Source organism: Chryseobacterium sp. MIQD13, from assembly GCF_050496705.1.
Lineage (GTDB): Bacteria > Bacteroidota > Bacteroidia > Flavobacteriales > Weeksellaceae > Chryseobacterium.
This window is the reverse complement of the sequence record NZ_JBNWAF010000002.1, coordinates 1,036,382-1,094,052: the sequence shown is the minus strand read 5'-3', so window position 1 is coordinate 1,094,052 and position 57,671 is coordinate 1,036,382. Positions and strand designations below refer to the sequence as shown.

The window sequence follows — 57,671 nt, the reverse complement described above, 5'->3', positions numbered from 1 at the left end:
TGATGGGTATCTTCATCACTAATCTTGAACTGAGCCATCGGTCCAAAACCGGTATTGACCCCGTATATTACTTTATTTTTCGAAAATTCCTTTAAAAACTGAAAACTTGCCTCTACTCTATCCAAAAGTGATTCGTTCAGTTCAATTTTCCCGTTCTCAATGATAATTTTTTGAAAATCCTTCAGTTCTAAAAAGTTGTTTATTTTCATCAATTAAAAGTAATAGTTGCTAATTTTGTAAAATATTAATTATTTGTCACTAATTTAGCGGCAAAGATAGAAGTTATTATTAAAATAAAAAATCAAGATGAGCAAAGAATTTGTTGATGTTCTTGTAATCGGCGCCGGGCCTTCCGGCTGCGTATCTTCTTCATACTTAAAGAAGAACAATGTCAACGTAAAGGTAGTCGAAAAAACAAAGTTCCCAAGACTGGTAGTTGGTGAAAGCTTAATCCCCAGAGTAATGGATCATTTTGATGAAGCCGGACTTTTTCCAGCTTTGGATAAAATGGGCTTTGAAAAAAAACTGGGGGCACGTTTTTTAAGAGGCGACGAGGTCTGCATTTTTGATTTCAGTGATAAATTCGGAGAGGGCTGGAACTGGACCTGGCAGGTTCCGAGGGCTGATTTTGATAATACGCTGGCTCAGGAAGTGATCAACAAAGGTATTGACCTTGAATTTGAAACAGAAGTTATTGATATTCAATTTAACGGTACAGATTCTATAACTACTGTAAAAAACAAGGATGGTGAAACAAAGGAGATCCATTCTAAATTTGTGATTGATTCCAGCGGCTACGGAAGAGTACTTCCAAGATTGCTTGATCTTGAAAAACCGTCAAAACTTTCTCCGCATTCTGCTATTTTCTCTCATGTAGAGGATATTAACAGAGAGGAGGGAGAAGAAGGCACTTTAATTTCTTTTGACATTATTGAAACTGAAGTATGGCTGTGGGTAATTCCTTTTTCCAACGGAAATACGAGTGTAGGAATTGTAGGCCCTACGGAATATATAGAAAAACTGTCTGAGAACGGTAATCCGACAGAGGCATTAAGGAAAGCTATTTCTCTCTCTGATTATTATGTACAACGTTTTGGTAATGTAGATTTTATTTTTGAACCAAGACATCTGAAAGATTATTCATGCTCGGTAAAGCAATTATTCGGGGATGGATATGCACTGACAGGAAATGCATCTGAGTTCCTTGATCCTGTTTTCTCTTCGGGAATGGCATTTGCTACAGAATCGGGAATGCTTGCTGCTAAACTGGCCTTAAGACAACTTAACGGTGAGAAAATTGACTGGCAGAAAGAATATACGGATTATATTCTTTACGGCGTAGATGTTTTCACGACTTATGTAAAGGAATGGTATACGGGAAATCTTCAGGAATTATTTTTCCACCAGCCTGAAAATCCTGACGTAAAGAAAAAGATCTGTGCGGTTTTAGCAGGATATGTCTGGAACAAGGAAAATCCTTTTGTGAAAAAACATGATACGGTTATTAAAAATCTTGCAAACCTCATCAAAATGGAAAAGCAGGAACAGCAAAAAGAATCATAAAAAAACGGTCTGAATATTTTTCAGACCGTTTTTGTTTTTATTTAGTTGCTTTTTTAATTTCTGCTCCGAGTTTTTTACCTGTAACTTCATAAGCTCCTGCAATCCTGCCATATTCCCACGCAAAATCCTTGTTCATCTTTTTCCCTTGAATTTTATCAGCCTGTAATCTCATGACCACATTGGAAGGGTTATCGGTTTCCACGAAGGTAAGGTCTGCAGTCAGTTTTGCCTCCTGTGAACCGATCATTCCACCATACCAGCCTGCATAGATCCATTTTGCGTCGATGATCAGTGTGTACTTGGCCTTAATATCATTTTTAAAGGTAATTTTTTTTGATTTGCTGTTTACTCCTTCAAAGAAATAATTCAGATATTCTGAATCTTTAAATTTTCCCCATTGATATTCCCAGTTCTGCCAAACCTTTTCATTTTTTTTAGCTGTAATATCTGCTTTTCTGTTTTCAATATACTGCGCTTCTGTAAAGTTTTTCTCCTGATAAACAGCTTTATCAAATTTTAACTGGACATTGACTTCTGTCTGGTCTTTTAAGAAATCAAAGTTTCCTGATTCAAAGTTGATTTGATTCTGAGCAAAAGCCACTGTTGTAATTGCCACAAACACTAGCAATAATAATTTTTTCATAGTTTATAATTTTTCTAAAAATTTGAAGTTTCAAATATATTATAAAAATAGTCCCAATAAATTATTATTTTTTTTCTTTATAATGATTTGCCTTTAAAGCTAACATTTTTGAAGTTTTTGCATAGCACTCAGCAATCCTGTCGTTATGGTTTGGAATTCCGATTACATTATCTCCGGTTGCCTCCACACCTTCTACAACCAGTAAAACATGATCCGGGTTATTGGTTTCTACAAAGGTCATTCTGGAATTCAATTTGGCAGGCTCATTAATAACCCCGCCAAACCAACCCTGGGAAATCCATGTAGGCTCTACAATAAGTGTATATTTTGTCTGTTCAATATTCGTGGCAGCTTTGATGTCAATATTTTTATTCCATGATGCTAAAAACTTATCCGGAAAACTTGTTTCTTTGGAGTACTCCCAATCTTTCCTCCATTTTTCAGCCTCTTCTTTACCGCCGGTTTGCTCAATATCGTCCATTCTGTCCTTCATATACTGTTCTTCACTGATTTTCTTTTTTGCAAAAGTGACTCCATCGAATTTAAAAACTACTTTAATAAATTTCTGGTCCTTCAGGAATCTGTAATCTCCGGAAACAACTCTTACTCTTTGCGCCATTAAGCCTGTGAAAAGAGTTATTAGAATGAGAAAAAATATTTTTTTCATAGTAATGCTGTGTCTTTATCTTAAATCTATAAATGTGATAGGTTTTCTGCTGTTCGGATTAAAAACCGTTTTGGAAAGGATATCAAAATCCACCACTTCAATCTTAGGACTTACCCTCAGTTTTGCACGGAAGTGATCACGTACTTCATTAACGAAGGTTTCATGCTCCTGTTCCGTACTCAGTTTGATGATAATTTCATCCAGGCCTATTTCATTGGACTGAATAACGATCTGATAGCATAAAATAGTATTGAAGTCATTTAAAATATCATTCATCGCAGGCGGATACAGCGTTGTTCCTTTATACTTGATCATCTGCTGTTTTCTCCCTACAACAGGCCCCAGTCTCATGGTATTCCTTCCGCAGCCGCATGATTCATAATGGGCTTTTACGATATCTCCTGTTTTAAAACGCAACAAAGGAATAGCCTCCACCCCTAAAGTAGTGATGGTTAATTCTCCGTTTTCCCCTTCTCCGACAGGACTTTCATCATCATCAAGAATTTCCGTGATAATAAGTTCCGGGTGATGATGACCACCGATCTGGAATTCACATTCCGTGAAGGCGGTACTCATTTCTGTAGAAGCGTAGGTTGAGAATAATTTAATATCCCATTTTTCCTTGATCTTCTGGGAAAGAATATTGTCTGTAAAATCCTGATTTTTGATACTTTCACCAATGCATACTGCTCCGTAAACACTGGATTTTTTATAATCTAATCCATGCTTTTCCGCATAATCTATCATTTTCAAAAGGAAAGACGGAACGGTAATTAAATATTTAGGCTTATATCTGAAAATAGAATCCCACTGCAGTTCGGGAATTCCGGGTCCCATTCTTACCACACTGGCTCCCATTTTCCTTAGTCCTAAAAAATAGGCAAGACCTGCCATAAATCTCTTATCAATTGTAGTAATCATCTGTACAACATCTCCTTTCTGAATACCTGCGCATGCAAAAGAAATGGCTTCGTTGTAAGCTAATCTTTCAAGGTCATTATCTGACAACCCGAAAGTTACCGGATCACCCAAAGTACCTGAAGTAGTACTGTAGTCTACAATTTTATCCTGCGGAATACAGAAAAAATCGTGATTGTATTGCTGAAGATCGTTCTTCGTTGTTGTCGGAATTTTTCGCAGATCTTCCAACGTACGGATATCTGCAGGATTGATATTGTTTTCTTTGAATAGCTTCTGATAAAAGGGCGAATAAGTTTCAAGATAAGCCAGCAGTTTCTGAAGTTTTTCCTCCTGAAACTTTTTTATTTCCTGAATATCTGATTTTTCGATGGCCGGATAGAATTCCAATGATTGTAATTTTTAAAAGACAAATGTATTAAATATTAAAATGTATTCTGTGTTTGTGCACTAATGTATTCACGTATTTATGATTCATATGCAAGCACATGATTTTATCTTTGAAAGGTGAAAGTTTGTGTGTTTATATTTCCCGCGGTATTGGCTGTGGTTACTTTTAAAGTATGCAAACCTGAGCCTTTGGGACATTTTTCATCAAAAGTATAGACAAAATCATCTTTTGTACGGGAAAAACGAAACCATTTTCCATCCAGCTCTGCACGGAATGAAACGATATCACCAATTTTGGTTGTTCCTTTCAGCCGTAAAGTACTGCTGTTTATAAGGGTTCCGTCTTTCCAGCCTGCAGAAACAGAAGGCAGATTTTGATCTATCAGCAGAACAGCTGTCCCGAGCCTGTTAAATTCCGTCTCTATCCAATCACCGCTCCACTTACCTTTGACAACGTCTTTATCACTTCCATAATCGAACAGGACAACTGCTTTTCCTTTTTCTTCATTGTTTAGCTTTCTGTTAGGCCTTATTTTTAAAGTGTAATTATCATGCACCGGGATATACGGATTTTGAAGAACAATGGTATTTGAGGCAGCATCTGCATTAGTACCTGATTTTTCAGTCATTTGAAAATTCGCAGCATCATACAGTGCATTTTTACTAAGATTAATTTCTGCATTTTCAGTAGTGATCGTTTTTCCTTCATTAGGCATGATTACTTTACCAGTAAATGGAACTTTATCTGAATTTTTATTTAAACGGACTTTTGTTGCCATCCGGCTTGTATTTCCGTTGACATCTTTTAAAACAATTTCAATATTGTGAGTCTCTTCATCCTGAAGTTTAACAATTCCGCTTAAATCAGACACACTGTAGTTATTCAGCTTCATTCCCGGCAAAGAAGATAAATGCTGAATGCTCATTTTATCTTTTGTAAATTTGGTATAATCTATACAGCCATTAATATAGCGGGTATCATCATAGCCTACTTTATCAATGGAAAAACCGTAAATCTGCTTGTCATCCATCCATAATTCTGCATGATAAATTCCAAGATTAAACCCTTGATTGGCTTTATCCACAGCCTTAACAGCAAAGCTTATTTCCGGTGAATTTACCTGAATAACATCCGTTGTGTAGATATTTCCTGCTTTTTTAACAGCAATGGTGTTTGCTCCTGGTTCGTAAGTACTGAAACGTCTGTCATACCAATAAAGTCCACTAATAGTCGGAACAACCTGGTCAGGAATATTAAAACCAAAAAGCAAAGGGTTGATGCATTCTTCAGTTTTTGTATCCCTTATCTCAAAATGTAAGTGCGGGCCTGCTGAACCTCCGGTATTCCCGCTCAAAGCGATAAGCTGTCCTTTTGTTACAGGAAACTGTCCGGGAGAGAAACTGATATCCTGTTCCCATTTTTCGTCTTTGTACTGTTTTTCTTTTACATATTTATCCAGTCCGTCGAAGTATTTATTGAGATGGGCATATACTGTGGTATAGCCATTAGGATGAGTAATATAAACTGCGTTTCCAAAACCATAGCGTTCCACTTTTATCCTGCTTACATAACCGTCTGCTGCAGCAACAACCGTTAAATTTTCCTGACTGTTGGTCCGCAGATCTAATCCCATATGAAAATGATTGGAACGGACAGCTCCAAAGTTAGCCGCCAGCTGCATTGGGATATTCAACGGATTCCGGAAATAATTCTGTGGATAATTATTCTGAGCTGATACTATGATACCGTTAAGGAAATAAACAACGAGGATTAATTTGCAGAAAATCTTCATACAGCATTTGATTTTAGGGTCTATTTAAATTTATGAAATTTTATAATATAATGGAATGGAAATCTGAACAGTCTGGAGTTACCTGAGAGAAAAGAATTCTCAACCACGGAGTACACAGATTTACACAGATGATTATGTAAAAAATATGCCATTGTTAAATAAAGGCTTTTATTTTAGGTTTTGGCTAAAGCCTGATGAATGTAGTTTTATTTTTAATTTTTCAGGTTGGTTAAAACCTACTTCTATCGAATGAAATAGTTGTGAAATACAATGCAAACCGTAAGAAAAAATTGACCTGTTCACCATTGACCATTCATCTCCCAGCCACATTCCGCATTTATATTTCTGAAATTGAAGTTTTTAATAGATATAACCTAAATAAAACATATATTATAAACCGACAAAAATCACTAAATTTGCAGACTTAATTAATCAACGATATTGAGATATTTACAATGAGCCAATTTAAAGAATACAAAAACCTCAACCTTATTGACGTAGCCGAAAATGTAGCGGAATTTTGGAAACAGAATAAAACGTTCAGTAAAAGTGTTGAGATCCGTGAGGGTAATCCCGAGTTTGTTTTTTATGAAGGTCCGCCTTCAGCAAACGGTATGCCCGGAATTCACCACGTTATGGCCAGAGCATTAAAGGATATTTTCTGTCGTTATCAGACCCAAAACGGAAAACAGGTTTTCCGTAAAGCGGGTTGGGATACACACGGACTTCCTGTGGAACTGGGCGTAGAAAAAGAATTAGGAATTACTAAAGAAGATATTGGCAAAAAAATCTCTATTGAAGACTACAACAAAGCCTGCCGTGAAGCGGTAATGCGATATACAGACGTATGGAATAACCTTACGGAAAAGATCGGATACTGGGTAGACCTTGAAGATCCTTACATCACCTATAAGTCAAAATATATGGAGACGGTTTGGTGGTTGTTAAAACAATTGTACGATAAAGAATTGCTGTACAAAGGTTACACCATACAGCCTTATTCTCCAAAAGCAGGAACAGGACTTTCTTCCCATGAGCTGAACCAGCCGGGAACATATCGTGATGTTTCGGATACAACAGTTGTGGCACAGTTCAAGGCGAAAAAAGAAACTTCCGACCTGTTTAATGATGTGGATGGTGACGTACATGTTTTAGCATGGACTACCACTCCATGGACATTACCTTCCAATACAGCTCTTGCCGTAGGAAGAGATATTGAGTATGTTTTGGTTAAAACATTCAACCAATATACGTTTGAGCCGATAACAATTGTTTTATCCAGAGTTCTCGTACCGAAAGTATTCGGTAAGAAATATGCAGAAGGAACAGACGAAGATTTTGCAAATTACACTGCAGAAAGCAAGGTTATCCCGTTCAAAGTAATCAAAGAATTCACCGGAGAAAAATTAGCCGGAACTCAATATGAGCAGCTGATCCCATGGTTTACGCCTGCTGAATCCCCTGAAAAAGCATTCAGAGTGATTATCGGGGATTTTGTAACCACTGAGGACGGTACAGGTATCGTTCACATCGCGCCTACATTTGGTGCAGATGATGCCAGAGTTGGAAAGGAAAATGGAATTCCGCCAATGTTGGTAAAAGATGGGAATGACAACCTTGTTCCTCTTGTGGACTTACAGGGTAAATTCATCAAAGGAGAAAATGTGCCTGATGTATTTTCAGGAAAATATATCAAGAACGAATATTATGATGACGGAACCGCTCCTGAAAAATCCTGGGATGTAGAACTGGCTATCGTTCTGAAAACAGAAAACAAAGCTTTCAAAGTAGAAAAATATGTTCACAGTTATCCACACTGCTGGAGAACTGACAAACCAGTATTGTACTATCCGTTGGATTCATGGTTTGTGAAAATGACGGCTGTAAAAGACAGACTGGTTAATTTAAACAAAGAAATCAACTGGAAACCAAAAGCTACCGGAGAAGGACGTTTTGCCAACTGGCTTGAAAATGTAAACGACTGGAATTTATCCCGTTCAAGATACTGGGGTATTCCGTTGCCAATCTGGAGAACGGAAGATCTTAAAGAAGAAAAGATCATAGGGTCTGTAGAAGAACTTTACAATGAGATTGAAAAATCTGTTGCTACAGGATTGATGAAAGAAAATCCGTTCAAAGGTTTTATAATCGGAAATATGTCTGAACAAAACTATGAACTGGTAGATCTTCACAAAAATGTAGTGGATAAAGTGGTTCTGGTTTCAGATTCAGGAAAAGCAATGAAGCGTGAAAGCGACCTTATCGACGTTTGGTTCGATTCAGGGTCTATGCCTTATGCTCAGCTGCATTATCCGTTTGAGAACAAGGAAATGATCGATAACAATAAAGCTTTTCCTGCAGATTTCATTGCAGAAGGAGTTGATCAGACACGCGGATGGTTCTATACGCTTCACGCGATTGGCACGGCAGTTTTTGATTCTGTTGCTTACAAAAATGTTATGAGTAATGGGCTTGTTCTGGATAAGAACGGTCAGAAAATGTCAAAACGTTTAGGAAATGCTGTAGATCCATTTGAAACACTTTCCGTATACGGACCGGATGCTACCAGATGGTATATGATCTCAAATGCAAATCCTTGGGAGAACCTGAAATTTGATATCGAAGGAATTGATGAGGTAAGAAGGAAATTCTTCGGAACACTTTACAATACCTATTCATTCTTTGCATTATATGCGAATGTAGACGGATTCAATTATTCTGAAAAAGAAGTGGAAAACCGTCCGGAAATTGACAGGTGGATCCTTTCTGAACTGAATCTTTTAATTAAAGAAGTAAAAGCATTCTACGAAGATTACGAACCGACAAGAGTAGCCAGAGCCATCAGCACATTTGTGAATGACAATCTGAGCAACTGGTATGTAAGGTTATGCAGAAGACGTTTCTGGAAAGGAGATTATTCTGATGACAAGATTTCTGCTTACCAGACTTTATATACCTGTCTTGAAACTGTTGCTAAATTATCCGCACCTATTGCTCCGTTCTTTATGGATCAATTGTATCAGGATTTAAATAAAGTAACAGGTAAAGAAAACTGTGAATCTGTACACTTAACGGATTTCCCTGTTGCTGACGAAAATCTGATCGATCAGGATCTTGTAGAAAAAACACACCTGGCGCAGAATATTACCAGCATGGTTTTCTCCCTGAGAAAGAAAGAAAACGTAAAAGTTCGTCAGCCATTGCAGAAAGTATTGGTTCCGGTACTGGATTCCAAAACAGAAGAGCAGATTCTGGCGGTTGCAGAGCTGATCAAACAGGAAGTGAACGTTAAAGAATTACAGTTGATCAATGCAGAAGAAGCATCACATCTGATTGTAAAACAGATCAAACCGAACTTCAAAGCTTTGGGTCCTAAATTGGGAAAAGATATGAAAACGGTAGGCGGAGCAATTGCTGACTTCAATGCAGAACAGATTGCCAGTCTTGAAAAAGAAGGAAAAATAGACATTCAGGGCTATGAGATCACGCTTGATGACGTGGAAATCTCTACAAAAGACATCCCGGGATGGACGGTAACTTCCGATGGAAAAACAACTGTGGCATTAGATTTGACGTTAACAGACGAGTTAAAATCTGAAGGTATTGCAAGAGAGTTCATCAACAGAATTCAGAACCTGCGAAAAGAGAAGGACTTTGAACTTACAGACAGAATTAAAATCTCCATTGAAGAAAATTCTCCTTTCCTTGAAGATGTAAGGAAAAATGAAGAATATATTTCATCCGAGGTCTTGTCAAATAAAATAGAAATTGTATCTTCACTTTCAAATTTTAACGAAATCGAAATAGATGAGGTTAATTTTAAGGTAAATGTTGAAAAAAATTAACATATAGTTAATGTATTTCAAAATCCATTTCATAATTTTATTAAAAAAGAGAAAAGAATATGTCAGACGAAAGAGTAAGATACAGCGATGCTGATTTACAGGAATTTAAGGCAATTATAAAAGAAAAAATAGAAAAAGCAGAAAGGGATCTTCAACTGATCAGAGAAAGTTTCATCAATGACCAGAATAATGGTACAGATGATACCTCTCCTACATTCAAAGCTTTTGAAGAAGGAGCCGAGACGCTGAGCAAAGAACAGAACTCTATTTTAGCAGGACGCCAGGAAAAATTCGTGCGTGATCTTAAAAATGCTTTGATCCGAATCGAAAATAAGACCTATGGTGTATGCAGAGTAACCGGAAAGCTGATTCCTAAGGAAAGACTTTTAGCTGTTCCTCACGCTACGCTGAGCATTGAAGCGAAAAACATGCAGAAATAAGCCGCAAGGTTTGTAAAAATAATATTGGGTTTATATCGTATTCAAGGATACTTTATAAACCTAATTTTTAATGTATACCCATGAGCGAAATATTAATTTTAACAATTATTGTGGCCGCAGTTTTATTGTTTTTCAACAGGGAGTGGATCAAAAACAGATTCTTTCCTGATCAGCATAAAAATTACACCATCGATGATCAGTTTAATTCCGATAAACGCGACAGGGAAAAAGAAATTGACAGACTTTTGAGTAAGATGGGCAAAAACGGCATCAGTGACCTGTCCGCAAAAGACAGAAAAAGACTTGATGAGCTGTCCAAAATGTAACAATATAAAACAGAAAAGAAAATGGAATCTATCATAGTACATCCTAAAAATCCTATGGAACTGAGTGCACTGAAAAGTGTGTTAAAGGAAATGAACATTAAATTTGAAAAGGCTCATACCAAAAACACTTTCCATACAGAAAAAGTAGCCAAGAAAATATATGATAAGAAGAATTCTGATAAACCGTCTAAACCAAAAGGATTGTAATGAAAAAGATCTTAGCTATAACATTTCTGGTATTGTTAATTGATCAGGCTTCCAAAATTTATATCAAAACCCATTTTAATCTGGATGACAGCGTCAATGTTTTTCCTGGTTTCAAACTTACTTTCGTAGAGAATCCGGGAATGGCTTATGGACTTCATTTCGGAGGAATTATCGGGAAATATTTCCTGGTGATCCTAAGACTCTTCCTGATCGGCGGAATGGTTTATATGTTCAAGAAATGGCTGCAGCAGGGAGCATCCAATTACCTTCTGATTCCGATGGCCGTTATTTTTGCCGGCGCTATCGGTAATCTTATTGACGGAATGTTTTACGGACTGATCTTCGACAGCGGAACAGTGTATGACCCAAGTATCGACAGATGGATCGGATATGGAGGAATTTCTAAATTTGTTCCTCCCGGACAGGGCTATTCTGCCTTTATGAAAGGCTGTGTGGTAGATATGCTTCACTTTCCTCTGGTAGACTGGTATGTTCCAGATAGCTGGCCTTTGATAGGAGGAAAACATATTGAGTTCTTTAAATACATCTTCAATGTGGCAGATTCAGCCATTACAGTAGGAGCTGCCTTATTATTAATATTCAGAAAAAAGGCTTTTCCTAACGGGCTTGAGTTTTAAAAACGGTATTCCGGATGAAAAAAGTAATTAAAAATATTTTTAAAATTTTCCTGCTTCTTCTTGTGGCAGGAATTATTTTTATAGCATGGGCCAACTACAGCATCAGAAAAGAAAGCAGCGCTTTTGTTTCCTACAAGATTTCTGATGTCCCGGAAACCAAAGTAGCCCTGCTTCTTGGAACCGGGAAAACATTAAGTAATGGAATGCCTAATGCTTATTTCTACAACAGGATTCAGGCAGCTATAGATTTATATAAAAGCGGAAAAATCAAATATATTATTGTAAGTGGAGACAACAGCAGTAAGGATTATAATGAACCGGAAGACATGCAGCTTACTTTAATGAAATACGGTATTCCAAAGGAAAGGATCATAATGGATCATGCCGGATTCCGCACACTGGATTCCGTTGTAAGAGCTAAAGAGATTTTCGGGCAGAATAAACTGGTCATCATTTCACAGAAATTTCACAATGAAAGAGCTGTTTTTCTGGCAAAAGAGAATGGCATGGAAGCTTTCGGATATAACGCCAATGACGTGAATAAATATGCCGGATTGAAGACAAATCTCAGAGAATATCTTGCAAAAGCAAAAGTATACTGGGATTTGCTTTTCGGAGTACAGCCGAAATTCGGAGGAGAAAAGATTATTATTCCTTAAATTTTCCTTGTTTGGTATATCATTAAGAAGATCAGTACATTTTTTTCAGCCAAAATTTCCCAGGATTTTATTTTTTACATAAACATCCGCGCAAATCTGTGTAATCTGTGGGAGATTAATTAAATTTGTAATTCATTAATTTTTTAAATAATTTAAACAAATGTCAAGAATTCTTACCGGCATACAAGCCACCGGAACCCCCCATCTTGGAAATCTCCTTGGGGCGATTATTCCTGCTATTGAACTTTCCAAACAGGAAGGAAATGAATCATTTTTATTTATTGCGAACCTTCATTCTTTAACGCAGATTAAAGATGCACAGGTTCTGAAACAGAATACCTACGAAATTGCTGCGGCTTGGCTTGCTTGTGGGCTGGATACGGAAAAAACATATTTTTACAGACAGAGTGATATCCCTGAAACCTGTGAACTTTCTTGGCATTTATCATGTTTTTTTCCTTACCAAAGATTAACACTTGCCCATTCATTCAAGGATAAGGCAGACAGGCTTCAGGATGTGAACGCCGGACTGTTTACCTATCCTATTCTGATGGCTGCAGATATCTTACTGTATGATGCAGAGATTGTTCCTGTAGGGAAAGATCAGCTTCAGCATCTGGAGATTGCCCGTGATGTGGCATCAAGGTTTAATAATCAGATGGGTGAAGTTTTGGTTTTACCTCAGGCTGAACTTCAGGAAGAAACAAAATATGTTCCCGGAACCGATGGCCGTAAAATGTCTAAATCAATGGGGAACATCATCAATATTTTCTTACCCGAAAAGGAACTGAAAAAGCAGGTAATGAGTGTGGAAACAGATTCAAAATCTCTGGAGGATCCAAAAGACCCTTCAACAGATAAGGTTTTTGCCATCTATGAGCTGATCGCTACTCCTGAGCAGACAGAAGAATTGAGAGCGAAATATCTGGCCGGAAACTTCGGCTATGGACACGCTAAAGCTGAACTTTTAAATCTTATCCTGACCCGTTTTGCTAAAGAAAGAGAATTGTTCACCTATTACATGAACAATCTGGATGAACTGGAAGCTAAACTTCAGGAAGGTGCTGCAAAAACAAGAGTTGTTGCCACAGAAACCATTAAAAGAGTAAGAGCAAGCTTAGGAATTTAAACATTAAGATAAATGAGCATTATTTTTGGAAAGGATAAAGTAATGCATGCCATCTTCGAAATTATAGACAATATCCCATCCGGGATATTGTTTTATTATGGTCTTAATGATAGACAGCCCCAAACCTGTAGAACTGTGATCTGAACCACTTTTGTAAAAACGGTTGAAGATCTGTGTTTCATCTAACGGAATATCGCGGCCACTATTCTGAAAAATCAGACGGTTGTCTTCTATAATAATATTAACAGTTCCTTCCTCTTTGTTGTACTTAACCGCATTTTTAAGCAGATTGGAAAGCAAAATATCTGCAAGATCCGGATTAAATTCTGCCCCAAAGAACCCTTTTTCAGTAATGCTGACATGAACTTTCTTAAATTCGATAAAGTCTTCGTAGCTTTTAACGAGTTCGGAAATTAATTCATTAAAATCAACTTTTGATGTTTTATTGAACTGGCTGTTCTCTATTTTGGAAAGCATGAGGAGGGATTTATTCAGTCCTGCCATCCTTCTCAGGTCTCCTTTTACTTCGGTAAGGAAATTCATATTTTTCCTGTCAAGATCATCATTCTGGATCATTAAATCAATCTTATTGATCACAATAGCCAGTGGTGTCTGAAGTTCATGGGATGCATTTTCAATGAACTGTTTCTGCTGATGAAAAACAAGTTCATTACGCTCAATCATTTCCTCGATCTCTATGTTGAGTTCTTCAAATTCTTTGATGGAATAATTCTGCGGTTCCTGTGAGGATGCAATCCCGAACTGATATTTTTTAAGCTTATCTAAAATAGTATAAAAAGGGCGCATCGCTTTATTCAGCAGATAACCGTTAACAGCAACAATACTGATCACAAGCAAAATATACAATACAATTAAAGCCGTGGTCAGGTCATATACCAATTCATCCTGTTCAACAGTAGATGTCCTTATTTCGAGTCTTTGACGTTTCCCGAACTGATCTATAAAATCGGTCTCTAGAACCCGGTAAGGCTGGTCCTGATCGTCGTATTCCATATAGAACATCTTATTATAAAGTCTGTTCTTATCTTTGTAATCGGATTCTGAAATGGGTTTGATCTTGAATTCATTAAATCCGAAATCTTTACTGTTTAATAGCTTCGGATCGTAATATACTGCTTTAATGATCTGTATCTTCCTGTCTTTCAATCCATCATCTACATTATCATACACTTCATCCAGAATGTAGGCATAAAAGAGCGCTGCCCAGACTGCGATAATCAGCAGCAGGATAACGATCATATATTTGATAGTATAGTATTTTAACGAAACTTTCATCTAAACAAATTTATAGCCGATTCCGTAAACAGCCTGGAAATCAGCTTCTGCATTGAGGCTTTTCAGTTTTTTACGAAGATTTTTTATTTGTGAATAGATAAAATCCAGACTGTCTGCCTGATCAATGTAATCTCCCCAAATAGCTTCAGCCAAAGTTGTTTTCTGTAATGTTTTTTCCGGGTGGATCACAAAATAATACAGGAGGTCATATTCCTTACGGTTAAGAACAAGATCTTCATTACCCACTTTAACAGTTCTGTTTTCCGGATCAATGCTGATATTCTTATAGGTAATTGTATTTTCCCCATCCTGATTTTTTCTTCTGATCACAGACCGGATTCTCGCCATAAGCTCAGCAAGATGGAATGGCTTTGCCAGATAATCGTCCGCTCCTATTTCAAGCCCGGCAACCTTGTCATCTACAGAATCCTTAGCAGAGAGAATGATCACAGGATCTTTTTTATGAAGCTTTTTAATCTCTTTCAGCAGCTCAATACCGTTTCCGTCCGGCAGCATAATATCCAGAAGAATACAGTCGTACTCATACGAAATAATCTTTTCCAGACCGGCATTATATGTAAGTGCGAACTCTACAATAAAATGCTCTGCTTCCAGAAAAGTCTGTACCGTATCTTTCAATTCCGGTTCATCTTCTATGATTAATATCTTCATTTACAGTATTAACTTCTATCAAATATATGAAAATAGGCAGGAAAGGAGGAAGATAATCATTCTCATCTTCCACCATTCCGCTTTTTTTAGTTTGTTTTTACATACCTCCCGTCTGCATCAAAGGTAAGGCACAGACCACTCATCAGATATACTTTATAAGCACTGTATTTCTTTTCAATCGAATCTACCACGCTGCACGGATAATGTCTGGTTAAAAAAGAAACCATACTTTTTCTTACACTCTGGGAAGGTTTATTTCCTTCTCTGTTACTAATTATATTCCAGTTGACCATCATATTAAGATTTAAGGTGTTTATGTATATTTTAATCCGGATTAATCATCAATCCTTTTGAAGTTACCGTTTCTGTCAAATTCAAGATCCAGTCCGTTGGAAAGCTCAGCTTTATATGACCATCTTTCTTTTTCTATCTTAACGATATATGTATTCGGGAAATTTTTGGCTGAATAATTCCTGATAGAAGCAGGTATAAAACCATAAGGCAGCTTCTGATGTTTCCCGTCTATTTCTTTCCAGTTGCCGCTGCTGTCAAATTCCACCTTCATCCCGTTTGCAAGATAAGCCTGGTATTCGGCAACCCCATAAATCTCTCTGTCTTCGATGGCAGATCCTATGGTGATACCTTTAAAGTGAGTAGCAAGGAAATTTTTGGCTGTTTTTGGCAGCTGATTGGCATTGATCGCTCTGTCCTGAGCAAAGATAAATCCTCCTGTCAGTAAGAAAATCAAAACAAACGCTCCGGTGATTTTTCTGAAATTTTTCATAATGCTAAATTTTTTCTGTCTTTATTATGGAGCAAAGTTCAGAATCAATTTAGGAAAGAATTAGGAACAAATAGAATAATGAAAAATATAAACCATTAAGATTAGATGAATTAATAATATTAAGAAGGAACTTTCCTGAAAAAATCTTTGATTCTTATCTTAAATTAAACTTAACTGCTTATTTAATCTTAATGGTTCAAGAAATTGTATATTTTATAAATATTCTTTAATCTGCAGAAGGTGTGTAATTACTTTTAAGCCTTCTTCCTGCTTATTTTCTTTGTAAACATCAAAGAAGATCACATCTATTCCAAAGTTTTGGGCACCTACAACATCCGCAATCCAGTCGTCACCAATCAGGATGCTTTCTTCCTTAGTAGCTTCTGCAAGTCCTAAAGAGTATTCAAATATCTTTGGATTGGGTTTTCTAACCCCTACGGAATCAGCGCTGGTAATGGTTTTAAAATATTTATCTATTCCCGACAATATACATTTTCTCTCTGTCACCTCCTGAAAACCGTTGGAAATAACGTGTAATGTATAATGTTTGGATTTAAGATATTCCAGAATATAAGCTGCTCCTTCTACCAACTCGTTGTGGTTAAGGATTTTATCCAGAAAATGCTCTTCAAAATATTGGGAAAGCTCTTCATCATCAACCCCGAAATGTTTGAAAGTATCATAGAAACGGTGTTTTCTCAGGTATTCTTTGCCGATAATCCCATCTCTTATCTTCTCCCAAAGCCCCTCATTCACCTCATGATATACAGAATGAAAGCTTTCAAAGTCAATATTATAATGTAAAGTGATTTCCTGTTTTTCAAAAAGATCTTTAATGGTAAGGTAAGCGTTCTTACGGTGATCCCAAAGCGTATTGTCAAGGTCAAAAAAAATGTGCTGAATTTTCATACAGCACAAAATTAATAATTTTAATTTTTGGAAATCGGGAAACTCTTGCTCTTGGTTTTTACCAGTTCAAGACTTTTTGAGTAATTCAGTAAAAAATCAATTGTTTGTTTCTTAGGTTTCAAAGTTTTCACTTTTAAGGAATCATTTTTTTTCATAGGCAAAAAGTATGTTTTCCTTTAAACGTGAATTTTCTGAAATTATTATCCTAACGTGTCAATACAATATTATTTTCGTCCATGATTTTTCTCAGGTTAATCAGTGCATAACGCACTCTGCCCAGGGTGGTATTGATACTCATATTGGTATGATCTGCAATTTCCTTGAAGCTAAGCCCGTCAAAAAATCTCAACTTAATGACTTCCTGCTGGTTCTGTGGCAAAAACTGGAGCATTCTCAGCAAATCTTCCTGAATCTGCATTGTTACAAGCTGATCTTCAATATTTTCCGATGGTTCCCTGATCAGATCAAAAATAGAATATTCATCCGTCTCAAAAGTGGTTTCTGAAACTTTCACATTTTTCGCTTTCAGTCTGAAATGATCAATGATAAGATTGTGTGCAATTCTTTTTGCCCAAAGGATAAATTTTCCTTCTTCATTATACCTTCCTTCTTTCAGCATCAGGATGATCTTCATGAATGTATCCTGGAAAACATCATTGGCCAGATCTTCATCATTAATTTTGTAAAAAATGAATGTAAACAGTTCTCTCTGATGACGATGAATAAGGGCTGATAAGGCTTCTTCGTCTCCTTTCTGGTAAAGGGAAATTAGTAGGCTGTCCGTTTTTGATTTCATAACTCTTCTCAATAATAAAAAATTTGCAGACCAGCAATTCTCCAGATATTCTATCTGGCCCTAGCTGTAAATACAAAACAGTTTTTTAGAGTAAAGTAAAATCAATAGGCGGTACATTTATTATGTGGTGTAAATATAATAATTTTTTAATAACTGTTAACCTATTATTAAATTTTTACTGGAAAATTTAAAAAAAATCACTTAAACATATCATGAATAAAGACAGTAGGGATATTTAATGTTAAATTAACATTTAATCCTTTTAACTCTTTTCCGTTCAAACGTGCGTCTCCAATGGGAAAAGCATAGCCTCCTGTAAGATCTAAAAGCCCAAAAAGAGTAACTCCTATTTTCGGTGCGATATATTTATTGGTTCCTTCAACTCCTGCCAAAAAATAATAGGAGTGGTAAAAATCCACATTTTTCTCAAAATTAAGAAGCACATCTGCCTGAAGTTTTGGCATGATTGCAAATTTGGAGTTTGTGACCCCCATTAAAGCAGATCCACCCAGTCTGTATATCACATCATCATTCTTCAGAAAAAGCAGTTTTCCTCCCAATTCTCCAAAGCTCTGGTTCTGGTAAGTATATCCCACAGTGACCATTTTATGCATAGTATACTGTGCTTTTGCCATTACACTCAGGAAAAATATGGTAAGTACGGTAAGTGCCGATCTAAAATTCATCATCTCTAATTATTTAAGGTGTAAAATTAAAAAAAACTGCCTTATCCGAAGATAAAGCAGCCTATTTATTATTTCTGAAGAGAAATTAAATACCGAAAGCGGCTTTAATTTCGTCTACTTTGTCAAGTTTTTCCCAGGTAAAGAACTCAAGGCCTGTAAGGGTAATTTCATTTTTCTGACCTTTATTAAATGTTTTGTCAGCTGTATAATGCTCTTTCCCCATATGTCCGTAAGAAGCCGTTTCCTGGTAGATAGGGTTTCTCAATTTTAAGTTCTGCTCAATAGCATAAGGTCTTAAATCGAAGATGGTAGAAACTTTTTTAGCGATATCACCATCGTGAAGATCAACTTTTGCAGTTCCGTAAGTATTGATATATAAACCACATGGCTCAGCAACACCGATCGCGTAAGAAACCTGTACCAAAACCTCGTCAGCGACTCCTGCGGCTACTAAGTTTTTAGCAATGTGTCTCGTAGCGTAAGCAGCACTTCTGTCCACTTTTGAAGGGTCTTTTCCTGAGAAAGCGCCACCTCCGTGAGCACCTTTACCTCCGTAAGTATCTACGATGATTTTTCTTCCTGTAAGACCCGTATCTCCGTGAGGACCTCCAATCACAAATTTACCTGTAGGATTGATGTGATATTTGATCTGATCGTTGAATAGCGCCTTGATCTCTTCAGATTGTTGAGCAACTACTCTTGGAACAAGGATATTTCTGATATCTTCACGGATCTTGTTCAGCATTTCTTCTTCAGTTCCGAAATCATCATGCTGTGTAGAAACTACAATAGAATCGATTCTTACCGGCTTATGATCATCAGAATACTCGATAGTAACCTGGCTTTTTGCATCCGGACGAAGGTAAGCAATCTCGTTTCCTTCTCTTCTCAATGCAGAAAGTTCTTTTAGAATGGTGTGGGCAAGATCCAGAGCAAGCGGCATATAATTAGCCGTTTCATTTGTTGCATAACCGAACATCATCCCCTGGTCACCGGCACCCTGTGCATTGGCTTTAGCTTCAAAAGATTCGTCGTTTACTGCTCTGTCAACTCCCTGGTTGATATCCGGAGACTGTTCATGAATTGCTGAAATCACTCCGCAAGAATCTCCATTGAACATGTATTCTCCTTTAGTGTACCCGATTCCGTTAATAACATCTCTTGCAATAGTCTGAACATCAAGATATGCATCAGATTTCACTTCTCCGGCCAGCACTACCTGCCCTGTTGTTACAAGGGTTTCACATGCTACCTTAGAGCTCTTATCATACGCTAAAAAGTGGTCGATTAATGCATCGGAGATCTGATCGGCAATTTTATCCGGATGTCCTTCTGAAACTGATTCAGATGTAAATAAATAAGACATATTATTCTTTGTTTTTTAGATTTAAAAATATGTGAAGAAAAATAAGAATAATTGCCCGAAAAGAATACTGTTTTAGCATTTTTTTAGAGAGGTTGCAATCAGGTCAAATTTTTCCTCGTTAATAAACGTCCGCAAATTTAAGTACTATTTTTTTAATACTCAAAAATTTTGCTTACTAATTATAATTTTCTTAGAATTAATGATTTATATCACTTTACAGTCTTCTTCGTTCACTGTGGTTTGATACTCACAAATTCCTTTGGATTTGCATGATAATTAAGCTTAAGCTCTAAAGAATTTTTGATGGAATGAGATAACTCATCAATGATTTTCTGCTTAAAGGTCGGCTTATAATAGATGATACTGATCTCTCTATAAGGGAAAGGCTTTTTGAATCTGAAAACATTTTCCTTCTGTTCATCCGAAAGCTGGCTTAATGCCAATTCCGGAAGAATACTGATTCCTCCTACTTTATCTACCATATGTACCAAAGTCTGGATATTGGATGCTAAGAAATCTAAATTCTTAGGCTTTAAAGTATTTTCTTTTAAATGGCAGATATTTTCAAATTGATTTCTCAAACAGTTCCCTTCCTCAAGAAGCCAGACTTTTTCCACATTCAGCTCTTCAGGAATAATGTAAGAATTCTTTTTATTGGCCTCCGTATTGGAGCTGTAGATCATCAGTTCTTCATTGAAAAGGAAATCCTGGTAAAATTCATCAGCAGAATCATATGGTGTGGAAATAATTCCTGCATCCAGTTCACCTGCTTTTAAAGCTTTGACAATATTATCAGTAGTCATTTCTTTTACATTCATCTGGATTTTCGGATTATCCTCCAAAAATTTAAAGATTTCTGTCGGCAAAATGAAAGAAGAAACAGTAGGAATGATTCCTAAGTTGATGGTTCCGCCCAGAATATTATTCAAAAGATTGGCTTTATTCTTCAGCTCATTGACAGATTCTATAATTACCTTGGCCTGATCAATAATTTGAAGCCCCACATCTGTAGTACGGATCGGGTGGGTTGTTCTGTCGAATACCTTCACATCCAGTTCATCCTCAAATTTTTGTATCATCGCACTTAACGTAGGTTGCGTAATAAAGCATGCCTGAGCCGCTTTACCAAAATGTTTGTACTTATCTACAGCGATAAGATACTCCAGTTGCTGAATGTTCATCTGATTAATATTATCTATTACAAAGATAAAATGTTTTTGCCATTTGTAATCAAAAATTCAAGTAAATTTGATATTTAATACGTCTGCATAAGACAGTTTACAAGGGAAATCAACCATACAAATCATAACTATATGGATTCTAAAAAATTAACGCTAAGCAATGGCGCTCCTTATTTTGAACATCAGGACTCACAAACTGTGGGACCCAGAGGGCCAGTTCTTCTGCAAGATTTTATCCTTCAGGAAAACCTTGCGCACTTTGTCAGGGAAAGAATCCCTGAAAGAATTGTCCATGCCAAAGGAAGCGGGGCATACGGAACATTTACCGTAACACATGACATTAGTAAATATACAAAAGCCAAATTATTTTCAAAGGTCGGAAACTCATGCAAAATGTTTGCCCGGTTTTCTACCGTAGGTGGAGAAAAAGGAAGTGCAGATACAGCAAGGGACCCGAGAGGTTTTGCTTTAAAATTTTATACAGAAGACGGAAACTGGGACCTGGTAGGAAACAATACTCCTGTATTCTTTATCAAGGATGCTAAAAAATTCCCGGACTTTATCCACACTCAGAAAAGAGTTCCGAAAACCAATTTAAAAAGTGCTACGATGATGTGGGATTTCTGGAGCCATAATCCTGAATCACTTCATCAGGTCCTTATTTTAATGTCAGACAGAGGAACTCCGTATGGCTACAGGCATATGCACGGATTTGGATCTCATACTTTCGCAATGATTAATGATCAAAATGAAAGAGTATGGGTAAAATTCCATTTTAAAACAAAACAGGGAATCAAAAACTTCACTGATGCTGAAGCTGTAAAAATGGCCGGAGAAAATCCGGATTTTGCACAGGAAGACCTCTGCAATGCTATCGAAAACGGAGACTTTCCGAAATGGACCTTATATATTCAGGTAATGACGGAAGAACAGGCAAAAGATTTCAGATGGAATCCTTTTGATGTTACCAAAGTGTGGTTTCACGATGATTATCCAATGATTGAAGTAGGAGAAATGGAGCTGAATGAAGTTCCTGCCAATTATTTTGCTCATGTAGAACAATCTGCCTTTTCACCAAGCAGTCTTATTAACGGAATAAGTTTTTCTCCGGATAAAATGCTTCAGGGAAGATTATTCTCATATCCTGATGCCCACAGATACAGAGTCGGAGTAAATGCACATCAGCTTGAAGTGAACCGCTGTCCTTTTGCTGTCAATAATTATCAAAGGGATGGCTTTATGGCAGATTCAAGTGAATATCAGGATAAGCCGAATTATTATCCAAACAGTTTTGATGATATCAAACCTGATCCTGCATATAAAAATTATGATTATGAACTGGACAGCGCCCATGTTGCCAGCTACAACAGGAACGAAAATGATGATGATCATTACACCCAACCCGGATTGTTGTATACAAAATCTATGACTGCCGAAGATAGAGAGCACCTAATCAGCAACATCGTGGGAAGCATGAAAGGAATTACCGGACCGAAAAAAGATGAGATCATCAACCGCCAGTTATGTCACTTTTTCAGGACAAATATTGAGCTTGGCATGAAAGTGGCTTCTCAGCTTAATATCAATATTGATGCAAATATGATGAATCACTCGAAATAGTATTTTGAAGGATTCATCAATTAAAAGGAAAAAAAACTAATATTTTTTCCTTTTTTTTGTAAAAAATTCATAATTTGCAAAAAATAATATTTTATAGTGGAAAAATGAGTTACGAAAATATATTATTAGAGAAGGAAGAGAAATTAGCGGTTGTTACGATAAACAGACCTCAAAGCTTAAATGCTCTAAATGCGAAAACGATTCAGGAACTGAGCTCAGTAATGGATGAACTTAATGCCGATGACTCCTGCAGGGTAGTTATTATTACAGGAAGCGGTGAAAAATCATTCGTAGCTGGAGCTGATATAAAAGAATTCAGTGATTTTGGACAGGAAAAAGCCGAAGAACTGGCCAGAAACGGGCATAATACCCTGTTCAACAAAATTGAAAATACATCTAAACCTGTTATTGCAGCCGTTAACGGTTTTGCATTAGGAGGAGGTTTAGAGCTTGCCATGGCATGCCACATCAGATATGCATCAGAGAATGCAAGACTGGGGCTTCCGGAAGTTACACTGGGATTAATTCCTGGTTACGGAGGGACACAAAGACTTCCTAAACTTGTAGGAAAAGGCATCGCCAACGAAATGATCTTCTCTGCCAAAATGATTTCTGCCCAAAAAGCAAAAGAAATCGGATTGGTAAATGAAGTATACCCTATTGAAGAATTATTAACCAAAACAAAAGAATTAGCGAGTATCATAGCCAGCAACTCACCAATGGCTATATCAAAGGCAATACAGGCCGTAAACTTATCGGACACGGATAAAGGTTTTGAATCCGAAATCAAGTATTTCGGGGAACTTTTTGAACTGAACGACAAAAAAGAAGGAGTTACAGCTTTTTTAGAGAAAAGAAAGCCCAACTTCTAGATTTTTAATCCAAATTATTTCGAAAAAACTAATGCAGCGGTATGAATAAGTTTGATAAAGCTTATCTAAAAATGGCCCAGGAGTGGGCAAAACTCTCCTACTGTAAGAGAAAGCAGGTAGGAGCTCTTATCGTAAAAGATAGGATGATTATTTCAGATGGTTACAACGGGACTCCTTCGGGATTTGAAAACTGCTGTGAAGATGTAGAGGGCAAAACACACTGGTATGTACTTCATGCGGAAGCCAATGCTATATTAAAGCTGGCTGCTTCCACTCAGTCTGCAAAAGGGGCAACGTTATATTTAACGCTGTCGCCATGCAAAGAATGCAGCAAACTGATTCTGCAGGCAGGAATTACAAGACTTGTGTATATAAATGAGTATTCAGACGACGATGGAATAGCGTTCTTGAGAAACCATGGTATTGAAATAGAACAAATATCGGACTGTGAACTAAAAAAATAAAGCACAAATATGACTTGGGATGAAAAGATCAAAGATTTTGAAATATTTCTTCGCTTCGAAAGAAATTTTTCAGAAAACACTCTCGATGCCTATATTCGAGACATCAAGAAATTAAAAGATTATGCGAAAGAGGATCTGGCAAACGTCGGTCCAGACTCTATCGGTTACGAAAACTTACAGGAGTATATCTTCAATCTTTCCAAACAGAAGTTTAGCGAAAGATCTCAGGCAAGATGGATTTCTTCTATAAAAGCTTTCTTCAAGTTTCTGCTTGAAGACGAGTTCAGAGAAGATAATCCTGCAGCACTGCTTGAAGGGCCAAAACTGGGTCTATATCTTCCTGACACCTTAAGCCTGCCTGATATCAACAAGATCATCGCAGCCATTGAGGCAAATTCTGACCTCGGAAAGAGAAATCATTGTATCATTGAAGTTCTTTACGGATGCGGGCTACGTGTCTCGGAACTTATTGATCTTAAAATCTCGAACATCAATTTCAAAGAACAGTACATTAAAGTAAACGGAAAAGGCAACAAAACACGTTTCGTTCCTTTGGCTGATTATACTGCTGAGCTTTTGGAAACCTACATTAAAGAGGTACGTTCGAAAAACAAAATCAATAAGAAGTATGAAGACACGCTGTTCCTTAACAGCCGTGGAACATCTATGTCCAGAGTGATCGTATTTCTGATCATTAAAGAACTTACAGACAAAGCAGGAGTAAGCAAAAAAATATCTCCACACACTTTCAGACATTCTTTTGCAACACACCTTTTACAGAATGGAGCAGACCTCCGCTATATCCAGGAAATGCTGGGACATTCCAGTATTACCACTACGGAGATTTATACCCATCTGAAGACAGAAGAACTCAGGGATGTAATTTTGAGTTACCACCCGAGAAATATTAATATTGCTCAATGAAATTATTGAAATACTGCCCAAGTTGCGGTCAAGAAACCCTGCATTGGGACGGCGAAAAAAAATGGAGCTGTCCCGAATGCGGTTTCACACTCTACAATAATGTTGCCGGTGCGGTAGCTGTTGTTATCCGATGTGACGATGAAATTTATCTTACCAGAAGAAACCGTGACCCTAAAAAGGGAAAACTTGATCTGGCCGGAGGATTCGTAGACCCAAAGGAAAGCGCAGAAGAAACATGCAAAAGGGAACTTTTTGAAGAGCTTCAGCTTGATGTGGATATTTCAAATTTAAAATATCTGACCAGTCTTCCAAACGTTTATCAGTATAAGGAAATTGATTATAATACGATTGATCTTTTTTATGAATATAACGTTCAGGAGAAGTTTAAAGTGAATCTGGAGCTTTCTGAAATATCAGAGGCAGTCTGGATTCCTTTGAATCAGCTGGATCTTGATGATATTGCTTTTGATTCTCAGAAGAGATTTTTTGAGGAATATTTAAAGAAATAATTTTTGTATTATACTCCCGCAAAATCTGCGGGAGTTTTTTTATAACTAAAAATCAGTACGTTTTTGCTTTCAGTATTTCTTCAAAGTACTGAACCAGTAATGTTCTTTCTGCATCTGTAAGATTTGCTTCTTTGTGATAGACAATATAGCCAGGCATAGGCATTGTTTTGCTTTGAACCGTCTGTATAGACTTGCTCAGCATATTTTCTTTCAGCTCCTTGTTATAAGTGCCCCAAGCAGAAAAATTAAGATGTTCTCTGCCTTCATTGATATGGCTTTTTACAGACCACGAAACAGGTGCAACATAAGCGTATTTGGGATATATTGTTTCATTGGAATGACAGTCGTAGCAGGCCCCTTTCAGCAAGCCTTTGATCTTTTCCGGAGTCTTTTTCGCATCAACGAAATTAACAGCTTTATTAATGGGTTTATTTACTCTGTCAATGGGAATAAACTGCATCATTGCAAAAACCACCAGCGTCCAGAATACTACTTTCTTTACCGTCTTCATATCTTTACTTTACCGGTGTCAATACTGCATTTCCGGATTCGGACTTCAATTCTTTGTTTACTTCTTTCTGTACAGTTTCTTTCGGAGCTTCCGTTGCAGGAACTTCTACAGGTTTAGTAACAGTTCCCTTAGGATTATCCAGCGTTCTGGTATCTTTCAGGTCCCAGTCTTCTTTGGTTTCCCATAACGGGCGTACAATAGCTTTTTTGTAGAATACATAGGAATCTTCAGCAAAAGTTTCTTTTTCAAAATCCGCCTCATCCCAGAATTTATTTCCGTTATTATCTACCAGTATTCTTACGATGTACTCGTTTGGTTTCAGAATGTCAAACTTCACATTGTTTCCTTTGGTATATCTTGAATAAATAACCTTATCCGAAGCATCCAAAAGCTGAATCCAATAACTGGCATCAGGTGCATTCAGGATATTAAATGCCAGACTTCCAAACTGGTCTACTTTCTCTACTTCAAAATCAAAACGTTTGGACTGTACATTTTTAGTATAGTAAGATGATACCGTTTCCTTTGGAATGGTGAGCTGATATTTTTTACCACTCACTAAATCTGAATGAATCTGAATCTGGTAAGGATCTGTTTCAGAGATTTTCGCAGTGAATTCCTGGGTTGTTAAGCTGTCACTTTTCAGCGTCCATTTTTCAGGGCTGATCTTATCAATAATGTAGCCGGATCTTATCTTAAAGTCAGAATTCGGAGCTAATGAAGGTCCTCCATTATCATTTTCAAGATCCATTGCATTTTTCTTGTTGTATTTGTAGAAGACAGACACTGTATCCTGCTTGATCCCGTTATCATAACTGAATTTCAGATTTTCAGTGGCGGTCTGGCCAATATCATTTTTCACAGCATCAAACCAGATCTTTACCGTATCTGATTTTGGACGGTGAGTTACTTTAATATCCTGAAGTTTTTCGTTTACAGAAGCTACTTTTACATTTTCCGGATTTCCTTCAAATGTCATGATAACTCCTCCTGGACTTTCTTTCATTTCAAGATATTTCAAAGGCTTTTTGGAAGGATATAATTTTAAATTTAATCCTGAAATAGATTTTTCAACATCTACGGACTCTTTTTGGAACCCGATTTTTTCTTTTCCCGGATCATAGACCGAGTTACTGTTCTCATCTTCAAAGGCTATAATCTTATATTTTCCGGGAGTAAGATAATTCAGCTCATAATACCCATCATCATCAACTTTTGTAATATAATAAGGTTTTTGCTTATAATTGATTGTATCTTTTACCTGATAAAGTCCTACCACAAACTTATTTTCTCCTTCTTTCTTTTTAAGCGCTACCGCATCTGATATTTCACCACTGATATAAAGATCATCCAGCTTATCTCCCGTAGAAAATGCAAAATTAAAATAACGAAGAATATTAGCCTCATTATTATCTGCAATTGAGTTTCCGAAGTTAAAATTATAGGTAGTATTAGCCTGAAGTGTATCTTCCCACTGGATCATCACATATTTATTGGCAATATTGGAAGGAAGGATCCGCTTTATATTTTTGATGGGCGGAGAAATGATCAGGTTTTTATTGATATCCTTTAAAGTAATATATTCGTCAAAATCTAGTCTGAGCTCATGGATATCTCTTTTTACATTAACTCTCGTAGTGTCAATATTAGAGCTTAAAAATTTTGGAGCCAGAGTATCTTTTGGACCGCCAACAGGTGATCCCACTCTTGCACATGAATGTACAAGAAAACAGATAACGAATAATAGAAGAAGTCTTTTCATATATGTTTAAGCAAAATTAAACATTATTCTCCAAAAACTTCATGTCCTGAATTCAAAGTATCTTTATTGTCATTCATTACACTGTGCAGTTTATCTTTCTGAACAGGAAAATCTTCAAATAATCCGGATAAAGCAAGTGCCGTATATACTTTATTTGAATATTTATTTCCAATCGCCACGATTGTCACTTTTGATTTCAACAGATGTGCAAATACCGAATTGGTCCCATGCCACCAGCCGTTATGATAAGTGAGTTTTTCGCCATTGTCGAAAATTTTCATTCTGAAGCCAAGCCCGTAATTATTCATACCAGCTTTTTCATTACTGTATGGTGTGAAAACTTTTTCCATAAGATCAGGTTTTAAGAAATCTTTTGAAAACATAGCTTTTGAAAAATTATACAGATCTCTCGGTGTGGTATATACATTTTTATCACCATAAATAAGATCAAGCCTGTCGAGAGGATACAGCCTGTTTCCGCCGTAATAAAAGGACTGTGCAGCTGTAGGAATATCTTTTTCCTGAAAGATATAAGTATGTTCCATTTTCAAAGGTTTAAACACCATTTCCTGCATTGCCTGCGGAAACGGGGTTTTCGTGATCTTTTCTATCAGCAAAGCCAGCATGGCAAAGTTGGTATTGCAGTACATAAAGCCTGTATCTGTATCTCTTGCCAGATCAGGTTTGTATTTGATGATCATATTCAGAACATCCTGATTGGTAATAAAAGGTTTTGAAAGTTCTGCCGGAGCCGGCTGTATTTTAGCAATAAAATATTCATATTTCGGAAGACCGCTTCTCTGGTCCAGTAAAGTCTGAACAGTAACGTTCGGATAAGGAAATCCCGGAAAATATTGGGTAAGGGGATCAGACAGTTTAATCTTTCCGGCTTCCACAAGCTTTAGCATAGCCATCGCTGTCAGTGTTTTTGAAACGGAAGCTACATGCAGCGGCGTATTTTTATCAATAGGCATCTGATTTCCTTCTCTACCGAAGCCTCTGTAGTTTTCGTACAGAATTTCATCTCCCTTCGCCACAAGTATTCCACCGCTCAGGTCACCTCCTTCCCAGATCTTTTTATAATACTGATCGATGTATCCTGTTAATATTCCTTTATCTCCAAGCTGGTTGTCTGCTTTGGTAAAAATACCATCCAGGTCTACATTTCCGTAGTTCGGAAGACCAGTTGCATTTTCAGCTGAAGCCTGTTTGGAATCAGCATTTTTTTTACATGAAATAAGGGATAAAAAAACAGTTACAATAAGTACAAAATTACGCGTCGTCATGAGTATCAAAAAATGAGCAGCAATTTAATAAAACTCAAAATAAATCCTCAATTCAGAGCGTACATTATGAATTATTTAACATAAAAGAGAAAATTCATGAAAGAGAAAAAGGCAAAATCAGTTACTGATTTTGCCTTTTTCTAATATATTTTCCTTCTTAGCAGTAAGAAGCTATTATTTTATCTACAATCACCTGTGCAAGCTTTTCCTTGCTTTGATGTGTCCATCCGGCAATATGCGGTGTGACGATTGCTTTTTCAGATGCCAGAAGATAGTTCAGGTCTTCATTTTCTGTTTCCAGATTTTCAAAAGATGATTTTTCATATTCCAGAACATCAAGACAGGCTCCCTTCACTTTTCCTGATTTCAAAGCATCAACTAAATATTTAGTTTCTACGTTTTTTCCTCTAGCCGTATTGATGAAATAGAAGTCATTTTTCATTTCTGAAATAAACTTTTCATTGACAAGATAATGGGTTTCGGAAGTAAGTGGAATGTGGAGGCTTAAGATATCTGCGGACTGCTTTAATTCGTCTAAACTTACCTGCGAAGCATATTCATCTGCAAGTCCCGGAAGGATATCATGAAAAATAACTTTGCAGCCAAATCCTGAAAATCTTTTTGCTGTAGCTTTCCCCATATTTCCGTATCCTATAAGACCCACCGTTTTCCCGAGAAGCTCATCACCTCTGTTTTCTTCACGAAGCCAGATCCCGTTTTTCACCTCCTGGGAAGCAATAAAAAGACGGTTCATGAGGATTAACAGCATTCCTACAGCATGTTCTGCTACTGAGTCTCTGTTTCCTTCAGGAGAATTGATCAATTGAATTCCCAATTTCTCAGCAACAGGAATATCAATATTTTCCATTCCGGCCCCTACTCTTGCAATGAATTTGAGATTCTCCCCTTTTTCCAGAAAGTTTTTATCCAGAGGAATCCTGCTTCTTATGATAACTCCGTCATAGTTTTGAATTTTATGGCAAACCTCATCGTAGGAAGATGTAAAATCCTCTTCCAGTACAAAGTTTTTAGCTAAAAGCTGTTCTGTAATGAGAGGATGGTTTTTATCTAAAAGGAGAATTTTCATAGCTTAAATACAGATGTCAGTATTTTCTTTAACGCAAAGAGCACAAAGGTTTATTTAAATACCTGCTTTTTTAAGATTGCAAGGGTACTGATGCTTAGCAAAGGTAAGTTCTAAGGAGGACTTATTTTTTGTCTTTCTTGGATTCCTTCGTCTCCTCCGGCTCCTGGAATAACTTTTTAAGCTCTACAGACTCCAGAGGTTTCATTCTTCCGGAAAGGATTAATGACAGCTCTTTTCTCCTAAAAGCAGCAGCATGTCTCAGTTTTTCTTCTTCCGTTTCCGGCACCATATCCGGGATAGGAATAGGACGGTTGAATTCATCTACTGCCACGAAGGTATAAATCCCTTCGTTCGTATGAATTTTCTTCTGATTGATAGGATCATCCAACCATACATCCACATACACTTCCATTGAAGTAGAGAACGCTCTTGAAACTTTGGATTCCAGAACCACAACTCCGCCTTCAGGGATAGGATGATTGAAAGAAACGTGATTTACAGATGCCGTTACCACTCTTCTTTCACAGTGTCTGGCTGCAGAAATGGATGCACAACGGTCCATTTTTGCCAAAAGTTCACCTCCAAAAAGGTTTCTTAAAGAATTGGTTTCGTTCGGAAGAACAATATTGGTCATAATGGTCAGGGATTCTGACGCTTTTTTTACTTTTGCCATTGAGTCTTAGTGTTGTTTTGGACTGCGGAAGCAGGTTGTATCCCTTTTCCGGCAGGTTTTGATAATGAATCTTTTTTCAGTGAATCTGAAGCAGCCGTTTTCGGATCGTGTGCCATTATTTTAATGGTATCTTTTACAATTCTGTGTGTAGAAGTCTGTACGGAAACTTTGTCAAAAGACTTTTTTCCGAAAAGAAGTTCTTTCTGGGTAAATGCCAGATACAGAATTCCCAAAACAGGAACAGCAAGCAGGAAAATCCAAAGGATAGATTTTTTAAACTGATAATCTTTCTCTCTGTTTTCTGTAGTACTGATTTTTTCACCGTTATTGATATCCGAAAGCCTGATCTCTTCAAGCCCATAGAAATCCGGATGCCCTGATTCTATTCTTTTTCCTTTGAAATGGGTTTTATCATCTTCAATATGAATCGTACCCAGATTCTGAATTTCCAGAAACTGATCTGCCTGCAGTTTTTTCTTCCAGAAATCAGTCTGGATCTTCAAATCACTTTTTGAAGCCTCCAAAGACATCTGTTTTTCTCCTGCTATGAAAGCCGCCAGCTCATCAGACTGTACCTCATAGTCCCCTGCAAAAGCAATCTCACTTGCAGGTGGCAGGATACTTCCGTTCTCGGAATTAATAATTGCTTTGGAGTTTTTAAGTGAAAACACGCCAAAGCCCGGAACCGTCACAGTTCCAAATTGTTTCAGATATTCTAAAATGTAAGCTGAAATATTCATTTGGCAGCAAATTTATAATTTTTTCATGACTTTTTGAAGAGATTTGTCGGATATAAAAAAAGACTGCCGGAACAGTCTTTTGATAATTATGTATAAAATTCACCGTATTAAAACCTGTTCGGTAAATTATTTTACAGATTATTGAATTTTCCAGCTGATCCCGAACATAAAATTAGTTCCTGCCTGTGAAAAATAGTATGGATCACCATCATAAACAGCACCATTATTAACATACTTCTTATTGAAAAGATTATTCACCAATAATTTTAAAGCAATATCATTATGAGCTATGGTAAACTGATATTGTGCATTGAAATCTGTCAGGAAATAATCTTTCAGCTGCAGATTTTTATCTCCTGTATTATCCAGATATTGTTTTCCTACATATTGATTCGTTAAAGCAAACATAAAGCTCTTGGAGGGCATGAATTTCAACCCAAGATTGGCAATAACATTCGGAGAGAATGAGATATTGGTATCACCCAGATTTTGAAGGGTTCCGCTATTTTTAATTTTAAAATCAAGATTTCTGTTCTGGCTAAGACTGACGTTTCCTGTCACTTCCCATTGCTTTGAAAGTTTAGCTAACGCACCGATCTCAACACCTCTTCTGTAGCTCTTCCCTGAATTTGTTCTGATAAATGCCCCAACATTATTCAACTGGCCATTCAATACCAATTGATTGACGTAGTACATATAGTATAAATTGGCAGTAACGGATAAAATCCCAAACTGCTTTTCAATTCCTGCTTCAAAGTCGTGCAGCTTCTCAGCTTTTACTTCATTGTCGCTCATCAGATCATCCCTGTTTGGCTCGCGGTGGGCATGGGCATAGGAAAGAAAGACTTTTCCATTTCCTATTTTATAATTCACCCCTGCTTTTGGATTGAAGAAAAGCCAGTTTTTATCAAGATTTCCACCTTCCCCGTCGCCGGCAGTAAGGATCTTTGTGTCATAATTAATATTCCTGATCTGAAGATCTCCAAAGAATTCAAAATGATCCCCGGTTCTCCACAAAGCCTTTGCAAAACCTGCCAATTCGGTTTTTACAGAGCGGTTTCTGTAATATTCATATTCATTGATCTCCGGAAAATAAACTCCCGTAACATTTCCAAAGTGCCTTCCGTAATACTGATTTACCACCACACCGAAATTAAGATCTACATGATCAAGTTTTCCGTAAAGAGTGGAAACAGCACCGTAAAAATCATTATCCAGCCATTTTTTCCTGATAAAATCTGTTATTTCTACCGGAGATCCGTTTACGATTGGTATCGATAAATTATAATCAGAATAGTGGGTGGAATATATATCTGTTTCATCAACCCTCTTATAATTTTCGTAATATCCTCTTCCTTTAGTATAATGAAGTGTTGTTTCTAAATTCCAGTTATCACTGAATTTTTGTTCCCATAAAAGCTGGTAATGATTCTGCCTGTAATTATCCGTCTCATTATCATAGAATTTCTCTTCTCCGGTAAAAAGATCCGTATACTGTCCTGAATAATTGAATTTCGGATTGGTTTCCCAGGTTGGTCTGTCAATTCCGTTCCAGGCCTGATAAGTTTTTTCTTTTCCTCCGAAAGCCATCAGACGAAGTCTTGTTTTTCCTTCTTCAAATAATACCGTAAAGTTATAGGAATCCAGTTTTGAAGAAGCCCTGTCAATATATCCGTCAGATTGAATACGGGTATACCTTCCCATTACAGAAAGCCTGTTCTTCCAGAATTTTCCGGAACCTGCTTCCGCTGAATATTTATAGGTATTAAATGAGCCGTAGCTGTCATCAGTCTTAAAATACATTTTCTCTTCCGGCTCTTTGGAAATTACATTAATGCTGGCTCCAAACGCAGAAACTCCATTATTTGAAGTCCCTACTCCTCTCTGAATCACAATCTGGGATGCAGAACTTGTAAGATCAGGCACATTCACAAAAAAAGTTCCCTGGCTTTCTGAATCGTTATACGGAACACCGTTCATCATCACATTAATTCCCTTACCTTCCACTCCACGGATTCTGAATCCTGTATACCCAACCCCGTTTCCGGCATCTGAAGTAGAGATAATGGATGTTTGGTTTTTTAAGAGAACCGGAAGATCCTGCCCCAGGTTTCTGCTGTCTACATCTTTCTGAACATTGATGATTTCCTTAGCAACAGGCAGTCTTTTGGTAAAATTAACAGCTTCTATTTCCCTGATTTTCAGAGAATCTTTATTTTGAGCCTGGATAAAGGCTGCAGAGCCTACGGTAAGCCCTAAAAAAAATAATCCTTTCATTCTATAAATTTTTAAAATTTAATGAATAAAAGGGGCGATTAATAATGTAGCAATTTACCAGTTTAATAATCTAGCAATGAAATTTGATACATTTTCAAAATTCCCTAAACGGCATTATCCGTTCCAGGTTCATTGGGTATAATCTCAGCCTGTTAAAGCACCCCTTTATTTCAGCCGCGAAATTACAAAAAAAATATGAGATGGTAGTTTTCGAGGTACAGGGTACAAATTTCCTGGATAATGAATTGTAGGATTAGTAAACAACAGCCAAAGCATATTCAAAATTTTAATCCTTCCGGGTTTAATTTGTCGAATTAATAGTATAAAATACTTATCAAACCAAAAAGATCTTCGTTATCTGCCCAATCTGTGAGAGAATTTTAACGCAAAGATTTATTTTGAAGAAAACAAAGATATTGTCAACTCCGTTAACTGTTAGACTGGGTTTCTGCAAAAACTCAAAAAAGAAAACCGAACCCTAGATTTAGTTTATTCCCATTAATAAGTCTTGTTTCTTGCATCAATATAATAGTAGTTTTTACCATCTTTTGTGACTTCAAACATTCTTCCCAGTTTCCAGCTGAAATTTCTTTTTATATTGGAATATTCAAAAGGAACAATTACTTTATTATTCACATCAATTACACCAAACATATCGTTATGGGAAGCTACGATCATTGGATTTGTAACGTCATCACCTTCCATGATGTACAGATATTCATATTGCGGATAAATCTGATACTGTCTGTAGTCTGCAGCATTTTCAAATTTGGATTTTTCGATAACCCCGTAAAAACCATTCATAGTATAAGCCTGATAAATCTGCTGTGTATAATTTTCCAGCTTACATTTCCCAAGATCTGAATCTTTGAACTGATACACTCTTTTTCCTGTTTTATCCACACGGTAAGAGATCATATCTTTTTCTACGGTAGCATATTTATCCGTTCCAAATTTTCTCACTTTTTCATTAGGGGAATTCAAAAGATTACAATCTTCGTAAAAAAAGACTGCAATATGATATTCAGGTTTGATAATAAACTTACCTTTTTGATTGACATAACCAAATTTTCCATCTTCTTTTTTCGGAATCAGAACAGGAAGCTCCTGGTGAATTACAACAAGATCCGGATTCGGCTTAGCCTCTGCAGGCGCTTTCTTTACTACAGTTTTCGATATATTTTTAATGGGCGGTTTCTTCAGGGATTTCGTCTGTGAAAAAGCGAAAACCGAAATAAATACGCACAAAAATTTCAGGATATTTTTCATATTCATCATTTGCCTGCAAAATTACGGCCAAAAATAGAAATTATCAAATTCATATTTATAAAGAATCTAAATAATTTAATTCTTATAAAATAGTAAAATTTCGTAATTTTGGGAACATTTTGAATTGTTTGATAATTTTAAAACTTAAAAAAAAGTGTAGATTATACTGACTTTTTCTCCGGTTCATATGGCGTATCAAAATACGAGAAATCAAAATGTTATGAACTGTATTATACAGACCGGTTAAGAATAAGTGCCAATATTAGATTATTTTATTAATCTACCTTTAATATTGAAAGACTTCCATTATGAATATTTATCAGGATTACATCAAAGAGATTGAAGAAAGAAAAAGCCACGGGCTTCATCCAAAGCCTATTGACAGCGCTGAATTGTTAAGTGAAATTATTGCACAAATTAAAGATTCAGGTAATGCAGACCGATCAGATTCTCTTAGATTTTTCATTTATAACACTCTGCCTGGAACCACAAGTGCAGCAGGTGTAAAAGCTCAATTTTTAAAAGAAATCATTCTTGGTGAATCTGTAGTGGAAGAAATATCTCCTGCTTTCGCTTTTGAGTTGTTATCTCATATGAAAGGAGGCCCTTCAATTCAGGTATTGCTTGATCTTGCTTTGGGCAACAACATTTCTATTGCCAAAGAAGCAGCAAACGTTCTTAAGACACAGGTTTTCCTTTATGAAGCGGATACTAACCGTCTGAAGGAAGCATTCAATAGCGGTAACGAAATCGCAAAAGAAATTATTGAAAGCTATGCAAAAGCAGAGTTCTTCACTAAACTACCAGAAGTTGCTGAAGAAATTAAAGTGGTTACATTCATCGCTGGTGAAGGTGATATTTCAACAGATTTACTTTCTCCGGGTAATCAGGCTCACTCGAGATCAGACCGCGAACTTCATGGTCAATGCATGATTACTCCTCAGGCACAGGAGGAAATCAGAGCACTTCAGGCACAACATCCTGACAAAAGTGTAATGCTGATTGCTGAGAAGGGAACAATGGGTGTAGGTTCATCAAGAATGTCAGGAGTAAATAATGTTGCTCTTTGGACCGGTAAACAGGCAAGCCCGTATATTCCATTCGTAAATATCGCTCCGATTGTTGGGGGAACAAACGGTATTTCTCCAATTTTCCTTACCACCGTAGACGTTACCGGAGGTATTGGTCTTGACCTAAAAAACTGGGTGAAAAAACTTGATGAGAATGGAAATCCTCTTCGTAATGAAAATGGCGACATTGTTCTGGAAGAAGCTTATTCTGTGGCTACAGGAACTGTTCTTACCATCAACACTAAAACAAAAAAACTTTATAACGGCGACCAGGAACTGATTGACATTTCTAAGGCATTCACTCCTCAGAAGATGGAATTCATCAAAGCTGGCGGATCATATGCGATTGTATTCGGTAAGAAATTACAGACATTTGCTGCAAAACTTTTAGGCATAGAAACTCCTGTTGTTTTTGCTCCGTCAAAAGAAATTTCTCATGAAGGGCAAGGTCTTACCGCAGTAGAAAAAATCTTCAACAGAAATGCAGTTGGAACAACGCCAGGCAAAGTATTACACGCAGGTTCAGACGTCCGTGTACAGGTTAATATTGTAGGTTCTCAGGATACAACAGGTCTTATGACTTCACAGGAACTTGAATCTATGGCGGCAACTGTGATTTCTCCAATTGTTGACGGTGCTTATCAGTCAGGCTGTCATACAGCTTCAGTATGGGATAAAAAAGCTCAGGCTAATATTCCGAAACTAATGAAATTTATGAACGATTTCGGTTTGATCACAGCCCGTGACCCGAAAGGTGAATATCATGCTATGACAGACGTTATTCACAAAGTTCTTAACGATATAACTATAGACGAATGGGCTATCATCATTGGTGGTGACTCTCACACGAGAATGTCTAAAGGGGTTGCTTTCGGAGCTGACTCAGGAACTGTTGCTCTTGCATTGGCTACAGGTGAAGCATCTATGCCAATTCCTGAATCTGTAAAAGTGACATTTAAAGGTGACATGAAGGAACACATGGATTTCCGTGATGTGGTTCATGCAACTCAGGCTCAGATGCTGAAGCAGTTTGGCGGAGAAAATGTATTCCAGGGAAGAATCATTGAGGTTCATATCGGAACACTTCCTGCTGATCAGGCATTTACATTTACAGACTGGACTGCAGAAATGAAGGCAAAAGCTTCTATCAATATTTCTGAAGACAATACCTTGATCGAATCACTGGAAATTGCAAAAGGAAGAATCCAGATCATGATCGATAAGGGTATGGATAACCACAATAAAGTTCTTCAAGGATTAATTGATAAAGCAAATAAGAGAATTGCCGAGATCAGATCTGGAGAAAAACCAGCCTTGACTCCGGATGCAAATGCCAAATATTATGCTGAAGTAGTTGTAGATCTTGATGTAATCGTTGAACCAATGATTGCTGACCCTGATGTAAACAACGATGATGTGTCTAAGAGATACACTCACGATACCATCAGAGATCTTTCTTATTATGGAGGTGAGAAAAAAGTAGACCTTGGTTTCGTAGGATCTTGTATGGTTCACAAAGGGGATCTTAAGATTGTTTCTCAAATGCTTAGAAACCTTGAAAAACAACATGGTAAAGTAGAGTTCAGTGCTCCACTTGTAGTAGCAGCACCAACTTATAATATCATTGATGAATTAAAAGCAGAAGGAGACTGGGAATTGCTTGAAAAATATTCAGCCTTTGAATTTGATGATAATGCTCCTAAAGGTGAAGCTCGTGTTGAATACAAAAATGTAATGTATCTTGAGCGTCCTGGCTGTAATCTTTGTATGGGTAACCAGGAAAAAGCTGCTAAAGGAGATACAGTATTGGCTACTTCTACCCGTCTTTTCCAGGGAAGAGTTGTAGAAGATTCCGAACGTAAAAAAGGAGAATCCTTATTGGCCTCAACTCCGGTTGTTGTTTTATCTGCTATTATCGGAAGAATTCCTAATATAGATGAATATAAAGCAGCAGTTGAAGGTATTGATCTGACTAAATTTGCTCCTCCTATCAAGGAATTGGTTCAGGTTGGTCATTAATATAGGGTTTGACAGTAAGTCCTAGGACTGTTTTAAAAAATTATAGAATTGAAAGATTTTGATCCTGCGGGGTTTAAAATCTTTCAATTTTTTGTTTAGAATCTTTCCATTTAAGGGCAGTTAAGAATTATTTTAAATAAAACAGAGAAAAGAAATTTCATTTTTTCTTAACTTGATAGACATAAAATATCCTGACTATTGATTAGAATTATCCTTTTTATAGGTCGAAGGAACAGAATTTGATGAATTGTAGTAACAAAAGAATATTTTCCGTTTTTATACAATTAAATCAATAACGGAAAAGGATATTAAAAAGAAGAAAAATTAAATTAAGATATGACTTTTGATATTGATATGATCAAAAAAGTGTACGAGCGTTACCCGGAAAGGATTGCTGCGGCAAGACAAATTGTGGGAAAACCGCTTACACTTTCAGAAAAAATCCTTTATACCCACCTTTGGGAAGGAAATGCCACAAAGGCATATGAAAGAGGAAACTCTTATGTAGATTTCGCACCGGACAGAGTGGCAATGCAGGATGCAACTGCACAGATGGCGCTTTTACAATTTATGCAGGCTGGAAAAGCTAAAGTTGCTGTTCCTTCAACTGCTCATGCCGATCACCTGATCCAGGCAAGAGTAGGTGCTGAATCGGATTTACAGGAAGGTATCAACAAAAACTCAGAGGTTTTCAACTTTCTGAGCTCTGTTTGTGATAAATATGGAATAGGTTTCTGGAAACCGGGAGCAGGTATTATCCATCAGGTTGTATTGGAAAACTATGCATTCCCCGGAGGGATGATGATTGGTACTGACTCTCATACGGTAAATGCAGGAGGTTTAGGAATGGTGGCTATCGGTGTAGGTGGTGCTGATGCAGTAGATGTAATGGCCGGAATGGCCTGGGAACTTAAAATGCCTAAACTGATCGGAGTAAAACTAACCGGTAAAATGAGCGGATGGACGTCTGCAAAAGACGTTATCCTTAAAGTGGCTGGAATCCTTACTGTAAAAGGAGGAACAGGATGCATCGTGGAATATTTCGGAGAAGGGGCAGAATCTCTTTCAGCAACAGGTAAAGGAACCATCTGTAACATGGGTGCTGAAATCGGAGCTACTACTTCTACTTTCGGATATGATGATTCCATGAGAAGATATTTAACAGCAACAGGAAGACAGGATGTAGTAGATGCTGCTGATAAAATTGCAGAACATTTAACGGGTGATGCTGAAGTATATGCAAACCCTGAGCAATATTTTGATCAACTGATCGAGATCAACCTTTCAGAGCTTACGCCACACCTTAACGGACCTTTCACTCCGGATTTAGCGACACCGGTCGCAGAATTCAGAGCAAAAGCTGAAGCTAACGGATGGCCAATAGAAGTGGAATGGGCTCTTATCGGTTCTTGTACCAACTCTTCCTATGAAGATTTATCAAGAGCAGCTTCTATCGTTGAAGATGCAGTAGCAAAAGGAGTTAAACCAAAGGCGATTTTAGGGATCAACCCGGGTTCCGAGCAGGTGAAATTCACAGCAGAAAGAGACGGGTTCCTGAATTCATTCAGAAAATTTGAAAATGCAAGAATCTTTACCAATGCCTGCGGACCTTGTATCGGACAATGGGACAGAGAAGGAGCTGATAAAGGAGAGAAAAACTCTATCATCCATTCTTTCAACAGAAACTTTGCCAAAAGAGCTGACGGTAATCCGAATACCCATGCATTTGTAGCCTCACCTGAAATGGTAGCTGCCGTTGCAATCTCAGGAAGATTGGACTTTAACCCTATTACAGATACTTTAACTGCTGAAAACGGAGAGCAAGTGAAACTGGATGAGCCTAAAGGTTCTGAATTACCATCCAAAGGATTCGCTGTTGATGATAACGGATATCAGGCTCCATCTGAGGACGGTTCAAGCGTTGTTGTAAACGTAAACCCTAATTCAGACAGACTTCAGCTATTAGAAGAATTCCCGGCCTGGGACGGTAAAAACATCGAAGGAGCTAAGGTATTGATCAAAGCTTTCGGAAAATGTACTACTGACCACATTTCTATGGCTGGACCATGGCTGAAATACAGAGGTCATCTTGACAATATTTCAAACAATATGTTGATTGGTGCAGTCAATGCTTACAACATGGAAACTAACCACGTTAAAAATGAATTAACTGGTGAATATGGTGAAGTTCCGGCTGTACAGAGAGCTTACAAAGCTGCAGGAGTTCCTACTATTGTTGTTGGAGACCAGAACTATGGTGAAGGTTCTTCAAGAGAACATGCTGCTATGGAACCAAGACACCTTGGAGTAAAAGCTGTACTGGTAAAATCATTTGCGAGAATTCACGAAACAAACCTTAAAAAACAAGGAATGTTAGGAATCACTTTTGCCAATGAAGCAGATTATGACAAAATCCAGGAAGACGATACAGTTAATTTCTTAGATCTTGACCAGTTTGCTCCAGGAAAACAGCTGACTTTAGAGTTCGTTCATGCCGATGGAACCAAAGATATTATCATGGCTAACCATACGTACAATGATCAGCAGATTGATTGGTTTAAAGCAGGTTCTGCTCTTAACCTGATTAAAAAACAACAGAATTAATTGTTAGATTAATTAATCATAGAAAAAGCGGCTTCCTGCGGAAGCCGCTTTTTATTTTATCTTATTCAGAAGGTTGCTACGATAGCTTTCCCCGATCGGAATTTCCTGCTCCGAAACCAAAACAATTCTCTTTATGCCGATATTTTTAGTTTTGTCCAGATTAATGATGAATGATTTATGAACCCGGACAAATCTGTCGGAAAGCTGATTCTCCAGAGACTTAAGGGTATCCAGCACAATATATTCTTCATGAGAAGTCCTGATGTTCACATAATCTTTGATACTTTCAATGTAAAGTATATCAATGAAATTAATACGGTGCTGCTGACCAGAAGATTTTACGAAAAAGTAGGACTCTCCACTTTCAGAAGAAGAAAAACGTTCCTGGGCCTTTACCGCACTTTTATAGAACCGTTCAAAAGAAACGGGCTTCAGAAGATAATCAATGATATTATGCTCATACCCTTCCAGCGCGTATTCTGAATATGCCGTCGTCAAAATATACTTTTTCTTTTCTCCAACGATCTTCATAAAATTGATTCCTGTAAGTTCAGGCATCTGAATATCAAGGAAGATCAGGTCTGCCTCATTGTTCCGGATATATTCTAAAGCGAGAATAGGATTTTCCGCAGAAAAAACCAGTTCCATAAAAGGAATCTTTCTGACATAGTTTTCCAGAAGGGATATTGCCAGAGGCTCATCATCAACAATAATGCATTTAATTGTTTTCATAAGGGAAACTTATTCTTAAATCTACGATAAATTCAGATTCCAGGTCCTGTATGTTCAGTTCATGTTTTTTAGGATATAAAATGTCCAGTCTTTTTTTGACGTTTTCAATTCCTATTCCTGAAGCCGAGTCTTTCATTCTCTGATTTTTAAAATTATGGAGATAAAAATGAAGCATTTTATTTTCGTCTGAGATTTTCAGAACAAATCCCTTATCCCTGAAATCACCATGCTTGAAAGCATTTTCTACAAAAGGGACCAAAAGCATAGGAGAAATATTAAGTTTAGGATTGGAAATGTTTTTTTCAAAGACAAGCAGTTCAGGATTTCTGATCCGGAGTTTTTCAAGGCCGATCAGGCTTTCGATATAACCAATTTCTTTATCAAGGCTGATAACATCTTTTTCAAGGTCTTTTGTGCTGTACCTCAACAGTTCGCTGAGCTTTTCAATAGCAGACAAAGACTGGTCCGAATTCTGATAAACCAGAGAATAAATATTATTTAAAGAATTGAAAATAAAATGTGGATTAATCTGGGTTTTCAGAGCCTGAAGCTGGGCATGTTTTCGTTCTTCAATAAGCCTTGTACGTTCTGCTTCAATTTTAGAATAATATTTAAAAAACCAGAGATTTGTACTCACAAAAACCGTTAAGCTTGAATAATAAATATTGTCGTAAAAATAATACAGGAAAGTAGTTCCTTCCGCATAATTCCTGTAGCCTGTAAGCGAGGGCAATAGTATTTCTTCTATGGAGTACCTGAAAATAACAAAAATAAATACTCCCACAAAAAAACCGATAATCATGAGGTAGAATCTTTTCGGATCGAAAAATCTCGGAACCACGAAAAAATAATTCACATAAAACCCCAGAAAATTAGCAAGAAAGATAGTAACATCAAGAATACCAATCCCTTTGGTACTGTAAACCGATACTGCAATGATGCCGTTGAAAATAATCAGCAGCCAGTAAAAAAGATGCAGGAGAAAGATTTGCTTTTGCTTCATGTTCAAATGTAAGGCTTCAATCACTCAGATTCCTAGATATTTCCGATGAAACCCTCTTTTTTTCCGATGAAAATATTTTGGACGGAATAATGCGAGGTGAAATCTAAATGATGTTTCACAAAAATAAGTTTGAAAATACCTTTGAGCCAGGATTTTTAACTATGAAACTAAAATATATTCTAATTCTTGGTCTTTTTTCTACAGCCGCTTCAGCTCAAATACAGAAAGACAGTATCCAAAATGTGGAACAGATCAATCTTTTGGTCAAGAAAAAGCTTTTGGAAAGAAAGACCGACCGCCTTATTTTTAATGTAGAGGCATCAGTAGCATCACAAGGTATGGATGCATCGGAAACATTGGCCAATGTTCCGATGCTGAAGGTTGATGAAAATATGGGTTCTATCTCCATTGCCGGAAAAAGTACGGTAAGTGTAATGATCAACGGCAGAATGCTGAATCTTTCCGGAACTGCTCTTTTAAATTATCTGAAATCCATCCGCTCGGAAAACATCTCAAAGATAGAAGTAATCACGACTCCGCCTTCTAAATATGAAGCGCAGGGAAACAGCGGGATCATCAATATTATTCTGAAGAAAAACCCAAACCTGGGTTTCAGTGGAAACATCAATACCAGTCTGATCCAGAGGACTTATTCAGGTTTCAGCTCAAACGGCTCGCTCAATTATCAGACTGAAAAATTCAGCAGCAGCCTGAAGCTGATGTATTATGATTCTGCAAAACGTACGGATGAAAACTACAATATTATAGGCGCTACCCAAAACTACAGCAATTCGATACGGAGAGATATGTGGAACGAGCTGACCCCAACTCTCAATCTTTCCTATAAAATCAGTAAGAATTCCGAGATAGGAATGGAATATATCTACGCCCGCCAGAAATCCGGGATGGATATCGTTAACACAACAAAAAATATTTCTTCAGATCTTGGTGAAGAAAATCTGTTAACCAATACTTTTCACCGTGAGAAGCTTCCGACACATACTTTAAGCGCCTACTACGACCTTAAACTGGATTCTTTGGGTAAAAAGCTAAGTATTGCGGGAAATTTCTATAAAAATAATTCTGATACCGAAGTGAATTTTTCTACGCTGAAATCCTCAGATCATTCTGTTCAGGATGTGAAAACCGTTTCTTTGATCTCCCCACAGATCTTTTCCGCGCAGGCAGATCTGGAACTACCATTTTCTTTTGGTACCATTGAAACCGGAGTGAAATTTAATCAGTTCAAAAACAGTTCGGATCTCAGATATTTCAACCTGAATGCAGGACAGTATGTGGAAGATCTTTTAAAGGCCAACATTTTTGAATATCAGGAAGAAAATTATGCGGCTTACATCAGCTATGCAAAATCATTTGGGGAACACTGGGAAACCAAAGCGGGACTTCGCTATGAAAACACCAATGCAGAGAGCTACACACCTTCTACCGGTTCAGGGAACAGCTATAATTACGGACAATGGTTTCCTTCTGCGTATGTTTCGTATAAACAGGATAAAAATGTATTCAGCTTTTCTTATTCAAGAAGGATTAACCGCCCGAGCATGAGCAACCTGAACCCTTTCCGCTGGTATGAAAATCCATATTCCTATTCTTCCGGAAATCCTTTGCTGACACCGGCATATATCAATAACTGGGAGCTGGCCTATACTTTCAACAATAAATTTTCTGCCAGTGTTTATTATCTGAAGATGAAAAATGCATTCGGCCAGATATCTTATATAGATGGTCTTTCGCAGATCAGCAATTATCTGAATTACTACAACAATAATTTCTGGGGATTGAACGCTTCTTATACCGATACTTTTTTCAGATTCTGGGAAACCAGCATATCTATGAATGCTTCTCTTCAGAATTCAACTGTATTCAATATTGAGGCAGAAACACAGAAAGGAAGTTCATTCAGCTATTCCGTCAACAATACATTTACTTTAAATAAAAATAAAACCTTTGCCCTATTCCTGAATTACAGCCACAGCCTTCCCTACAAAAATGTAAACTCCTATTTCAATGTTTTCCCTGAACTGACTTCAGGATTAAAGTTTTCCCTTATGGAAAAAAAACTACAGATCAATGCAACAGTTACCAATATTTTCGCACAAAGATACCGGGGAACCTACTATTTTAAAGACAATACCCAGCATATGGATAATTACTGGGACGGCAGAAGTTTCCGTTTAAGCGTCAATTATACCTTTGGAAGCAATAAAAAGAAAATCAGTAAGAAGAATATCAATTTCGAGGAAAAAGACAGGGTACAATAATATTTTAAACCATTAAGATATAATAAGCTGTTAAGAATATTAAGAGACTTTCCTCAAAACACAGGAAATCAGAATGATGAATCTCAACTATACTTAATTCCTTAAATCTGCTTAATGGTTTAAAGGGTTCATAAAATAAAAACAGAGATTTTATTCTCTGTTTTTTATTTGTCTTTATTTACTTTAGAATTTAAATTCCACTCTTGCAAAAAGGAAACGTCCTCCGATGCCGTATTGGGAAACCTGCCTTGAATATACAAATTGGTTATCGGCAGTCAGCGAACTGATATTGGGACTTTTGGAAGGCAGTATATTGAATATATTATTACTTCCTATCGTCGCCGAAATATTTTTATTGAAATCATATCCTACGGAAAGGTCCGTCACAAAGCGTTCATTTAAAACAAAGTGTTCCCTGCTTTCGGTAACGCCGTCAAAATTGGCATCCAGCACATCAGCATCTGTTACTTTTCCAAAATAGGAATTTCTAAGGGAAATCGTAAGCGCAGCAAGCCTTAAAGTGTTGGCAAGAGTAGCTTTGATACGCGGCACGGCTTCTTCAAAATACACCCTGTTAGGTTCGGAGAAATAATTATTGATCTGGCTCACCAGTTTAGGTGAAGCATGAATATCTCCAATTCTTCTGGTCTGATTAAGGTTAAGTCCAAGATTATTTTCCAGAGAAATCCCTTCCGAAATTCTTGAGTTCTGGGAAACAGTGATATCTAATCCTTTCGTTTGTGAATCCACTGCATTGGCAAAGAAATTCGCAGCACTGGCTCTGGCCAGATCGAAAGCTCCTTGCAGAACCGCCTGGTCTGATCCGGGTGCAAAATTTCCTTCAGGACGGTAGAATAAATCTGTAAGCACTACTCTGTCCTTAATCTTTATAAGATAAGCATCTGCTGTAAATACTAAACTCAAAGACGGGATCTTCCATGTAATGCCTGTGCTGTAGGACTGTGAGGTTTCCTGCTTTAATTTCGGAATTCCCAGTGCCTGAGCCGCCTCAGAATTATTTCTGAAAGTTCCTACCTGCGTTGTCTGCCCTTTCTGAATCAGTGTAGACGTAGAGCTATAGTAAATCTGTGCCAGAGAAGGTGCCCTGAATCCTGTGGAAACCGCTCCTCTCCAATTAAAATTCTTAGCCAGTTTTACATTTGTTGCCAGTTTATAGTTAAAAGTAGAACCGAAGTCTGAATAATTTTCAAAACGTACAGCTCCTTCCACTAACCACCAGTCGGTTGGCTCAATTTCAACATCAGCATAGGCTGCAATACTGTTTCTGCTTCCGGAAACCGCATTATCAGGGCTAAATCCAGGGAAAACCTGTGAACCGGCCGGCCTTATATTTCCAAAAAAATCAGTTGGTTTTTCATTATCAGGAGTAGCTGCTGTTACTACGTGTCCATATATATCATAAGAAACGTAAGAATTTTCTTTTCCGGCATTTACTTTATAATTTTCATACCGGTATTCCCCTCCAAAGGCAACATTTAAGCCATGTAAAACATCATATTTTTTTGAGAAATCCAGATTCAGAGTATTTTGTAAAAACTCTGATCCTCCTGCTTCAAAAGTTCTTGGAGAGCTGTCTCCCAGAGATGCATTAAATGTATTGACAACACCAAAATTAAAAGCATTCTTTCCAAAAGTATTACTCAGATCTACATTCCAGCCGTTCCATTTTCCTTTAATTCCTCCGGCTAAGGAATAATCATTTACACTTGCTTCAATCTGTGGTAAATATCCATTGGGTGTAACAGCATTGATATTTCTTTCTGTGTTTGGAAGCCGGAAAAATCCACCTGCATTTCCCAAACGGTAACTGTAACCTCCAAAGGAATATACTTTCCAGTCTTCATTTACAGGAATTTCGGAATTGAAAAAAAGCTGCGCTGACTGTAATTTAGACTGTCCTGCCCTCAGGCTGAAATCTTTTCTTTCCAGGCCTCTGTATTTAAGCTCCTGGTCCGTAAAATCCTTTCCTAATAAGCCTTGTAATGCTGTTATACTGTTCGCACCTGCTATCTGGTTTTTGAAATCCTGTGAAAAGTAATCAACCTGTGAAGCATACTGCTTAACAGTATTGATAATTTGCTGAGTATTGGAAGTGTTGGTTATATTTTTATACAACCCGTCAATATTAACTCCATTCTGCAAAGCCCTGTAATTAATAGCATTATAAGCATTGAAAATATCTCCCTGACGTACTCCTGCTCTGGAATACGGGTCACGGTACTGCACTGATCCTGTAACATTGATAAAACCTTTGTCACCAATTTTAGCTCCATAATTTAAATCTGCAGAAATAGTCTGCCCATCTATTCCGCCAGTGAAATTGTTTGCTGCAGGCGAAGCATATCCTCCTAAAAACACCTGACCTGAAAGTCCAAGCCTTTTTTTAAGGCCTAAGTTCACCACTCCTGCTATAGCATCAGAACCATATTGTGCAGAAGCCCCGTCTCTCAGCACTTCAATTTTCTCTAGTGCAAAGGCAGGAATAGCATTAAGATCAGTTCCCACAGAACCTCTTCCCGGCGTTAAAGTAACATTGATCAGAGAAGACTGATATCTTCTTTTTCCATTAAGTAAGACTAAAACCTGATCCGGGCCAAGTCCTCTGAGAAGGGCCGGATCTACAAAGTCAGTCCCATCATTCACAGTATGTGAAGTGGAAGAGAATGAAGGTACGACGTAATTGAGCGCCTGGCTTATATTATTAACCGGACTTTGTCTCAAAATTTTTGAAATATTGATGATATCTACAGGAACAGGAGTTTCCGTAAGAGATCTTCCCGATCCTCTTGATCCAAGAATTACCACATCATCAATCTTTTTAGATGAAGCAGAATCCGTTTGTCCAAAGTAAAATGCTGATATAATGGTTGCTGATGCTATGATTATTTTTTTGTTGAAAGTATACATGTATTTTCTATTTTATTATTACTGATTGTTTGGTTGGTCTTTGGCAATAGTATTCCTGTAACCTATTATTTAAGGTTACGATCAAAAGCCAGAATGTTTTTATTATTTTTTAAAGAAGTCTAGAAACAACAACACATGCGCATGTGGAAATGGCATGAAAACAGGTCAGAATAACAAAGTGATACTTCATGATCTGAAAAACGAAAATTTAAATTGGAAATGTGTTTCCCCTTGTCTTTAAACATTGATTTTATTTTTTTAAAACAAAAATTTCAAGATGGGAAGAAAAATAGAGAATAAACATTTTTTCCGGGCATGCCGGCTTATCTATTTCAGCACCTTGCTTGTTTTTGCAGGTTGCTATCCCATCTATGAGATTCTTGATAATTACGTGGCAAAGATATAAATATTTCGGAAATAAAAAAATAATTGCCTAAAAATTTAACTTTTCGCAAATTTCACCGTAACAAATCAATGTTTTTTACGTCTAACTAAACAGTAGTAAAAAAACATTATGAGAAAAACTATATTCGCGCTGTCTTTGCTTGCGTCTTTTTTTGCCTATTCACAGGAAAAAACCAATACCAGTCCGGACAAGGAAAAACAGATTGAAGGTGTTGTGATTACCAAAACTAAAAAAGCCGTTGAACAGAAAGCAGACCGTACTATTTTTGATTTTTCTGAACAGCCACAGCTCAATAACGGCAATGTTCTGGAGGGGATAAAGAAACTTCCGGGACTTGTAGCTACAGATATTGCCGGGATGATGTACCAGGGAAAAATCCTGGATGTTTATCTGAATGGACGGCCTTTAAATATTACTTCGAACGAACTGAATTCTTTTCTTGAAGGGATGCCTGCCAACTCAGTGGACAGAATTGAAGTGATTACCCAGCCCGGAGCAGAATTTCCTGCCACTTCAGGAGGTGCAATCATGAATATCATTACGAATAAGAATGCCAATAAGTATTTAACGGCAACGTATTCGGGAAATTACTCGTTTACGAATTACGATAAATTCAGAAGCAGAACCACTAATTCTCTAAACCTGAATGCCAGAAATAAATTTTTCGGATGGCAGCTGAACGTAGGCCAGAACTATCGTGAAAGTATGCTGAACGGAGATCAGGATGTGCTTCTTCATAATAATACAGACAGAATAGGGCGTGGTTATTTCGCAAAGGCAGGTGTAACCTTTGATCTGGGACAGGACAGATTATTATTGAATTACGATATTTATCACAATAACAATGACAATTATACGCTAAGTAACGGTATAGGAGACAGAACACCGGATAACAGTCCCTTAGGCTATTACCTGAGAGATTATGATTTTACTTCTTCAGATATTGCCCATACCAACAGTGTAAGACAGGAAGCTGTAGCGACTTATCAGAAACGTTTTGCGGATAAATCTCAAAAGCTGGATTTCCAGTTTGGATATACGAAAGCATATACAAAGTTTGGACAAGACAATGTATTTCTCGATAAAACATTCCAGGAGCCGTTTGAGCCCCTGCCCAGATATGTTCTCGGAAATGTGCTGAGCAATAATTCGGATATGAGAATTGCTAACTTTAAAATTGATTATTCCCAACCTATAAAGCTTCTGGATGGAGGGAAAGTTAGTTTGGGAGGTTTGTATGAGAGACAGGATTATGATACGGAAAGCAGAGGCCTTACCAATCTGGAGTATCAGAGACAAACGGCTTCCACTTATCTTGAATTTCAGGCGAAACTGAAAAAATTTGATTTTACCTTAGGAGCCAGAGCAGAAAACTATGATATCTCCGGGATTACAAGAGTCATAAAAGATGATGCTGTATTGGAAAGGGATTTAACACCTTTCAATAAGTTCAAACTTTTCCCGAATGCCAGTGTACAGTATAGCCTGATGAACCAGGTATACATTGCCGCTAACTACAACAAAAAGATCACTCTGCCGAGTATTTCTGCCCTGAATCCGAACAATGTTATATTTGGAAGCCCGAATACACAGGTAACGGGTAACCCAGATCTTCAGCCTACCATTTTCGACAACTATGAATTGAAGGTTTCCGCTTTTGATTATGCTTTCATTGGATACAGTGTAAGTTCTGCAAAGGATCAGGTGGCACAGATCATTATGAAAGACGGTAAGAACCTTTACAACAGACAGGTGAATATCTCGAATATGAAAATTCACAACTTCAATGTAGGTCTTCCGATTCCGTTTATGATTTTCAGTAAGCCGATGAGCGAGATCATGAAGTTTAATTTTAATCCTGATAAGATTAATTTCATGTACCTGTATGCAGGTTATCAGAAACATGATATTGACAATTTGAACAATAAAGGGTTCTGGATCTTTAATATCATGACTCAGCTGCTTTTGCCAAAGGATATCAAACTGACGGCCAACTACAGCTATCTGACACCAAAAGCAGGATATTTCTACTTTACTGCAGACAAACCGTTCAATAATAACCTGGATATCACACTGACGAAAAAATTTATGAATAACCGCCTTACGGTTTCTGTTTTCGCAAATGATATTTTCAACGGACAGGTGATGCAGGTTTATTCTAATCCGCCTGAAGGACAGTCTGTAATGATCAGAAGCAAATATGATACAAGAAATTTCGGAATTTCTATTAATTATAAAATTCCTACAAAAAATAAACTGGCTAAAGAGGATCCGAATATCCTGAACCAGACTAAAAAAGAAGACACTGGTGTAATGCAGCAAGGACAATAATTTTTAGGATTAAAAAACCATAAAATGAGGCAGTAAAGTAATTTTACTGCCTCATTTATTTAAAACAATATAATTTAAAAATCTATGGTCTGGAACCTCCAATCCAAAGTATCAATAAGGGTAAGCTTATTAGATTCTACAGGTAGCCCGGTGATGATCTTTAAAACCTTCATAGCCATCATACTTCCTACAATGCCGGGAAGTGCCCCCAAAACTCCGAGACTGTCACAATCCGGCATATTTTCATCGAAAGGAGGCTCCGGAAAGAGATCTCTTAGATTCTTACTTCCGCTGTAATTGAAAACAGCAACCTGTCCTGAAAACCCCAATATGCTGCCATAAACCAAAGGTTTTCCTAATTTCACACAGGTGTCATTAATTAAATACCTTGTTGTAAAATTATCGGAACCATCCACAATAATATCGTATTGCGAAAGGATTCCTTCGGCGTTGGAATACTCAATTTTTTTATCAATCCCGGTAAATCTTACCTGCTGATTCAGGTTTTTTACAAAAAATTCAGCACTTTCAACCTTGGAATTTCCGACTGTATTTTCAGCGTGAATGATCTGCCGGTTCAGATTGTGAAGCTCTACCTCATCAAAATCTGCCACACCCAGATTTCCAACCCCAGCCGCTGCGAGATACTGAATAACCGGACTTCCCAAACCTCCTGCGCCAATGACAAGTACTTTGGAACTGATGATTTTCCGTTGCCCTTCCAGCCCTATTTCTTCAATAAATATCTGCCGGCTGTATCTTGTAAAAATATCTTTGCTCATCTAGTAATTATTTTGAACCATTAAGGTTTTTTAAGGGATTAAGAGATATTCAGGTGAACTTTGCTTTAAGATCTAAAAATCTCGTGATTTTTCTTAATTATCTTAATAGCTTCAATATTCTTAATGGTTATATTCTTTTTAAATTCCGCTGTATGCAGGATCCCAGTCTTTCATTACAGGATCATAGCCAGCTTTTCTGATGATACTTTTTACTTCTTCCATGCTGCGTTCGTCACTGGTTTCGAACTGTTCCAGGGACTCAACGTCTACTGCATAACCTCCCGGATTTGTTTTTGAAGCGGCACTCATCGTTGTAGCTCCCAATGAAATGATATGATCTCTGAATTTTTCGTTTTCCCTGGTAGATATTGAGACTTCCAGATCCTCATTCCATATTCTATAAGCACAGATCAACTGAAGCAGGTCTTTATCTTCCATAATAAAATTAGGCTCGATAATCCCTTCCGCAGGTCTGAGCCGGGGAAATGAAACCGAAAATCTGCTTTTCCAGTAGTGCTTCTGGAGGTAATCAATGTGAAGAGCGTTAAAAAAACTGTCTACACGCCAATCTTCCAGTCCAAGCAAAACTCCCAAACCTATCTTATGAATTCCGGCCCTTCCTATTCTGTCCGGTGTATCCAGCCTGAAATGGAAATTTGATTTTTTTCCTTTGGGATGATATTCTTTATAGACTTCCTGATGATAGGTTTCCTGATAAACCAAAACCGAATAAACGCCTTCATGATGCAGCTGCAGGTATTCTTCTTCGGATAACGGCTGGACCTCAATTGAAATATTGGCAAAATGGGGTTTCAACAGCTGTACTGCATTCAAAAAGTAAGAAATCCCCACCGTTTTATTGGCTTCACCGCTCACTAACAGAACGTGATTGACTCCCATCGATTTCAGAACAGAGGCTTCTATCATCAATTCCGTATCGGAAAGGGTTTTACGCCTTACGTTATTATCAAGGCTGAAACCGCAGTAGGTACAGATATTCTGGCATTCATTACTGAGATACATCGGCGCATACAGCTGAATGGTTTTTCCAAATCGTTTCTGGGTAAGCTGACGGGTCATTGTTGCCATCAGCTCAAGTTCTGTTGCAGCTACAGGGGAAAGCAGGTTTAAAAAATCGTCTAAAGTTTTATGCTTCTTATGAAGGCTGTGCAGAACATCAGCATGGGTTACTTTTTCGAGCTTAGTTTTTACTTCATCCCAATGATAGCATTCAAAAACATCTTTAAAGCTTTTCATTATTTTTTGCTTTATTATTCAAATAAAAAGGAGGTCAGAGGACTTGATGCTTCAGCGTGATCTGCTATTGCTCCGAGACCTGCTTCAAATGCTCTTCTTCCGGCAACAACTCCTTCTTTAAAGGCTAAAGCCATATTTACTGGATTTCTTGCCACAGCAATTGCTGTATTCACAAGAACGGCATCTGCTCCCATCTCCATTGCTTTTGCAGCATCTGAAGGTGCCCCGATTCCGGCATCTACAACAACAGGAACATTGCTTTGGCTGATAATGATTTCCAGGAAATCCAGTGTTCTCAATCCTTTATTGGTTCCGATGGGAGCTCCTAAAGGCATTACGACAGCTGTTCCGGCATCTTCAAGACGTTTGCACAAAACCGGATCGGCATGAATATACGGCATTACGATAAATCCAAGTTTGGCCAGTTCTTCCGTGGCATACAGGGTTTCAATGGGATCGGGAAGAAGATATTTCGGATCGGGATGGATTTCTAATTTTACCCAGTTGGTTTCCAGGGCTTCTCTTGCGAGTTGGGCGGCCAGTACAGCTTCTTTTGCAGTTCTTGCTCCTGAAGTATTGGGAAGAAGATGAACGCTGGTCTCTTTTAATGAATCCAGTAACCCGTCTTCTGCGACGCCGGAATCGATTCTTTTCAACGCCATAGTGACCATATCTGTTCCTGAAGCTATGACTGACCTTGCCATTTCCTGCAGGTTTCCGAATTTCCCGGTTCCTAAGAAGAGTCTTGAATCGAATACTCTGTCAGCTATTATTAATTTCTGATTGTTCATATCATTGCTTTTTTAAATTCTTTGATAACAGCAGGACGGTTAGTGATTTCTCCTGAAACTGCAGCACCATATATTCCGATCTGCTGAAGAAGTTCAATATCCTGAAGGACAACACCTCCAATTGCAAATATTTTCGGAACTGAGATTAAATTTTCTCTTAAATGTTCAACAATATTCTGATAGTCTTCAAAGCCTAAGACAGGGCTTAACTGCTGTTTTGTTGAAGTAAATCTTAATGGTCCCAAACCTATATAATCACATGGTTCATTAATCCTTTGAAGAACATCTGAAATAGTGTTAGCCGTTCCTCCTATAATTTTATTTTTACCTAAAACGTGTCTTGCAATTTCAATGGATACATCTTTTAAGCCCAGATGGACACCGTCTGCATCAATGTCTTTCGCAATCTGCACATGATCATTAATGATACAGACCGACTGATATTCTGAGCAAAGTTTTTTTGAAATTTCACAAAGCTGAAAAAATTCACTTTCATCAGCATTTTTCCAACGGACCTGTACCCATTTTATACCATTATCTAAAGCTTTCCGGATATTAAATTCCTGTTCCTCCCTGGTGAATCCCTGAGATATGTATTGTAATTTTTCCATGATTAAACTAAATGAAAACCCAATAAAGAAGGGTTACTCTTTAAAAAATTTTCTATATATACTTTTCCTTTACTGCACGCTGTTTCCAGACTTTCTCCTTTAGCGATCCAGCCTGTAATGGCAGAAGACAGCACACACCCGGAACCGTGCTTTGGATAATGATCCGCAGGTTTACCTGTACCGGGCTCCAATACAATTTCTTTTCCGCTCCCGATCAGGATATCTGTCCCGGTTTTATCATTTCTATGGCCTCCTTTAATCAGCACGGAACAAGAGTTTCCGGAGTGATCTAAAAGATCATATAAAACACCATACTCATTATAATTAGGTGTAATAAGGTCAATTTTTTTTAAAACATTTTCCAAAAGAAACAGCGTTTCCAGATCAAAAAAAGAAAACTCTGATGTACTTTTCAGCACCGGATCCCATATGATCTTTGCTTCAGCACTATGAGACCGTATAGTTTCTACAATTTTTTCAAGAAATACAGCATCTTTTACCACTCCAATCTTTACTGCCCGGACAGGATACTTTTTCATCAGAACATTTATAGATGATAATATTTCGTCTATGGGTCGCCATTCTATGCTTAAACATTGGGATTCTGTCTGAATAGTCATCGCTGTGCAAATACCCAGTCCCATTACTGTAAGCTGTTCAAATGTTTTTATATCAGCTAAAATACCTGCCCCACCTGAGGGATCAAATCCCGCAATGCTTATAACGAAAGGGCGTTCTGTCTGCATTTTTTGAATGTATTTAAAGGTTGATTACTTTCCCAAACTGCACCCAGAAGCGCTACTCCATCTGCTCCGTTTTCAAATGCTTTACAGATATTGTTTTCATTAATTCCTCCCAGTGCAATTAATTTTACGTCCTGATTATTCCTGTATTTAATATCCTCCATTACAGTTGATTCTTCCCCATATCCTTTTTTAGAGATACTGGGAAAAACCGGGCTGACAAATGCATATTCCCATTCCTTTTCCAATTCATTATAAGTTTCAATATCATGAACAGAAGTCGAAATAATGTTTTGTTCTGCATAAGCTTTATAAGTTCCAACATTTCTATCAGCTTCTCTGAAATGAAACCGGGAAATATGATGATCCTTCCCCAAATCATAATATCCGTGCAGTACCAATTGAGGATAAAACTCTTTATGAATACCAAACAGGAAATTTTTCATTTCTTCCCGGTTTATCATAGGTTTTCTGATATGAAGCAGATCCAAACCTTCCTGAAACATCTGGTTGATGATTTCCATTTCATTCCGAACTAATGTTTCGGGAGTGATAACGAGGATCATATATAAATTTCTTTTCCTTTTTCTATAAATTCCTGAGATTTATCCAGCATTCCTTTTTCCGCAGAATCACGGATCTCCTGAGTAATTTTCATTGAACAGAATTTCGGACCGCACATGGAACAGAAATGGGCAATTTTAGCCCCTTCAGCAGGAAGCGTTTCGTCGTGATAAGCTCTTGCCGTATCGGGGTCCAATGAAAGATTGAACTGGTCTTCCCATCTGAACTCAAATCTGGCTTTACTTAATGCATTGTCTCTGTATTGTGCTCCGGGATGGCCTTTAGCAAGATCTGCAGCATGGGCAGCCAATTTGTAAGTGATTACCCCAACTTTTACATCTTCTTTGTTGGGAAGGCCTAAATGTTCTTTCGGAGTTACATAACAAAGCATTGCACAACCAAACCATCCAATCATAGCTGCCCCTATTCCTGAGGTAATATGATCATATCCCGGTGCAATATCCGTCGTTAAAGGCCCCAAAGTATAAAAAGGCGCTTCATGACATTCTTCCAGCTGCTTATCCATATTTTCCTTGATCATATGCATCGGTACATGGCCCGGTCCTTCGATCATGACCTGTACATTATGTTTCCAGGCAATTTTGGTCAGTTCACCTAAAGTTTCCAGTTCTGCAAACTGAGCGGCATCGTTGGCATCTGCAATAGATCCCGGGCGAAGACCATCTCCCAATGAGAAAGCCACATCATACTTCTTCATGATCTCACAGATCTCTTCAAAATGGGTATATAAAAAGTTTTCTTTATGATGGTAAAGACACCATTTTGCCATGATGGAACCACCTCTGGAAACAATTCCTGTTACTCTTTTTGCTGTAAGGTGAATATATCTCAGTAAAACTCCGGCATGAATAGTAAAGTAAGATACTCCCTGCTCTGCCTGTTCAATTAAGGTATCTTTAAATACTTCCCACGTAAGATCCTCCGGAACTCCTTTGACTTTTTCAAGAGCCTGATAAATAGGAACGGTACCAATAGGAACCGGGCTGTTTCTGATGATCCATTCTCTTGTTTCATGGATATTCTTTCCCGTGGAAAGGTCCATGATAGTATCTGCACCCCATCTACAGGCCCACACTGCTTTCTCCACTTCCTCTTCGATACTGGATGAAACAGCACTGTTCCCGATATTGGCATTGATTTTAACCAAAAAATTACGCCCAATGATCATCGGTTCGCTCTCCGGATGATTAATATTATTGGGAATGATTGCTCTTCCGGCAGCAATTTCGTCTCTTACAAATTCGGGGGTGATTTTATTTTTAGGAGTATTCGCCCCAAAGCTGTTTCCCGGATGCTGAAATGCCATTTCTTTGGGAGCGGCTTCCAGTTGTTCAATCCGTTGATTTTCCCTGATCGCCACATACTCCATTTCCGGGGTAATGATTCCCTGTTTTGCGTAGTAAAGCTGAGTAAGCTCCAAGCCTTCCTTTGCTACTTTCGGTTTGTGGTCGTATCCGAAACGCAGTTCATCGAGACGTGGGTCTGCGAGGCGGGCTTTTCCGTATTCTGAAGTAATTCCATCCAGAATATTCACATCTTTTCTGTCCAGTATCCACTGCTCCCTGATTCTTGGAAGCCCTTTCGTAATATCAATAGATGCATTCTCATCCGTATAAGGACCGGAAGTATCATAAATGGTTACCGGAGGATTATCTTCCAAAGTTCCATTAGTAAGCTTTGTGGGACTTAGGTGAATTTCACGCATTGCTACGCTGATAGGATGTATTTTTCCTTCAACATAAATTTTCCTGGCATTCGGAAATGGTGAACAGGTGATTGAATGAGCCATAAGTTTTTGTATTATTAAATGAGAATTATCCGCCCTGAGTGGCAGTAATGATTAAAACTGAATCTTTGTCTTTGAGGATTGTTTCCGTCCAGGCGGACAGTGGAATAATACGGTTGTTGAGTGCTACTGCTATACCCTTTTTCTTTCCGGGTACTTCCATAGCCATCAGTGCTTCCAGATTATCCGGAAGTACTTCAAATGTTTTCGTTGTGTGGTTAATTGTAAGTTCCATTCCTAATTATTTTATATATACTTTAGGAATGGCCGTTATTGTACAATAGAATGTACAGCAAAAGTCATCTACTTTTCCCTACGCTGGTATGATCCAGATCAGGTTCAAAGGGTAAAGTCTCAGTCTGTATGTCTACAGACACCCCTAAAGTCGGAACGAAGTTAGACATTTTTTCAGAACGGACAAAATATATCAAAACAAAAACCCGGAGCTGCTAAACTCCGGGCCATTTATTTCCTATCTAAAAGGTTTTATTTTTTAATTGCCTTTACACGTGCAGAACCTCCATCTTTCATAGTTAAACTAAGGATGTACAGACCTGATTTCAAATCTCCGAGATAGATTTCTTCAGATAGATTATCAATAGTTTTTATCATTCTTCCTGCAGTATCAAAAACCTGAATGGATTTTACTTTTTCAATATCAGTAATCGTTATGATATCTTTAAACGGATTAGGATATATTTTCATCTGATCTTTGGTATTCACCTCTGATGTGCTTAGGCAGGCAGTATCTACAGTGGCGGTAACTGTGGTTCTTGTACTTTCACATTTACTAGTGATCTGCCAGTCATAAAAATAATAATAAGATGTTGAAGCAGAAT

General features: G+C 37.5%; 51 protein-coding genes and 2 riboswitches (2 of these 53 running past the window's edge). Of the genes, 17 read left to right on the top strand and 34 right to left on the bottom strand.

All coding sequences use genetic code 11. From position 1 onward, the window contains the following. On the bottom strand, nt 1-209 hold the 5' portion of the coding sequence (locus ACQWU4_RS11980) for an HAL/PAL/TAL family ammonia-lyase (protein WP_429935990.1). It extends 1,312 nt beyond the left edge of the window; only the first 209 of its 1,521 coding nucleotides appear in the window; its start codon is at nt 207-209; its stop codon lies off the left edge, out of view. A 97-nt stretch (nt 210-306) separates the two neighbouring features. On the opposite strand from ACQWU4_RS11980, the gene ACQWU4_RS11975 reads away from it, so the two are divergent. Continuing rightward, nucleotides 307-1,563 carry an NAD(P)/FAD-dependent oxidoreductase gene (locus ACQWU4_RS11975; protein ID WP_429935989.1) on the top strand — a complete coding sequence of 419 codons (1,257 nt, stop codon included), beginning with the start codon at nt 307-309 and terminating at the stop codon, nt 1,561-1,563. Nucleotides 1,564-1,600: 37 nt separating this feature from the next. On the opposite strand, the gene ACQWU4_RS11970 is transcribed toward ACQWU4_RS11975, so the two are convergent. From ACQWU4_RS11970 to ACQWU4_RS11955, 4 genes are all read right to left on the bottom strand, one after another. Next, nucleotides 1,601-2,206, bottom strand: a complete 606-nt coding sequence (locus tag ACQWU4_RS11970) for a hypothetical protein (RefSeq protein WP_429935988.1) — start codon at nt 2,204-2,206, stop codon at nt 1,601-1,603. Nucleotides 2,207-2,270: 64 nt separating this feature from the next. After that, nucleotides 2,271-2,873: a hypothetical protein gene (locus ACQWU4_RS11965; protein ID WP_429935987.1), complete on the bottom strand. Its 603-nt coding sequence runs from the start codon at nt 2,871-2,873 to the stop codon at nt 2,271-2,273. A 15-nt stretch (nt 2,874-2,888) separates the two neighbouring features. Then, nucleotides 2,889-4,181, bottom strand: a complete 1,293-nt coding sequence (locus ACQWU4_RS11960; protein ID WP_429935986.1) for a phenylacetate--CoA ligase family protein — start codon at nt 4,179-4,181, stop codon at nt 2,889-2,891. 104 nt (nt 4,182-4,285) lie between these two features. Beyond that, nucleotides 4,286-5,974, bottom strand: coding sequence for a M23 family metallopeptidase (locus tag ACQWU4_RS11955; protein ID WP_429935985.1), 1,689 nt, complete (start codon nt 5,972-5,974; stop codon nt 4,286-4,288). Between the two features lie 455 nt (nt 5,975-6,429). Here ACQWU4_RS11955 and ileS point away from each other — a divergent pair, with 455 nt between their 5' ends. The 7 genes from ileS to trpS all read left to right on the top strand — a co-directional run bounded on the left by ileS (nt 6,430) and on the right by trpS (nt 13,218). Then, nucleotides 6,430-9,819 (top strand): isoleucine--tRNA ligase, encoded by a 3,390-nt coding sequence (ileS, locus tag ACQWU4_RS11950; RefSeq protein ID WP_429935984.1) that lies wholly within the window; start codon nt 6,430-6,432, stop codon nt 9,817-9,819. 59 nt (nt 9,820-9,878) lie between these two features. Beyond that, nucleotides 9,879-10,259 (top strand): TraR/DksA family transcriptional regulator, encoded by a 381-nt coding sequence (locus ACQWU4_RS11945; protein WP_034726982.1) that lies wholly within the window; start codon nt 9,879-9,881, stop codon nt 10,257-10,259. An 80-nt stretch (nt 10,260-10,339) separates the two neighbouring features. After that, a complete protein-coding gene (locus ACQWU4_RS11940; RefSeq protein ID WP_429935983.1) occupies nt 10,340-10,585 on the top strand; it encodes a DUF6576 domain-containing protein in 246 nt (81 codons plus the stop codon). Between the two features lie 21 nt (nt 10,586-10,606). Then, the gene (locus ACQWU4_RS11935; protein ID WP_429935982.1) at nt 10,607-10,792 is read left to right on the top strand and encodes a DUF2683 family protein; all 186 of its coding nucleotides are present in this window, start codon (nt 10,607-10,609) and stop codon (nt 10,790-10,792) included. Then, the gene (locus tag ACQWU4_RS11930) at nt 10,792-11,430 is read left to right on the top strand and encodes a lipoprotein signal peptidase (RefSeq protein WP_429935981.1); all 639 of its coding nucleotides are present in this window, start codon (nt 10,792-10,794) and stop codon (nt 11,428-11,430) included. The genes ACQWU4_RS11935 and ACQWU4_RS11930 overlap by 1 nt, the downstream gene beginning before the upstream one ends. Before the next feature lie 14 nt (nt 11,431-11,444). After that, nucleotides 11,445-12,089, top strand: a complete 645-nt coding sequence (locus tag ACQWU4_RS11925; protein WP_429935980.1) for a SanA/YdcF family protein — start codon at nt 11,445-11,447, stop codon at nt 12,087-12,089. Nucleotides 12,090-12,249: 160 nt separating this feature from the next. Then, nucleotides 12,250-13,218 (top strand): tryptophan--tRNA ligase, encoded by a 969-nt coding sequence (gene trpS, locus ACQWU4_RS11920; RefSeq protein ID WP_429935979.1) that lies wholly within the window; start codon nt 12,250-12,252, stop codon nt 13,216-13,218. Nucleotides 13,219-13,221: 3 nt separating this feature from the next. Here the strand turns inward: trpS and ACQWU4_RS11915 are convergent, their stop codons facing one another. From ACQWU4_RS11915 to ACQWU4_RS11875, 9 genes are all read right to left on the bottom strand, one after another. Then, entirely contained in the window at nt 13,222-14,514 is a 1,293-nt protein-coding gene (locus tag ACQWU4_RS11915; protein WP_429935978.1) for a sensor histidine kinase, read from the bottom strand. Next, nucleotides 14,515-15,186 (bottom strand): response regulator transcription factor, encoded by a 672-nt coding sequence (locus ACQWU4_RS11910; protein ID WP_429935977.1) that lies wholly within the window; start codon nt 15,184-15,186, stop codon nt 14,515-14,517. An 86-nt stretch (nt 15,187-15,272) separates the two neighbouring features. Continuing rightward, nucleotides 15,273-15,482: a hypothetical protein gene (locus ACQWU4_RS11905; RefSeq protein WP_429935976.1), complete on the bottom strand. Its 210-nt coding sequence runs from the start codon at nt 15,480-15,482 to the stop codon at nt 15,273-15,275. A gap of 38 nt (nt 15,483-15,520) precedes the next feature. Next, nucleotides 15,521-15,970 carry a PepSY-like domain-containing protein gene (locus ACQWU4_RS11900; protein WP_429935975.1) on the bottom strand — a complete coding sequence of 150 codons (450 nt, stop codon included), beginning with the start codon at nt 15,968-15,970 and terminating at the stop codon, nt 15,521-15,523. Nucleotides 15,971-16,183: 213 nt separating this feature from the next. After that, complete coding sequence (locus ACQWU4_RS11895; protein ID WP_429935974.1) at nt 16,184-16,879, bottom strand: YjjG family noncanonical pyrimidine nucleotidase; 696 nt, start codon at nt 16,877-16,879, stop codon at nt 16,184-16,186. 205 nt (nt 16,880-17,084) lie between these two features. Continuing rightward, nucleotides 17,085-17,675 carry an RNA polymerase sigma factor gene (locus ACQWU4_RS11890; protein ID WP_429935973.1) on the bottom strand — a complete coding sequence of 197 codons (591 nt, stop codon included), beginning with the start codon at nt 17,673-17,675 and terminating at the stop codon, nt 17,085-17,087. A gap of 197 nt (nt 17,676-17,872) precedes the next feature. Continuing rightward, on the bottom strand, nt 17,873-18,364 hold the full coding sequence (locus ACQWU4_RS11885) for a hypothetical protein (protein ID WP_429935972.1): 492 nt from the start codon (nt 18,362-18,364) through the stop codon (nt 17,873-17,875). A gap of 82 nt (nt 18,365-18,446) precedes the next feature. Further along, nucleotides 18,447-19,727 (bottom strand): methionine adenosyltransferase, encoded by a 1,281-nt coding sequence (gene metK / locus ACQWU4_RS11880; RefSeq protein ID WP_429935971.1) that lies wholly within the window; start codon nt 19,725-19,727, stop codon nt 18,447-18,449. Between the two features lie 230 nt (nt 19,728-19,957). Continuing rightward, on the bottom strand, nt 19,958-20,908 hold the full coding sequence (locus ACQWU4_RS11875) for a LysR substrate-binding domain-containing protein (protein ID WP_429935970.1): 951 nt from the start codon (nt 20,906-20,908) through the stop codon (nt 19,958-19,960). Between the two features lie 132 nt (nt 20,909-21,040). Between ACQWU4_RS11875 and ACQWU4_RS11870 the strand changes: the two genes are divergently transcribed. The 5 genes from ACQWU4_RS11870 to ACQWU4_RS11850 all read left to right on the top strand — a co-directional run bounded on the left by ACQWU4_RS11870 (nt 21,041) and on the right by ACQWU4_RS11850 (nt 25,297). Then, nucleotides 21,041-22,528: a catalase gene (locus ACQWU4_RS11870; protein ID WP_429935969.1), complete on the top strand. Its 1,488-nt coding sequence runs from the start codon at nt 21,041-21,043 to the stop codon at nt 22,526-22,528. A gap of 104 nt (nt 22,529-22,632) precedes the next feature. Further along, entirely contained in the window at nt 22,633-23,400 is a 768-nt protein-coding gene (locus ACQWU4_RS11865; protein WP_429935968.1) for an enoyl-CoA hydratase-related protein, read from the top strand. Nucleotides 23,401-23,441: 41 nt separating this feature from the next. Further along, the gene (locus ACQWU4_RS11860) at nt 23,442-23,864 is read left to right on the top strand and encodes a deoxycytidylate deaminase (RefSeq protein ID WP_429935967.1); all 423 of its coding nucleotides are present in this window, start codon (nt 23,442-23,444) and stop codon (nt 23,862-23,864) included. Between the two features lie 9 nt (nt 23,865-23,873). Continuing rightward, nucleotides 23,874-24,788, top strand: a complete 915-nt coding sequence (xerD, locus tag ACQWU4_RS11855; protein ID WP_429935966.1) for a site-specific tyrosine recombinase XerD — start codon at nt 23,874-23,876, stop codon at nt 24,786-24,788. Further along, nucleotides 24,785-25,297 (top strand): NUDIX hydrolase, encoded by a 513-nt coding sequence (locus ACQWU4_RS11850; RefSeq protein WP_429935965.1) that lies wholly within the window; start codon nt 24,785-24,787, stop codon nt 25,295-25,297. The genes xerD and ACQWU4_RS11850 overlap by 4 nt, the downstream gene beginning before the upstream one ends. A 52-nt stretch (nt 25,298-25,349) precedes the next feature. Here ACQWU4_RS11850 and ACQWU4_RS11845 read toward each other — a convergent pair whose 3' ends face one another. The 8 genes from ACQWU4_RS11845 to ACQWU4_RS11810 form a co-directional block, all read right to left on the bottom strand. Continuing rightward, nucleotides 25,350-25,808, bottom strand: coding sequence for a heme-binding domain-containing protein (locus ACQWU4_RS11845; RefSeq protein ID WP_429935964.1), 459 nt, complete (start codon nt 25,806-25,808; stop codon nt 25,350-25,352). Between the two features lie 4 nt (nt 25,809-25,812). Beyond that, on the bottom strand, nt 25,813-27,570 hold the full coding sequence (locus ACQWU4_RS11840; protein WP_429935963.1) for an Ig-like domain-containing protein: 1,758 nt from the start codon (nt 27,568-27,570) through the stop codon (nt 25,813-25,815). Between the two features lie 23 nt (nt 27,571-27,593). After that, nucleotides 27,594-28,856 (bottom strand): serine hydrolase domain-containing protein, encoded by a 1,263-nt coding sequence (locus ACQWU4_RS11835; protein WP_429935962.1) that lies wholly within the window; start codon nt 28,854-28,856, stop codon nt 27,594-27,596. Nucleotides 28,857-29,013: 157 nt separating this feature from the next. Continuing rightward, nucleotides 29,014-29,943 (bottom strand): 2-hydroxyacid dehydrogenase, encoded by a 930-nt coding sequence (locus ACQWU4_RS11830; protein WP_429935961.1) that lies wholly within the window; start codon nt 29,941-29,943, stop codon nt 29,014-29,016. A gap of 121 nt (nt 29,944-30,064) precedes the next feature. After that, nucleotides 30,065-30,616, bottom strand: a complete 552-nt coding sequence (locus tag ACQWU4_RS11825; protein WP_429935960.1) for an acyl-CoA thioesterase — start codon at nt 30,614-30,616, stop codon at nt 30,065-30,067. After that, nucleotides 30,604-31,356, bottom strand: a complete 753-nt coding sequence (locus ACQWU4_RS11820) for a hypothetical protein (protein WP_429935959.1) — start codon at nt 31,354-31,356, stop codon at nt 30,604-30,606. Before ACQWU4_RS11820 ends, ACQWU4_RS11825 begins: the two co-directional genes overlap by 13 nt. Before the next feature lie 138 nt (nt 31,357-31,494). Further along, nucleotides 31,495-33,633: a TonB-dependent receptor gene (locus ACQWU4_RS11815; protein WP_429935958.1), complete on the bottom strand. Its 2,139-nt coding sequence runs from the start codon at nt 33,631-33,633 to the stop codon at nt 31,495-31,497. A gap of 498 nt (nt 33,634-34,131) precedes the next feature. Beyond that, nucleotides 34,132-34,902 (bottom strand): WG repeat-containing protein, encoded by a 771-nt coding sequence (locus tag ACQWU4_RS11810; RefSeq protein WP_429935957.1) that lies wholly within the window; start codon nt 34,900-34,902, stop codon nt 34,132-34,134. Nucleotides 34,903-35,210: 308 nt separating this feature from the next. Between ACQWU4_RS11810 and ACQWU4_RS11805 the strand changes: the two genes are divergently transcribed. Continuing rightward, on the top strand, nt 35,211-37,991 hold the full coding sequence (locus ACQWU4_RS11805; RefSeq protein WP_429935956.1) for a bifunctional aconitate hydratase 2/2-methylisocitrate dehydratase: 2,781 nt from the start codon (nt 35,211-35,213) through the stop codon (nt 37,989-37,991). A gap of 336 nt (nt 37,992-38,327) precedes the next feature. Next, nucleotides 38,328-40,595 carry an aconitate hydratase gene (locus tag ACQWU4_RS11800; RefSeq protein ID WP_429935955.1) on the top strand — a complete coding sequence of 756 codons (2,268 nt, stop codon included), beginning with the start codon at nt 38,328-38,330 and terminating at the stop codon, nt 40,593-40,595. A gap of 51 nt (nt 40,596-40,646) precedes the next feature. Here the strand turns inward: ACQWU4_RS11800 and ACQWU4_RS11795 are convergent, their stop codons facing one another. Together ACQWU4_RS11795 and ACQWU4_RS11790 are read right to left on the bottom strand one after the other, a co-directional pair. Beyond that, on the bottom strand, nt 40,647-41,327 hold the full coding sequence (locus ACQWU4_RS11795) for a LytR/AlgR family response regulator transcription factor (RefSeq protein WP_429935954.1): 681 nt from the start codon (nt 41,325-41,327) through the stop codon (nt 40,647-40,649). After that, on the bottom strand, nt 41,314-42,330 hold the full coding sequence (locus tag ACQWU4_RS11790) for a sensor histidine kinase (protein WP_429935953.1): 1,017 nt from the start codon (nt 42,328-42,330) through the stop codon (nt 41,314-41,316). Before ACQWU4_RS11790 ends, ACQWU4_RS11795 begins: the two co-directional genes overlap by 14 nt. A gap of 161 nt (nt 42,331-42,491) precedes the next feature. Between ACQWU4_RS11790 and ACQWU4_RS11785 the strand changes: the two genes are divergently transcribed. Then, nucleotides 42,492-44,612, top strand: coding sequence for a TonB-dependent receptor domain-containing protein (locus tag ACQWU4_RS11785; protein WP_429935952.1), 2,121 nt, complete (start codon nt 42,492-42,494; stop codon nt 44,610-44,612). Between the two features lie 183 nt (nt 44,613-44,795). Here ACQWU4_RS11785 and ACQWU4_RS11780 read toward each other — a convergent pair whose 3' ends face one another. Then, a complete protein-coding gene (locus tag ACQWU4_RS11780) occupies nt 44,796-47,540 on the bottom strand; it encodes a TonB-dependent receptor plug domain-containing protein (protein ID WP_429935951.1) in 2,745 nt (914 codons plus the stop codon). A gap of 293 nt (nt 47,541-47,833) precedes the next feature. Next, nucleotides 47,834-47,932, bottom strand: a riboswitch (SAM-I-IV-variant riboswitch). A 122-nt stretch (nt 47,933-48,054) separates the two neighbouring features. Between ACQWU4_RS11780 and ACQWU4_RS11775 the strand changes: the two genes are divergently transcribed. After that, complete coding sequence (locus ACQWU4_RS11775; protein WP_429935950.1) at nt 48,055-50,277, top strand: outer membrane beta-barrel protein; 2,223 nt, start codon at nt 48,055-48,057, stop codon at nt 50,275-50,277. Between the two features lie 74 nt (nt 50,278-50,351). Here the strand turns inward: ACQWU4_RS11775 and ACQWU4_RS11770 are convergent, their stop codons facing one another. From ACQWU4_RS11770 to ACQWU4_RS11730, 9 genes are all read right to left on the bottom strand, one after another. Next, complete coding sequence (locus ACQWU4_RS11770; protein WP_429935949.1) at nt 50,352-51,059, bottom strand: HesA/MoeB/ThiF family protein; 708 nt, start codon at nt 51,057-51,059, stop codon at nt 50,352-50,354. 138 nt (nt 51,060-51,197) lie between these two features. Beyond that, nucleotides 51,198-52,316: a 2-iminoacetate synthase ThiH gene (gene thiH / locus ACQWU4_RS11765; RefSeq protein ID WP_429935948.1), complete on the bottom strand. Its 1,119-nt coding sequence runs from the start codon at nt 52,314-52,316 to the stop codon at nt 51,198-51,200. A gap of 14 nt (nt 52,317-52,330) precedes the next feature. Continuing rightward, the gene (locus ACQWU4_RS11760; protein ID WP_429935947.1) at nt 52,331-53,107 is read right to left on the bottom strand and encodes a thiazole synthase; all 777 of its coding nucleotides are present in this window, start codon (nt 53,105-53,107) and stop codon (nt 52,331-52,333) included. Next, entirely contained in the window at nt 53,104-53,718 is a 615-nt protein-coding gene (locus tag ACQWU4_RS11755; protein WP_429935946.1) for a thiamine phosphate synthase, read from the bottom strand. The genes ACQWU4_RS11760 and ACQWU4_RS11755 overlap by 4 nt, the downstream gene beginning before the upstream one ends. 2 nt (nt 53,719-53,720) lie before the next feature. Next, nucleotides 53,721-54,464, bottom strand: a complete 744-nt coding sequence (locus ACQWU4_RS11750; RefSeq protein ID WP_429935945.1) for a hydroxymethylpyrimidine/phosphomethylpyrimidine kinase — start codon at nt 54,462-54,464, stop codon at nt 53,721-53,723. Beyond that, entirely contained in the window at nt 54,437-55,027 is a 591-nt protein-coding gene (locus ACQWU4_RS11745) for a thiamine phosphate synthase (RefSeq protein ID WP_429935944.1), read from the bottom strand. Before ACQWU4_RS11745 ends, ACQWU4_RS11750 begins: the two co-directional genes overlap by 28 nt. Next, complete coding sequence (gene thiC, locus ACQWU4_RS11740; RefSeq protein ID WP_429935943.1) at nt 55,024-56,835, bottom strand: phosphomethylpyrimidine synthase ThiC; 1,812 nt, start codon at nt 56,833-56,835, stop codon at nt 55,024-55,026. Before thiC ends, ACQWU4_RS11745 begins: the two co-directional genes overlap by 4 nt. 25 nt (nt 56,836-56,860) lie before the next feature. Further along, on the bottom strand, nt 56,861-57,067 hold the full coding sequence (gene thiS, locus ACQWU4_RS11735) for a sulfur carrier protein ThiS (protein ID WP_429935942.1): 207 nt from the start codon (nt 57,065-57,067) through the stop codon (nt 56,861-56,863). 58 nt (nt 57,068-57,125) lie between these two features. After that, a riboswitch (TPP riboswitch) is annotated at nt 57,126-57,223 on the bottom strand. A gap of 95 nt (nt 57,224-57,318) precedes the next feature. Further along, on the bottom strand, nt 57,319-57,671 hold the final stretch of the coding sequence (locus ACQWU4_RS11730; RefSeq protein WP_429935941.1) for a T9SS type A sorting domain-containing protein. It continues 1,711 nt past the right edge of the window; the window shows 353 of its 2,064 coding nt (coding positions 1,712-2,064); the start codon falls outside the window, past its right edge — the gene reads right to left on this strand; the stop codon is at nt 57,319-57,321.

Bases quoted from the DNA above. Each gene is read 5' to 3' on its own strand.
- ACQWU4_RS11975 (WP_429935989.1), top strand. From the start codon at position 307: ATGAGCAAAGAATTTGTTGATGTTCTTGTAATCGGCGCCGGGCCTTCC.
- ACQWU4_RS11970 (WP_429935988.1), bottom strand. From the start codon at position 2,206: ATGAAAAAATTATTATTGCTAGTGTTTGTGGCAATTACAACAGTGGCT.
- ACQWU4_RS11965 (WP_429935987.1), bottom strand. From the start codon at position 2,873: ATGAAAAAAATATTTTTTCTCATTCTAATAACTCTTTTCACAGGCTTA.
- ACQWU4_RS11955 (WP_429935985.1), bottom strand. From the start codon at position 5,974: ATGAAGATTTTCTGCAAATTAATCCTCGTTGTTTATTTCCTTAACGGT.
- ileS (WP_429935984.1), top strand. From the start codon at position 6,430: ATGAGCCAATTTAAAGAATACAAAAACCTCAACCTTATTGACGTAGCC.
- ACQWU4_RS11945 (WP_034726982.1), top strand. From the start codon at position 9,879: ATGTCAGACGAAAGAGTAAGATACAGCGATGCTGATTTACAGGAATTT.
- ACQWU4_RS11940 (WP_429935983.1), top strand. From the start codon at position 10,340: ATGAGCGAAATATTAATTTTAACAATTATTGTGGCCGCAGTTTTATTG.
- ACQWU4_RS11935 (WP_429935982.1), top strand. From the start codon at position 10,607: ATGGAATCTATCATAGTACATCCTAAAAATCCTATGGAACTGAGTGCA.
- ACQWU4_RS11930 (WP_429935981.1), top strand. From the start codon at position 10,792: ATGAAAAAGATCTTAGCTATAACATTTCTGGTATTGTTAATTGATCAG.
- ACQWU4_RS11925 (WP_429935980.1), top strand. From the start codon at position 11,445: ATGAAAAAAGTAATTAAAAATATTTTTAAAATTTTCCTGCTTCTTCTT.
- trpS (WP_429935979.1), top strand. From the start codon at position 12,250: ATGTCAAGAATTCTTACCGGCATACAAGCCACCGGAACCCCCCATCTT.
- ACQWU4_RS11915 (WP_429935978.1), bottom strand. From the start codon at position 14,514: ATGAAAGTTTCGTTAAAATACTATACTATCAAATATATGATCGTTATC.
- ACQWU4_RS11910 (WP_429935977.1), bottom strand. From the start codon at position 15,186: ATGAAGATATTAATCATAGAAGATGAACCGGAATTGAAAGATACGGTA.
- ACQWU4_RS11905 (WP_429935976.1), bottom strand. From the start codon at position 15,482: ATGATGGTCAACTGGAATATAATTAGTAACAGAGAAGGAAATAAACCT.
- ACQWU4_RS11900 (WP_429935975.1), bottom strand. From the start codon at position 15,970: ATGAAAAATTTCAGAAAAATCACCGGAGCGTTTGTTTTGATTTTCTTA.
- ACQWU4_RS11895 (WP_429935974.1), bottom strand. From the start codon at position 16,879: ATGAAAATTCAGCACATTTTTTTTGACCTTGACAATACGCTTTGGGAT.
- ACQWU4_RS11890 (WP_429935973.1), bottom strand. From the start codon at position 17,675: ATGAAATCAAAAACGGACAGCCTACTAATTTCCCTTTACCAGAAAGGA.
- ACQWU4_RS11885 (WP_429935972.1), bottom strand. From the start codon at position 18,364: ATGATGAATTTTAGATCGGCACTTACCGTACTTACCATATTTTTCCTG.
- metK (WP_429935971.1), bottom strand. From the start codon at position 19,727: ATGTCTTATTTATTTACATCTGAATCAGTTTCAGAAGGACATCCGGAT.
- ACQWU4_RS11875 (WP_429935970.1), bottom strand. From the start codon at position 20,908: ATGAACATTCAGCAACTGGAGTATCTTATCGCTGTAGATAAGTACAAA.
- ACQWU4_RS11870 (WP_429935969.1), top strand. From the start codon at position 21,041: ATGGATTCTAAAAAATTAACGCTAAGCAATGGCGCTCCTTATTTTGAA.
- ACQWU4_RS11865 (WP_429935968.1), top strand. From the start codon at position 22,633: ATGAGTTACGAAAATATATTATTAGAGAAGGAAGAGAAATTAGCGGTT.
- ACQWU4_RS11860 (WP_429935967.1), top strand. From the start codon at position 23,442: ATGAATAAGTTTGATAAAGCTTATCTAAAAATGGCCCAGGAGTGGGCA.
- xerD (WP_429935966.1), top strand. From the start codon at position 23,874: ATGACTTGGGATGAAAAGATCAAAGATTTTGAAATATTTCTTCGCTTC.
- ACQWU4_RS11850 (WP_429935965.1), top strand. From the start codon at position 24,785: ATGAAATTATTGAAATACTGCCCAAGTTGCGGTCAAGAAACCCTGCAT.
- ACQWU4_RS11845 (WP_429935964.1), bottom strand. From the start codon at position 25,808: ATGAAGACGGTAAAGAAAGTAGTATTCTGGACGCTGGTGGTTTTTGCA.
- ACQWU4_RS11840 (WP_429935963.1), bottom strand. From the start codon at position 27,570: ATGAAAAGACTTCTTCTATTATTCGTTATCTGTTTTCTTGTACATTCA.
- ACQWU4_RS11835 (WP_429935962.1), bottom strand. From the start codon at position 28,856: ATGACGACGCGTAATTTTGTACTTATTGTAACTGTTTTTTTATCCCTT.
- ACQWU4_RS11830 (WP_429935961.1), bottom strand. From the start codon at position 29,943: ATGAAAATTCTCCTTTTAGATAAAAACCATCCTCTCATTACAGAACAG.
- ACQWU4_RS11825 (WP_429935960.1), bottom strand. From the start codon at position 30,616: ATGGCAAAAGTAAAAAAAGCGTCAGAATCCCTGACCATTATGACCAAT.
- ACQWU4_RS11820 (WP_429935959.1), bottom strand. From the start codon at position 31,356: ATGAATATTTCAGCTTACATTTTAGAATATCTGAAACAATTTGGAACT.
- ACQWU4_RS11815 (WP_429935958.1), bottom strand. From the start codon at position 33,633: ATGAAAGGATTATTTTTTTTAGGGCTTACCGTAGGCTCTGCAGCCTTT.
- ACQWU4_RS11810 (WP_429935957.1), bottom strand. From the start codon at position 34,902: ATGAAAAATATCCTGAAATTTTTGTGCGTATTTATTTCGGTTTTCGCT.
- ACQWU4_RS11805 (WP_429935956.1), top strand. From the start codon at position 35,211: ATGAATATTTATCAGGATTACATCAAAGAGATTGAAGAAAGAAAAAGC.
- ACQWU4_RS11800 (WP_429935955.1), top strand. From the start codon at position 38,328: ATGACTTTTGATATTGATATGATCAAAAAAGTGTACGAGCGTTACCCG.
- ACQWU4_RS11795 (WP_429935954.1), bottom strand. From the start codon at position 41,327: ATGAAAACAATTAAATGCATTATTGTTGATGATGAGCCTCTGGCAATA.
- ACQWU4_RS11790 (WP_429935953.1), bottom strand. From the start codon at position 42,330: ATGAAGCAAAAGCAAATCTTTCTCCTGCATCTTTTTTACTGGCTGCTG.
- ACQWU4_RS11785 (WP_429935952.1), top strand. From the start codon at position 42,492: ATGAAACTAAAATATATTCTAATTCTTGGTCTTTTTTCTACAGCCGCT.
- ACQWU4_RS11780 (WP_429935951.1), bottom strand. From the start codon at position 47,540: ATGTATACTTTCAACAAAAAAATAATCATAGCATCAGCAACCATTATA.
- ACQWU4_RS11775 (WP_429935950.1), top strand. From the start codon at position 48,055: ATGAGAAAAACTATATTCGCGCTGTCTTTGCTTGCGTCTTTTTTTGCC.
- ACQWU4_RS11770 (WP_429935949.1), bottom strand. From the start codon at position 51,059: ATGAGCAAAGATATTTTTACAAGATACAGCCGGCAGATATTTATTGAA.
- thiH (WP_429935948.1), bottom strand. From the start codon at position 52,316: ATGAAAAGCTTTAAAGATGTTTTTGAATGCTATCATTGGGATGAAGTA.
- ACQWU4_RS11760 (WP_429935947.1), bottom strand. From the start codon at position 53,107: ATGAACAATCAGAAATTAATAATAGCTGACAGAGTATTCGATTCAAGA.
- ACQWU4_RS11755 (WP_429935946.1), bottom strand. From the start codon at position 53,718: ATGGAAAAATTACAATACATATCTCAGGGATTCACCAGGGAGGAACAG.
- ACQWU4_RS11750 (WP_429935945.1), bottom strand. From the start codon at position 54,464: ATGCAGACAGAACGCCCTTTCGTTATAAGCATTGCGGGATTTGATCCC.
- ACQWU4_RS11745 (WP_429935944.1), bottom strand. From the start codon at position 55,027: ATGATCCTCGTTATCACTCCCGAAACATTAGTTCGGAATGAAATGGAA.
- thiC (WP_429935943.1), bottom strand. From the start codon at position 56,835: ATGGCTCATTCAATCACCTGTTCACCATTTCCGAATGCCAGGAAAATT.
- thiS (WP_429935942.1), bottom strand. From the start codon at position 57,067: ATGGAACTTACAATTAACCACACAACGAAAACATTTGAAGTACTTCCG.